Annotated in this window: 53 protein-coding genes, 1 tRNA gene and 1 pseudogene; 8 read left to right on the forward strand and 47 right to left on the reverse strand. The window is 59.2% G+C overall.

The genetic code is table 11. The features are described 5' to 3' along the window. On the reverse strand, positions 1-283 hold a 283-nt coding region (locus QF629_10185; protein MDP6013899.1), incomplete at its 3' end, for a hypothetical protein. A 159-nt stretch (positions 284-442) separates the two neighbouring features. Here QF629_10185 and QF629_10190 point away from each other — a divergent pair. The 8 genes from QF629_10190 (at position 443) to gltA (ending at position 9,069) form a co-directional block, all read left to right on the forward strand. Continuing rightward, positions 443-1,027 (forward strand): aminodeoxychorismate/anthranilate synthase component II, encoded by a 585-nt coding sequence (locus QF629_10190; protein MDP6013900.1) that lies wholly within the window; start codon positions 443-445, stop codon positions 1,025-1,027. Positions 1,028-1,031: 4 nt separating this feature from the next. Continuing rightward, positions 1,032-2,051: an anthranilate phosphoribosyltransferase gene (gene trpD, locus QF629_10195; protein ID MDP6013901.1), complete on the forward strand. Its 1,020-nt coding sequence runs from the start codon at positions 1,032-1,034 to the stop codon at positions 2,049-2,051. Beyond that, positions 2,051-2,854 carry an indole-3-glycerol phosphate synthase TrpC gene (trpC, locus tag QF629_10200; protein ID MDP6013902.1) on the forward strand — a complete coding sequence of 268 codons (804 nt, stop codon included), beginning with the start codon at positions 2,051-2,053 and terminating at the stop codon, positions 2,852-2,854. Before trpD ends, trpC begins: the two co-directional genes overlap by 1 nt. 1 nt (position 2,855) lies before the next feature. Next, positions 2,856-3,332, forward strand: a complete 477-nt coding sequence (gene moaC / locus QF629_10205; protein ID MDP6013903.1) for a cyclic pyranopterin monophosphate synthase MoaC — start codon at positions 2,856-2,858, stop codon at positions 3,330-3,332. Then, complete coding sequence (locus QF629_10210) at positions 3,322-4,545, forward strand: molybdopterin molybdotransferase MoeA (GenBank protein ID MDP6013904.1); 1,224 nt, start codon at positions 3,322-3,324, stop codon at positions 4,543-4,545. The genes moaC and QF629_10210 overlap by 11 nt, the downstream gene beginning before the upstream one ends. An 81-nt stretch (positions 4,546-4,626) precedes the next feature. Further along, on the forward strand, positions 4,627-5,313 hold the full coding sequence (gene lexA / locus QF629_10215) for a transcriptional repressor LexA (GenBank protein MDP6013905.1): 687 nt from the start codon (positions 4,627-4,629) through the stop codon (positions 5,311-5,313). 436 nt (positions 5,314-5,749) lie between these two features. Continuing rightward, positions 5,750-7,138 (forward strand): glutamate--tRNA ligase, encoded by a 1,389-nt coding sequence (gltX, locus tag QF629_10220; GenBank protein ID MDP6013906.1) that lies wholly within the window; start codon positions 5,750-5,752, stop codon positions 7,136-7,138. 611 nt (positions 7,139-7,749) lie between these two features. Further along, positions 7,750-9,069 carry a citrate synthase gene (gene gltA, locus QF629_10225; protein ID MDP6013907.1) on the forward strand — a complete coding sequence of 440 codons (1,320 nt, stop codon included), beginning with the start codon at positions 7,750-7,752 and terminating at the stop codon, positions 9,067-9,069. Positions 9,070-9,071: 2 nt separating this feature from the next. Here the strand turns inward: gltA and gloA are convergent, their stop codons facing one another. The 46 genes and pseudogenes from gloA to QF629_10455 form a co-directional block, all read right to left on the reverse strand. Then, entirely contained in the window at positions 9,072-9,473 is a 402-nt protein-coding gene (gene gloA / locus QF629_10230) for a lactoylglutathione lyase (GenBank protein MDP6013908.1), read from the reverse strand. Positions 9,474-9,483: 10 nt separating this feature from the next. Further along, positions 9,484-10,647, reverse strand: a complete 1,164-nt coding sequence (gene lpxB, locus QF629_10235; protein ID MDP6013909.1) for a lipid-A-disaccharide synthase — start codon at positions 10,645-10,647, stop codon at positions 9,484-9,486. Continuing rightward, the gene (gene lpxI, locus QF629_10240) at positions 10,644-11,456 is read right to left on the reverse strand and encodes a UDP-2,3-diacylglucosamine diphosphatase LpxI (GenBank protein ID MDP6013910.1); all 813 of its coding nucleotides are present in this window, start codon (positions 11,454-11,456) and stop codon (positions 10,644-10,646) included. Before lpxI ends, lpxB begins: the two co-directional genes overlap by 4 nt. A 4-nt stretch (positions 11,457-11,460) precedes the next feature. Further along, on the reverse strand, positions 11,461-12,264 hold the full coding sequence (lpxA, locus tag QF629_10245; protein ID MDP6013911.1) for an acyl-ACP--UDP-N-acetylglucosamine O-acyltransferase: 804 nt from the start codon (positions 12,262-12,264) through the stop codon (positions 11,461-11,463). A 22-nt stretch (positions 12,265-12,286) separates the two neighbouring features. Then, positions 12,287-12,745 (reverse strand): 3-hydroxyacyl-ACP dehydratase FabZ, encoded by a 459-nt coding sequence (fabZ, locus tag QF629_10250; protein ID MDP6013912.1) that lies wholly within the window; start codon positions 12,743-12,745, stop codon positions 12,287-12,289. A gap of 12 nt (positions 12,746-12,757) precedes the next feature. Beyond that, positions 12,758-13,792, reverse strand: coding sequence for a UDP-3-O-(3-hydroxymyristoyl)glucosamine N-acyltransferase (gene lpxD, locus QF629_10255; GenBank protein MDP6013913.1), 1,035 nt, complete (start codon positions 13,790-13,792; stop codon positions 12,758-12,760). Between the two features lie 24 nt (positions 13,793-13,816). Further along, positions 13,817-14,386 carry an OmpH family outer membrane protein gene (locus tag QF629_10260; protein MDP6013914.1) on the reverse strand — a complete coding sequence of 190 codons (570 nt, stop codon included), beginning with the start codon at positions 14,384-14,386 and terminating at the stop codon, positions 13,817-13,819. Positions 14,387-14,436: 50 nt separating this feature from the next. Continuing rightward, positions 14,437-16,737, reverse strand: coding sequence for an outer membrane protein assembly factor BamA (gene bamA / locus QF629_10265; protein ID MDP6013915.1), 2,301 nt, complete (start codon positions 16,735-16,737; stop codon positions 14,437-14,439). A 5-nt stretch (positions 16,738-16,742) separates the two neighbouring features. Continuing rightward, entirely contained in the window at positions 16,743-17,876 is a 1,134-nt protein-coding gene (gene rseP / locus QF629_10270) for an RIP metalloprotease RseP (GenBank protein ID MDP6013916.1), read from the reverse strand. A gap of 44 nt (positions 17,877-17,920) precedes the next feature. Continuing rightward, positions 17,921-19,105 (reverse strand): 1-deoxy-D-xylulose-5-phosphate reductoisomerase, encoded by a 1,185-nt coding sequence (gene dxr, locus QF629_10275; GenBank protein ID MDP6013917.1) that lies wholly within the window; start codon positions 19,103-19,105, stop codon positions 17,921-17,923. Then, on the reverse strand, positions 19,099-19,875 hold the full coding sequence (locus tag QF629_10280; protein MDP6013918.1) for a phosphatidate cytidylyltransferase: 777 nt from the start codon (positions 19,873-19,875) through the stop codon (positions 19,099-19,101). Before QF629_10280 ends, dxr begins: the two co-directional genes overlap by 7 nt. Position 19,876: 1 nt before the next feature. Beyond that, on the reverse strand, positions 19,877-20,611 hold the full coding sequence (locus QF629_10285) for an isoprenyl transferase (GenBank protein ID MDP6013919.1): 735 nt from the start codon (positions 20,609-20,611) through the stop codon (positions 19,877-19,879). A 50-nt stretch (positions 20,612-20,661) separates the two neighbouring features. Then, positions 20,662-21,219 (reverse strand): ribosome recycling factor, encoded by a 558-nt coding sequence (gene frr / locus QF629_10290; protein ID MDP6013920.1) that lies wholly within the window; start codon positions 21,217-21,219, stop codon positions 20,662-20,664. A 4-nt stretch (positions 21,220-21,223) separates the two neighbouring features. After that, positions 21,224-21,991, reverse strand: a complete 768-nt coding sequence (gene pyrH, locus QF629_10295; protein MDP6013921.1) for a UMP kinase — start codon at positions 21,989-21,991, stop codon at positions 21,224-21,226. A 93-nt stretch (positions 21,992-22,084) separates the two neighbouring features. Continuing rightward, positions 22,085-22,993, reverse strand: a complete 909-nt coding sequence (gene tsf / locus QF629_10300) for a translation elongation factor Ts (protein ID MDP6013922.1) — start codon at positions 22,991-22,993, stop codon at positions 22,085-22,087. Positions 22,994-23,283: 290 nt separating this feature from the next. After that, positions 23,284-24,063: pseudogene (gene rpsB / locus QF629_10305) on the reverse strand (30S ribosomal protein S2). Positions 24,064-24,230: 167 nt separating this feature from the next. Beyond that, entirely contained in the window at positions 24,231-26,021 is a 1,791-nt protein-coding gene (gene recQ, locus QF629_10310; GenBank protein MDP6013923.1) for a DNA helicase RecQ, read from the reverse strand. After that, the gene (dnaE, locus tag QF629_10315) at positions 26,021-29,398 is read right to left on the reverse strand and encodes a DNA polymerase III subunit alpha (protein MDP6013924.1); all 3,378 of its coding nucleotides are present in this window, start codon (positions 29,396-29,398) and stop codon (positions 26,021-26,023) included. The genes recQ and dnaE overlap by 1 nt, the downstream gene beginning before the upstream one ends. A 434-nt stretch (positions 29,399-29,832) precedes the next feature. After that, positions 29,833-30,525, reverse strand: coding sequence for an ABC transporter ATP-binding protein (locus QF629_10320; protein ID MDP6013925.1), 693 nt, complete (start codon positions 30,523-30,525; stop codon positions 29,833-29,835). Then, positions 30,518-31,765, reverse strand: coding sequence for a lipoprotein-releasing ABC transporter permease subunit (locus QF629_10325; GenBank protein ID MDP6013926.1), 1,248 nt, complete (start codon positions 31,763-31,765; stop codon positions 30,518-30,520). Before QF629_10325 ends, QF629_10320 begins: the two co-directional genes overlap by 8 nt. Next, positions 31,766-33,085: a proline--tRNA ligase gene (locus QF629_10330; protein ID MDP6013927.1), complete on the reverse strand. Its 1,320-nt coding sequence runs from the start codon at positions 33,083-33,085 to the stop codon at positions 31,766-31,768. 140 nt (positions 33,086-33,225) lie between these two features. Further along, complete coding sequence (locus QF629_10335; GenBank protein ID MDP6013928.1) at positions 33,226-33,429, reverse strand: hypothetical protein; 204 nt, start codon at positions 33,427-33,429, stop codon at positions 33,226-33,228. A 197-nt stretch (positions 33,430-33,626) separates the two neighbouring features. Then, a complete protein-coding gene (locus QF629_10340) occupies positions 33,627-33,890 on the reverse strand; it encodes a DUF1467 family protein (GenBank protein ID MDP6013929.1) in 264 nt (87 codons plus the stop codon). Between the two features lie 6 nt (positions 33,891-33,896). Beyond that, positions 33,897-34,301, reverse strand: coding sequence for a methylmalonyl-CoA epimerase (mce, locus tag QF629_10345; GenBank protein MDP6013930.1), 405 nt, complete (start codon positions 34,299-34,301; stop codon positions 33,897-33,899). A gap of 26 nt (positions 34,302-34,327) precedes the next feature. Continuing rightward, a complete protein-coding gene (locus tag QF629_10350; GenBank protein ID MDP6013931.1) occupies positions 34,328-34,666 on the reverse strand; it encodes a hypothetical protein in 339 nt (112 codons plus the stop codon). Positions 34,667-34,704: 38 nt separating this feature from the next. Further along, complete coding sequence (locus tag QF629_10355) at positions 34,705-36,354, reverse strand: ribonuclease J (GenBank protein ID MDP6013932.1); 1,650 nt, start codon at positions 36,352-36,354, stop codon at positions 34,705-34,707. After that, the gene (locus tag QF629_10360; GenBank protein ID MDP6013933.1) at positions 36,351-37,130 is read right to left on the reverse strand and encodes a type III pantothenate kinase; all 780 of its coding nucleotides are present in this window, start codon (positions 37,128-37,130) and stop codon (positions 36,351-36,353) included. The genes QF629_10355 and QF629_10360 overlap by 4 nt, the downstream gene beginning before the upstream one ends. Further along, positions 37,127-37,888, reverse strand: coding sequence for a biotin--[acetyl-CoA-carboxylase] ligase (locus tag QF629_10365; protein ID MDP6013934.1), 762 nt, complete (start codon positions 37,886-37,888; stop codon positions 37,127-37,129). The genes QF629_10360 and QF629_10365 overlap by 4 nt, the downstream gene beginning before the upstream one ends. Further along, positions 37,885-39,330 (reverse strand): NADH-quinone oxidoreductase subunit NuoN, encoded by a 1,446-nt coding sequence (nuoN, locus tag QF629_10370; GenBank protein MDP6013935.1) that lies wholly within the window; start codon positions 39,328-39,330, stop codon positions 37,885-37,887. The genes QF629_10365 and nuoN overlap by 4 nt, the downstream gene beginning before the upstream one ends. After that, positions 39,327-40,826, reverse strand: a complete 1,500-nt coding sequence (locus QF629_10375) for an NADH-quinone oxidoreductase subunit M (GenBank protein ID MDP6013936.1) — start codon at positions 40,824-40,826, stop codon at positions 39,327-39,329. Before QF629_10375 ends, nuoN begins: the two co-directional genes overlap by 4 nt. A 4-nt stretch (positions 40,827-40,830) precedes the next feature. Beyond that, positions 40,831-42,756, reverse strand: a complete 1,926-nt coding sequence (gene nuoL / locus QF629_10380) for an NADH-quinone oxidoreductase subunit L (protein MDP6013937.1) — start codon at positions 42,754-42,756, stop codon at positions 40,831-40,833. Positions 42,757-42,762: 6 nt separating this feature from the next. Next, positions 42,763-43,071 (reverse strand): NADH-quinone oxidoreductase subunit NuoK, encoded by a 309-nt coding sequence (nuoK, locus tag QF629_10385; protein ID MDP6013938.1) that lies wholly within the window; start codon positions 43,069-43,071, stop codon positions 42,763-42,765. Beyond that, a complete protein-coding gene (locus QF629_10390; protein ID MDP6013939.1) occupies positions 43,071-43,676 on the reverse strand; it encodes an NADH-quinone oxidoreductase subunit J in 606 nt (201 codons plus the stop codon). The genes nuoK and QF629_10390 overlap by 1 nt, the downstream gene beginning before the upstream one ends. Positions 43,677-43,686: 10 nt before the next feature. Then, a complete protein-coding gene (gene nuoI, locus QF629_10395; protein MDP6013940.1) occupies positions 43,687-44,175 on the reverse strand; it encodes an NADH-quinone oxidoreductase subunit NuoI in 489 nt (162 codons plus the stop codon). Positions 44,176-44,184: 9 nt separating this feature from the next. Further along, on the reverse strand, positions 44,185-45,195 hold the full coding sequence (nuoH, locus tag QF629_10400) for an NADH-quinone oxidoreductase subunit NuoH (protein MDP6013941.1): 1,011 nt from the start codon (positions 45,193-45,195) through the stop codon (positions 44,185-44,187). Next, a complete protein-coding gene (gene nuoG, locus QF629_10405; protein ID MDP6013942.1) occupies positions 45,192-47,264 on the reverse strand; it encodes an NADH-quinone oxidoreductase subunit NuoG in 2,073 nt (690 codons plus the stop codon). The genes nuoH and nuoG overlap by 4 nt, the downstream gene beginning before the upstream one ends. A gap of 13 nt (positions 47,265-47,277) precedes the next feature. Beyond that, positions 47,278-48,555, reverse strand: coding sequence for an NADH-quinone oxidoreductase subunit NuoF (gene nuoF / locus QF629_10410; protein ID MDP6013943.1), 1,278 nt, complete (start codon positions 48,553-48,555; stop codon positions 47,278-47,280). After that, a complete protein-coding gene (nuoE, locus tag QF629_10415; protein ID MDP6013944.1) occupies positions 48,555-49,172 on the reverse strand; it encodes an NADH-quinone oxidoreductase subunit NuoE in 618 nt (205 codons plus the stop codon). The genes nuoF and nuoE overlap by 1 nt, the downstream gene beginning before the upstream one ends. Then, positions 49,169-50,347 carry an NADH-quinone oxidoreductase subunit D gene (locus QF629_10420; protein ID MDP6013945.1) on the reverse strand — a complete coding sequence of 393 codons (1,179 nt, stop codon included), beginning with the start codon at positions 50,345-50,347 and terminating at the stop codon, positions 49,169-49,171. The genes nuoE and QF629_10420 overlap by 4 nt, the downstream gene beginning before the upstream one ends. Continuing rightward, entirely contained in the window at positions 50,347-50,958 is a 612-nt protein-coding gene (locus QF629_10425) for an NADH-quinone oxidoreductase subunit C (GenBank protein ID MDP6013946.1), read from the reverse strand. The genes QF629_10420 and QF629_10425 overlap by 1 nt, the downstream gene beginning before the upstream one ends. Positions 50,959-50,980: 22 nt before the next feature. Then, the gene (locus tag QF629_10430) at positions 50,981-51,520 is read right to left on the reverse strand and encodes an NADH-quinone oxidoreductase subunit B family protein (GenBank protein ID MDP6013947.1); all 540 of its coding nucleotides are present in this window, start codon (positions 51,518-51,520) and stop codon (positions 50,981-50,983) included. Beyond that, a complete protein-coding gene (locus tag QF629_10435; GenBank protein MDP6013948.1) occupies positions 51,511-51,867 on the reverse strand; it encodes an NADH-quinone oxidoreductase subunit A in 357 nt (118 codons plus the stop codon). Before QF629_10435 ends, QF629_10430 begins: the two co-directional genes overlap by 10 nt. Before the next feature lie 391 nt (positions 51,868-52,258). After that, positions 52,259-52,337 (reverse strand) — tRNA-Asp (locus QF629_10440). 669 nt (positions 52,338-53,006) lie between these two features. After that, entirely contained in the window at positions 53,007-54,212 is a 1,206-nt protein-coding gene (locus QF629_10445; protein MDP6013949.1) for an acyl-CoA dehydrogenase family protein, read from the reverse strand. 97 nt (positions 54,213-54,309) lie between these two features. Then, the gene (locus QF629_10450) at positions 54,310-54,588 is read right to left on the reverse strand and encodes a hypothetical protein (protein MDP6013950.1); all 279 of its coding nucleotides are present in this window, start codon (positions 54,586-54,588) and stop codon (positions 54,310-54,312) included. Positions 54,589-54,816: 228 nt separating this feature from the next. After that, positions 54,817-55,530: a Crp/Fnr family transcriptional regulator gene (locus QF629_10455; protein MDP6013951.1), complete on the reverse strand. Its 714-nt coding sequence runs from the start codon at positions 55,528-55,530 to the stop codon at positions 54,817-54,819. Positions 55,531-55,700: the final 170 nt, after the last annotated feature.

Below are 55,700 nucleotides of genomic sequence, written 5' to 3' on the forward strand. Positions count from 1 at the left end.
CCTCAGTCGGGCGATCGCGATAGGCCGGCGCACCTGGGAGCCGCGCCAGGAAGGGGACAGTCGGCTCCGGCGTCACCGGTACATAAAGTGTCGCCATGGCCTGGCCAACCGTCGGCTCTGAAGGCCCGTGCACAAGCAAGGCGGCAGGAGCATTGTCGCCACTACCGATGCCAACTAGCCAGCCGCCGGCAAAGCCAGCCGCGACCAATATTGCGCCCGACAGTAGCGGGCGTAACTTCGCCCGGGCAGCGGCGATCGCTGCCGTCACGTCTTTTTTATTCACGCGCACAGCATAATCCCAAGTCGCAACGGTTAAGAACCTATTTGATTGCTGGCCCGTCGCCTCTTGACGCCGGCCCGGCAGGCTGTTTTGTTGGCTTCTCCTGAGGGCCCGCGGAAACGGGTTCCACGTGCTCTGAGAAATTGCCTATAACCACATAGAATGCTTGTCTTAATCGATAATTACGACAGCTTCACCTACAACCTTGTCCACTTCCTTGGCGAGTTGGGGGCGGAAACGCGCGTGTACCGCAATGATGCGATCACGCCGGCCGGGGTGCTCGACCTCGCCCCCGACGCTATCGTTCTCTCGCCGGGTCCCTGCTACCCCGACAAGGCCGGCATATGCCTCAGCCTGGTCGACGCCGCGGCAGGCAAAGTGCCCATGTTAGGCGTTTGCCTCGGTCACCAAAGCATCGGCCAAGCCTTCGGCAGCAGAATCGTACGCGCACCTGTGCTGATGCACGGCAAGCTGAGCGCGGTCAAGCATACAGGATCGCCTCTATTTGCCGGTATCCCCTCACCTTTCCGGGCAACTCGCTATCATTCTTTAGTCGTCGAGCGGGATAACCTACCCGAGGCCTTGGAAATTACCGCGGAGACAGAGGACGGCATCATCATGGGCCTCAGTCATCGCCAGCTTCCCATCCACGGGGTGCAGTTCCATCCCGAGAGCATCGCTTCGGAGCATGGCCACGCCCTGCTTGCCAATTTTCTCGAGATGGCGGGCTCCAAGGTGACTGCCTGATCCCATGGCCGATATCAAACCTCTGATCGCCAAGCTTGCCACCGGCTCGACGCTCACCGAAGATGAGGCTCACGAGGCCTTCGACATCATGATGTCTGGCGACGCGACGCCGTCCCAGACCGGCGCCTTCCTGATGGGCCTACGCGTGCGCGGCGAGACGGTCGACGAGATCACCGGTGCCGCCAAGGCCATGCGGTTGAGGGCACTGGTGGTCAATGCCCCTCCCGACACGGTCGATACCTGTGGCACGGGCGGTGACGCCTCCGGCAGCTACAATGTTTCGACGGGCGCTGCGCTGGTGGTGGCGGCCTGCGGTGTACCCGTCGCAAAGCACGGCAACCGAGCCTTGTCGTCGAAGTCGGGTTCGGCCGACATCCTCACCGCACTCGGCGTCAATATCGAAGCAGATATACCGCTCGTCGAGCGCGCCATCACCGAAGTCGGCATCGGCTTCCTGATGGCCCCGCGTCACCATGGTGCCATGCGCCATGTCGCCGGCACTAGGGTCGAACTCGGCACGCGCACCATCTTCAACATCCTCGGCCCCCTCTCCAATCCGGCCGGCACCGAGCGCCAGGTGATCGGTGTCTTCGACGCCAAATGGCTGCGCCCCGTGGCCGAGGTCCTTGGCAAGCTCGGCTCGAGCCGGGTCTGGGTGGTGCATGGTGATGACGGCATGGACGAGCTGACTACGACTGCCTCGTCCCAGGTCGCGGAACTGAGGGACGGCAACGTCTCCACCTTTTCCGTCACGCCCGAGGATGCCGGACTCACCCGTGCCGCCGCGGCAGCGCTCAAAGGCGGTGATCCAAAGGAGAACGCGGCGGCCTTGCGCGCGGTCCTTGACGGCGAGGTCAGCGCCTATCGCGACATCGTGCTGCTCAACGCGGCCGCGGCACTGGTGGTCGCGGAGCGGGCGGCGAATCTTGCTGAAGGCGTCGCCCAGGCTACGGCGGCCGTGGATGGCGGCAAGGCACGCGAGGTGTTGGCCAAGCTTGTCGACATCACCAACGGCAGCGCCTGATGAGTGACGTGCTAGCCCGCATCTGTGAGAATAAGCGGGCACATATCCGCGCTCGCAAGGCGGAACAGCCGTTGCCGAAACTGCTTGCCAAACTGCCGTCCGCAGCGCCGCCACGCAATTTCGTCGGCGCGCTCGATGCCGCCGCTACAGAAGGCATCGGCCTGATCGCGGAGATCAAGAGGAGTTCACCAAGCAAAGGTCTGATCCGGACCGATTTTGATCCCCCCGCCCTTGCCCGCGCCTACGCCGACGGTGGCGCAAGCTGCCTTTCAGTACTCACCGATACGCCCTATTTCCAGGGTGAGGACGCCCATCTCAGCACGGCGCGTGATGCCGTCTCACTGCCTGCCCTACGCAAAGATTTCATGCTCGATCCCTACCAGGTGATCGAGGCTCGACTTCTCGGTGCTGACTGCATACTGCTGATTATGGCGGCGCTCGGCGATGGTCAAGCGAAGGAGTTGGAAGCCGCAGCGATCGAGGCCGGCATGGCGGTCCTTATCGAGATCCATGATGCCGCCGAGTTGGAGCGGGCGCTGGCCCATCTCGACAGTCCCTTGATCGGGATCAATAACCGTAATCTCAAAACCCTTAGTGTGGATATCGCGACGACCGAGCAATTGGCGCCACTTGTCCCCCAAGGGCGCCAGGTAGTCTGCGAGAGCGGCATCGCCAGCCCGGCCGACATCGCGCGCATGCGACGCGCCGGGGTATATCGTTTTTTGATCGGGGAATTTTTGATGCGCCAAGACGAGGTGACGACCGCGGTACGCGCGCTACTAACGCCAGAAAAGGTAACCTAAGATGGCCGACTTCACCCATTTTGACGCCGACGGCAAGGCTATGATGGTCAATGTCGGCGCCAAGGACGTGACTGAGCGGATCGCAGTCGCGGGTGCCCGCGTGTTGATGGCGCCCGAGACGCTGCGCATGATCATGGCCGGCGATCACAAGAAGGGCGATGTGCTTGGCGTAGCGCGCCTCGCCGGCATCATGGCGGCCAAGCGCACGCCCGACCTGATTCCGCTCTGCCACCCGTTGACCCTAACCCTGGTGGCGGTCGATTTGGAATGCGTCGAAGCGGACAACGCAGTCGATATCACCGCGACCTGCAAGCTCAAGGGCCGGACCGGCGTGGAGATGGAAGCGCTGACCGCGGCGTCCGTCGCCGCGCTCACCATCTATGACATGTGCAAAGCCGTCGACAGGGGCATGCGTATCAGCGAAATACGATTGCGCCACAAGTCCGGCGGCAAATCAGGAACTTACAATGCCGACTAACTTGATACCCGTCGCCGACGCCCTTGCCAGGGTGATCGGTGCCATACCCCTATTGCCTGCTGAACAGGTGCCCGTCGCCGAAGCGTTGGGGCGCGTCGTCGCCGAGACGGTGGTCTCACGACGCACCCAGCCGCCGGCCAATGTCTCGGCCATGGACGGTTATGCAGTGCGCGTCGCTGATGTGAAAGAGGTTCCAACCACGCTCACCCGCATCGGCGAATCCGCGGCGGGTAGCGCCTATGGTGGCAGCGTCGGGGCTGGTGGAGCGGTACGCATCTTCACAGGTGCGCCGGTACCGGCAGGCGCCGACTGCATCATCATCCAGGAGGATACCGAGGCCGATGGTGACCGGGTCATAGTCAAGGAAGCTGGGCGTCCGGGACGTCACATCCGCCTCGCCGGGCTCGATTTTCGCGACGGTGACGTGGGTATTGAGGCCGGCACGCTGCTGACAGCGCGGCACCTGGCGCTTGCAGCCGCCATGAACCGGCCCTGGCTCGCAGTGCGCCAGCGCCCACGCGTCGCCATTCTGGCCACCGGTGACGAGATCGTCATGCCGGGAGATCCCATTGGCGAGAGCCAAATCGTGAGCTCTAATTCGCTCGCCTTGGCAGCCGTAGTCTCCGCCTGCGGTGCCGAGCCCATAGTGTTGGGTATCGCGCCCGACGATGCCGACACGCTCGGCGCCATGGCTGAGGGCGCGACCGGCAACGACATGCTAGTGACCACCGGCGGCGTCTCAGTCGGCGATCACGATCTCGTCGCCAAGGTGCTCGGCGAGCAAGGTCTCAACATTGACTTCTGGCGCATCGCCATGCGCCCCGGAAAGCCGCTGTTGTTCGGTAACCTGCTCGGCACACCATTCCTCGGCCTGCCAGGCAATCCTGTCTCGGCGCTGGTCTGTGCCCTAGTCTTCCTGCGCCCATCTCTGATTGCAATGCAAGGCATGACCGCCACCGACGATTTTCGCCAGGCACGCCTCACCGCACCGTTGCGCGCCAACGACCAACGCCAGGACTATCTGCGCGCCAAGCTGCGCCACGGCAAAGACGGCGCACTCAAAGTCGAGGCGTTCACGGTTCAGGACAGCTCCATGCTGTCCGCCCTGGCAGACGCCGACGCCCTGATCCTGCGCCCGCCCCATGCGCCCGCAGCCGAAGCCGGCGACATGGTTGACGTCTTGATGTTCCCAGGCGGTATGGTGACCTTCTGAGTTACTTGACAGGCAAGCGGAACCAAACTAGAACATGTGCCAACGTTTCGGTTTTGTTCTAGATATTGTGGCGGTGATGTCATGTTGACCCGCAAGCAGTACGATCTGTTGCTCTTCATCAATCGGCGGCTTGAGGAGAACGGCATCTCGCCCTCCTTCGAGGAGATGAAGGAGGCGCTTGGACTGCGCTCCAAATCCGGTGTACATCGGCTGATCACCGGGCTGGAAGAGCGCGGCTTCATTCGTCGCCTACCGCATCGGGCTCGTGCACTGGAAGTGCTAAAGGCGCCAGAGGAGTCGGGCGCTGCAGCCAAAGCGACGCAGGAGGCGTCCGCTAACGTAGTGCGCCCCAATTTTGCCAGTAAACCTGTCGCCGCTGAGGCTTCGGCCGTGGCCCTACCCCTGTTCGGCCGCATCGCCGCGGGCACGCCGATTGAGGCCCTGAGCGAGCCCGAGCGCACCGTTGATATCCCACCCTCCATGCTTGGCCGAGGCGAGCACTATGCCTTGGAGATCGCCGGCGATTCGATGATCGATGCGGGCATCCGAGACGGCGATGTAGCGGTCATCCGGCGCAGCGACACCGCCGACAACGGCGATATAGTCGTAGCCTTGCTCGACGATCACGAGGCCACCCTCAAACGCCTACGCCGCAAGGGAAAGTCGGTGGCACTCGAGCCGGCCAATGCAGTCTACGAGACGCGTATCTTCGGGCCTGACAGGGTCAAAGTCCAAGGTCGTCTCGTCGGCCTTATTCGCCACTACTGAGATCGCGCGCTCCTTGGGCAGCGACCGTGCTTCTCGGCTGCCCGGCAAACGAGGCACTTCAGCCCCGCCGCACAGCCGTAGCGCGTGGGCGCCGGGGCACCGAATATCGAAACGGTCTATGAACGGCCCGCCGCTGCAGGCGCAACGTACCAAAACCAAGCTCACCGGCAGATCGGCACTCGCGCAAACCTCGGCGATCGCGCGTGGACCTTTGATAGGCGCGACGGTTGGCCCGCCACAGGCAGGTCTCGCCGACAAACTGGGAGACCCGAGTGCTCGACAGCACCATAAGCCCGTCATCGCTGAGCAGGAAAATTCTAAGATCCGATAACTTGACGCAGTCCAACTTCCTCGTTCGCAATTAGGCGTTCGCCCCCGCAACGCGAGTATGCTAGGTAGCGCGCGCCTTTGCCATCGCCTCTCGGGGGCCATGACCATGACCGTCGTCACCCGTTTCGCTCCCTCACCCACCGGCTTTCTGCATATAGGCGGGGCGCGGACAGCCTTGTTCAACTGGCTCTTTGCGCGCCATCATGGCGGCCGCTTCCTGCTGCGCATCGAGGATACTGACAGCGCGCGCTCGACCAAAGCGGCGGTGGAAGCCATTTTTAACGGTTTGCGCTGGCTTGAACTCGATTGGGATGGCGAGCCTGTGCACCAAGCTACCCGTGCCGAGCGCCACGCCAAGGTCGCGGCCGGTCTGCTTGACACGGGCCTTGCCTATAGCTGCTACTGCACACTGGAGGAGTTGGCTAAGATGCGCGAGGAAGCGCGCGCCGAGGGTCGTGCACGCCTCTATGACGGGCGCTGGCGCGACCGCGATCCGAGCGCAGCCCCGCCCGATATTCGACCAGTGATCCGCTTCAAGGCGCCGCTCGAGGGCGAGACGGTGATCGAGGACAGCGTGCAGGGCCGCGTCAGCCAAAGCAACGCCCAGCTTGACGACATGATATTGATACGCGCCGACGGCACACCTACTTACATGCTATCGGTGGTAGTCGACGACCACGACATGGGCATCACGCATGTCATTCGCGGTGACGATCACCTGAACAACGCTTTTCGCCAGACGGGACTCTACTGCGCACTTGGCTGGGAGCCCCCGATATTCGCACATATGCCGCTAACCCACGGCGCCGATGGGGCCAAATTATCGAAACGCCACGGCGCGCTCGGCGTCGATGCGTACCACGACATGGGCATACTACCCGAGGCCATGCGCAACTATCTGCTCAGGCTTGGCTGGTCGCATGGTGACGACGAGATCATCTCGACCGAGCAGGCCATCCAATGGTTCGACCTCGACGGCATCGGCCGCGCTGCCGCCCGCTTCGACATGACCAAGCTCGAAAGCCTCAACGGTCACTACATCCGTGAGGCCGAAGACGACCGCCTGCTGGCGCTGGTGCTGCCACTCATTGTGGGCAATATCAACGACGCAGGCCGGGCCAGGCTGCTGGCCGGCATGGCAGGTCTCAAGCCCCGCGCCATCACGCTGTTAGCGCTGGCAGAGGCGGGGCGCTTTTACGCGATCGGAGAAACGCCCGCGATGTCGGACAAGGCAGCAAAGTTGCTCGACGCAGAAGCCCGTGGCAGACTCGGTGCTCTGGCAAAGGAGCTTGCAGCACTTCCCAACTGGGACGAGGAGTCGCTGGAGATTGCGGTGCGCGGGTTTGCCGAGGCGCAGAAGCTCAAGCTCGGCAGGATTGCCCAGCCCCTGCGCGCGGCGCTTACAGGTAGCACTACTTCGCCCGGCATGTTCGAAGTTCTTGCCGTTCTGGGTCGCGAACAGACCTTGGCGCGACTCTCCGAGATAGCAGACTAACGACCGTATAGAAAAGTGTCAGCAAGACCGCCTAGGCCATGCGTATCCAGCTCCGCATAGCCGTAACGCGAGCACACCACAAGCTTATCGATCGCCACAAGTAACGCCAGATCGCAAGACGTGCCAGGGACCACTATATCAAGAACCGAGTTATCAATGATCGCGGCAAGCAGCGTTACCGGTGGAGCGTCGCCTTGTATGCCTCAACTACGTGAAAGTCGGGGGTGCCTATTTAGGTGTTGCCGCGAATTCTCATACCACATAAGGACCCGCTCCGCTTCATGATTTGCGTTTTCGAAGAGGCCCGTATCGCCGTCACCGCGGAGGGGCTCCCTTCGAGCCACGATTTGAAGGCCACCTGCGCACGCTTTATAGCGTCGACGAGGATACCATTGAGCGCGCCTTTTATCGTATTGAATCCGAATTTTTTTAGTGATGTATTATATTAATAAAAAATGATAATTAATTATAACTAATAATAATTATTTCATTCTTATATTTCATAATCTCTGTTGAAATTTGCCAATTCTTGGGCGAGTTAGTATGTTCCAGACCCCGCGCGCGGGCCTTTCCTGGCCGGCCGTCCCAGCCAACAGAAAAAGGATTCTTTAATGGCAGAGCAGGCCGCCATATCGCGAGTCGCGGGAAGCGTCACATTGACCGACACCGAAACCGGCAAACTCGTTGAATTACCCGTGATCAAGGGGACAATTGGGCCGGATGTCATTGATGTGCGCCGGCTCTACGCCGAGACCGGCCGCTTTACCTACGATCCGGGCTTCACTTCGACCGGCAGCGCTGAATCCGCCATCACCTATATCGACGGTGAGGCGGGCATCCTGTTACACCGCGGCTATGCGATCGAGGAGCTAGCTGAGAAATCCGACTTTATGGAGGTTGCATACCTGCTGCTAGACGGCGAGCTCCCCTCCACCAAGGAAAAGGAGACGTTCGTGCACAACGTCTCTTACCACACCATGATCCACGAGCAGCTGACCCACCTCTATCGGGGCTTTCGGCGCGACGCACACCCGATGGCGGTGCTGATTGGCGTGGTCGGCGCCATGTCGGCCTTCTACCACGACGCCATGGACATCAATGATCCGCGCCAACGCACGATCATCTCACACCGCCTAATCGCCAAAATGCCGACGATCGCAGCCATGGCCTACAAATTCTCGATCGGTCAACCCTTCATTTATCCGCGCAACGACCTAAGCTATGCAGAGAACTTTCTGCACATGCTATTCGCAGTACCAGCCGAGGAATACGAGGTCAATCCGGTGCTGTCGCGCGCCGTCGACCGCATTCTCATCCTGCATGCGGATCACGAGCAAAACGCCTCGACCTCAACAGTGCGCCTCGCCGGCTCGTCTGGTGCCAACCCCTTTGCCTGCATTGCTGCCGGCATTGCCTCGCTGTGGGGGCCGGCCCACGGAGGCGCCAACGAGGCAGTGCTGCGCATGCTCGAGGAGATCGGCGATGTCAGCCGTATCTCCGAGTTCATCGCCCGCGCCAAGGACAAGAATGATCCCTTCCGCCTGATGGGCTTCGGCCATCGAGTCTACAAGAATTACGATCCGCGTGCGTCGGTAATGCGGGAATCGGCCCACGCGGTGCTAGCCGAGCTCGGCGTGCAAGACGAGCCGTTGCTCAAGCTTGCCATGGCGCTGGAGAAGCTAGCGCTCGAGGACAAGTACTTCGTCGATCGCAAGCTGTTTCCCAACGTCGATTTCTATTCCGGCATCATCTTGCGTGCCATGGGCATCCCGGTGGACCTGTTCACGGTGATATTCGCCGTGGCGCGGACTGTCGGTTGGGTCGCCCAGTGGAACGAGATGATCGAAGACCCGAGCCAAAAGATAGGTCGCCCGCGCCAGCTTTATGTCGGCGCAGCGCAGCGCGCCTGGGTGCCGATAGAGCAGCGCTGAAATCAGCGCTCGATAAGCTCTATCTTGTAGCCGTCTGGATCTTCAACAAAGGCGATTACGGTCGAGCCATGCTTCATTGGCCCCGGCTCGCGCACTACCTTGGCGCCCGCTTCCGACAGCGCCTGACAGGTTCCATAAATATCGGGCACACCAAGCGCTACGTGCCCGTAGCCACTGCCAAGATCGTAAGGCCCGTCCTGATCCCAGTTCTGGGTCAACTCAATCGCGCTATGGCTTTCCTCAGACCCATAGCTGACAAATGCCAGAGTAAAACGCCCGCCCGGGAAGTCAGTCTTCCGCAGCAAGTCCATACCCAGTAAACGGGTGTAGAAATCGAGCGACGCATCTAGGTCCTTAACTCGGATCATCGTATGCAGCATCCGCGGTTGGACTGCCTCAGCCATTCTCCGTCTCCTATCGGGTAGTTCGCGCGGCAATAACGTCGAGCACGGCATGCGCGGCGCGTTCGCTAGGGTTGGCGCTGCCCCCAAGCAAGTTTAGCGCCTTATCGAAGGCCGCAATTTGCGTCTCTCGCGCCTCCGCATCAACCAGTAATTTCTCGGCCTCGGTGACAAGAGCCATCGCCGTGCAATCTTCCTGAATAAGTTCCGGAATGATCCCCTCATCAAGTGCCAAATTGACCAGACTAATGTGAGGGATACGCACCAAACACCTAGCGATCCAGATGGTCAACGGTGCCATGCGATAGCCTACCACCATGGGCGTGCGCGTCGCAGCCAACTCCACCGACACCGTGCCAGAAGCGGCGATGGCGGCATGCGAGGCAGCGAAGGCATCGGCACGCTCGCTGGAATCGGTAACCGTAGTAGGCACCTCCCAGTTTGCGGTGGTGGCGGTCACAACTGCGCTAGTGGCAGGCACCGTCACCACGACGCCTTGCAAGTCTTCGATGCGCCCAGCAAGCTGGTGCAGCGCGGCACCGAAGATCGGCAGTAGGCGGCGGACCTCACCCATGCGGCTACCCGGCAAGACGGCTAGAAGCGGAACATCTGGCGAAATATTGTGTCTTTGGCGAAAAGTGACGCCATCGCTTGGTGGCGCCTCAGCGACGGCCGGATGACCGACGAATGTGCAGGCAAGACCGTAGCGCGTAAAATAGGCTGGCTCCCACGGCAACAGTGTCAACAAATGATCGTACAAGGCCGCCACGCGCAGCGCACGGCCCCGCCTCCAAGCCCAGACGCTCGGTGCCACATAATGGATCAGCGGGATGCCGCTACCCTTGAGCCGCTTGGCAAGACGAAAGCAGAACCCCGGCGCATCAATGGTGACAACAACAGCGGGCCTCATCTCGCGGACGGCGCGCTCCGTCTCTGCTATTCGGCGCAGCAATTGCGGCGCCCGCGGCAACACCTCAACCAACCCCATGACGGACAGTTCCTGCATGGGGAAAAGGCTCTCGAGCCCTGCCGCGGCCATTGCCTCGCCGCCGATGCCGGCAAAGCGCACATTACTGTCCGTCATCTTCTTTAGCGCCGTCAACAAGCGCCCACCGAGAAGATCGCCGGACGGCTCACCAGCAACCAGAAAGACAAGCGGACCCTCTTCGATGCTCACACCGATGCGTCGATACCGACCACGAATAGGCCGGCGTCGTTAGCGAATTGTACCACCCTCATCTGTTCCAAAACCAAGGTCGCACCGGCCTCAACCGCGATACCGGCGAGCCGGGCAGTGACCGCACCCTCTACCGTGTGTGGGCCAATCGTCGGCATATCGATGCGCTTGTCCTGGCCGCGCTTGCAGCATTTGACGAGCACACCACCGCCGCCGTCACGCTTCAGTCCCTTGCAGCGAGCGAGCATAGCATCGGTGCCTTCGATAGCCTCGACCGCCAGCACGATGCCCTGCTGCACAACGGCTGCCTGCCCCACATCGATCTCGCTGAGGGCACGTACCACGGCTATGCCACGGGCGATATCGGCCTCGTCGGACTTGCCGGGTCGCGACCCGGCGATCATACCGGGCATCGCCAGCAAGTCCGGTAGGACATCATGTGCACCGAGAATACGAAAACCCTCGCCTTCCAGCTCGGCCAGCACGGTGGTCAAAATGGCATCGTCACCTTGGCCAGCTGCCATAAGCTTTGGCAGCAGTGTCATACCACGCCAATCCGGGCGCAGCGAGGACAGGGATGGGCGTGCAATGTGCCCTGCTAAAACTAGCTCTTCCGCACCTACCTTCTTGAGCGTATTGATAGTACCACCAACGGCGGCAAGTCGCTGCCAAGTGTGACCTACGCCTTCCACCGTCGTTGCGTCAGTGATGCCGTCAAAAGCGATGACATAAACCGGCCGCTCAGCGCTCAGGCAGGCCTCAACGATCTGCCTCGGCAAGGGTCCGCCCCCCGCCAGCACGCCCAGCATTATATTAGGCCGCGCGGTCTAGATTGGGCTGGCAGATGGCGCGCGTGCTGTCAGAGCGAATGAATTCGACTATATCCATGACCGGATCAACACCGCTGAATTCCTCAGCCACATCGTCCAGGCGCTCAGCCATCGTACCTTCCTCCGCAAACAGCAGACGATACGCTTTGCGCAGATCGTGGATCACGTCACGGGAGAAATTGCGGCGCTTGAGCCCGACGATATTAAGGCCCGAGAGATAGGCCCGGTTGCCCATGACCGAGCCATAGGGAATGACGTCATTCTCCACGCCGCTCATGCCGCCAATCATAGCATGACGGCCAATACGCACAAATTGATGCACAGCGCTCATGCCGCCAAGGACGGCAAAGTCATCGATCGAGACGTGTCCGCCGAGGGTCGCGTTGTTGGCCATGATCACACCGTCGCCAATGAGACAGTCATGGGCCACGTGCACGCCCACCATAAGCAGACAGCGATCGCCGATACGGGTCAGCATGCCTCCACCCTCGGTGCCTGGATTGACGGTAACATGCTCGCGTATCACAGTGTCCGCACCGATTTCGAGGCGCGAGGGCTCACCGCGATATTTTAGATCCTGCGGCCGGTGGCCAATCGAAGCAAAAGGAAAGGCACGCGAACGCGCGCCGATTTTCGTGCGCCCAGTGATAACGGTATGGGAGACGAGTTCAACCCCCTCTCCCAAGCGTACGTCTGCGCCGACAATACAATAAGGACCAATAATGGCACCATCGTCAATATTCGCACCAGGCTCCACGATGGCAGTCGGATGAATATTTACGGGCACGGCGTCACTTCCTCATTGGTACTCAAGATTTATCCATAATCATAGCGGCAATCGTTGCCTCCGCAACCAAATTGTCCTCCACCTTTGCGCAACAACTAAACTTCCAAACGTTACGGCGATTCTGCAAGCGTTTGACCGTAACCAGCATGCTGTCTCCCGGCACCACAGGCTTACGGAAGCGCGCACCGTCTATACTCATAAAATAAACAAGCTTACCCTCGGCATCGGGCCCCAACGTCGCCACCACGAGTAGCGCCGAAGTTTGCGCCATGGATTCAATGATCAACACGCCCGGCATAACCGGTACACCCGGAAAATGGCCCGCAAAATAGGGTTCATTGAAGGTCACATTCTTAAGTCCGGTTGCGGTCGCGCCCGGCACCAGATTCACGATCCTGTCGACGAGCAAGAACGGATAGCGGTGAGGAATCATCTCCATGATCCGCGCCACTTCAATCACAGTGTCCGGAACGGTCTCCATATCGTCCACGGTCTACCCTCCTTTTCGCCCAGAGGTTTTTCCAAGCCGTGCCACAGCCGCCATAGAACGCCGCCATTGGCGAACCGGTTGGGCCGGAATGCCTCCCACCGTCTCGCCGGCCGGGACATCACGCGCGACACCCGATTTCGCGGCGATCGTTGCGCCGGCACCGATCTTAAGATGTCCAGCGATTCCAACCTGTCCTGCTATCACGGTAAAGCTACCGACTTCCGTACTGCCAGATATCCCGACCTGAGCGACCACCACACAGCCGGAACCGAGACGCACGTTGTGGCCGATCTGGACTAGATTATCGATTTTGCAGCCCGCGCCGATCAGTGTATCAGGGCCAGCCCCACGATCAATCGAGCTGTTGGCTCCGATCTCGACATCATCCTCTATGATGACGCGCCCTAGTTGGGGAACCTTCTCGTGGCCTTGCGCAGACATGGCAAAACCGTATCCGTCCTGACCGATGCGCGCGCCAGGATAAAGAATCACACGGTTGCCGACTAGGCAATGACTCAGCGATGCGCAGGCGCCGATATCACAATCATCGCCGACCTCTACGTTACGGCCGATCACGGCATTAGCGCGCACGCGGCAGCCTGAGCCTAGGCAGGCGCCTGGACCGATCACGGCCCCCACATCGACCTGGCATCCTGTTCCAAGTACTGCATCACCGGCAACGTAACTGCCAGCAGCCACACCTGGCGCCTCGATACGAGTCACCGGATAGAAGGCGCTCGCTATGCGAGCGTAGGCGCGATAGGGGTCGTCGCTGATGAGCAAGATCGCGCTATTTGGTGCCCGCTCCCGCACCCTCTCGGCAAGGATGATCGCCCCGGCAGAGGTCCCTGCAAGCGCGCCAAGATATTTCTGATTCTCGAAGAAACTTACATGTTTGGGACCGGCGCTATCGAGCGGCGCCACGTCGCTAAAACTTCGATCCGGATCTGCGTCAGCGGGTAAGGTCGCGTTAGCAATTTTAGCCAACTCGGAAAGTCGTATTGGGGATGGTGCCGGAAAGAAACGAGGATCGGCCATCAGGGGCGGGCTCCCGCCGGGCCTCTACTCGACCGGCGGTGTGGTAGGGACCGAGGTCACCTCGGCATTGAGCTGTTCCAGTGCCTGCTCGGAAAATTCCAGGTCCGTGGCCATCAGCAACAACTGCGACTTATCAAGAACGAGGCCGAGAGCTAATTCGTCAGCAATACGGGCTATGATCTTGAGCGTTTCGACTTGAACCCTTTGCATGCCATAGGCAAGGCTCTCCTCTAGCTGGCGATTGCGCACGCCCACCTCGCGCTGGAGGGCTTCGACGGCCTTGGTGAACTCGAGCTCACGTTCAGTAAACGCTTCTGGGGACAGTATCGTTCGTTGGCGTTCCAACTCCTGCTGTTGTTCGCGTAAGGCATTTTCCCGAGCGCCTATATCTTGGCGATATTGCGTTTGGCGACTCTCGATTTCGACTCTAACCTTCTCCGCCGCGACAGATTTCTGCAGGATACGCTGCAAGTCGACAACGCCGATTCTGGGTGTGCGGTCATCATCCTGTGCCACGACCGAGTGCACGCCAAGCAGAATGATCGTAACCGCAACAAGGGATGCGCTCAGTCGCGCACCAAGTATCCGTATCATGACGAGGTTTCCAAATGAATACGTTGCATTAGCAAGATTTAACATGGATTTCAGAAAACAGAGCCGAATCCAAAGCTGAGAATCTCAGTATCGTCGAAAGATTCCTTGACCACAGCTTTAGTAATATCGATCCGAACAGGTCCAAAGGGCGAGGCCCAGGATAGCCCAGCACCCATACTCACGCGCAACGACCCCGTGTCGCTGACAGTAGATGCTGCGTTATCCACTTCTGTCAAGCTGCCCGCAATGGAAAAGACCCTGCCTTTGATACCGAGCTCGTTCGGCAGGCCGATCGGGAATCCAAGCTCCAAGGTGCCTTTGTACATCAAGTTGCCGCCAACTGCGCTGTCAACCGAAAGGTCCCGTGGACCGACGCCCGATGGGGCAAATCCGCGGAAGCTATTGCCGCCGAGGAAGAAGCGCTCGCCGACCTCTATGTTGTCGCCGGTGGTGGGAAAAATGTAAGCAAACTCGGCCAAGCTAGAGGCGGTCAGGTCGTCCCAAGGCGTGTAGTAGTAGCCAACACCCGCCGACTGCGAGAAGTAGTTCTTATCGCCGCCTATCCCAGCCAAAGAGGTGGACATGCGAGCGAAATACCCTTCTGTCGGATCGACGTTTCTGTTACGGCGGTCGTACATCAAGGTCTGGTTAAGGCGAGATATTAGGCTCTCTCCCGCCTGTTCCTTGACCGTCGCCGAAGCATCACTGTCAGCAATGATCTCTTCGTTTGCCAGGGTATAGCGAAGAGTCTGCAACAGATATTCGGCCAACGGATAGCCAGACCGCAAGGCGAAGCCGACGTCACGTTTGTTAAATGCGCTATTCTGATACTCGCGTTCCCGCCGAAAGATATCGAACCCAGCCGCGAATTCCCGATTCAGAAAATACGGCTCGGTGAAGCTGAAGTCCAGGTCCTGCGTGACAGCTGAAATCACGAACTGCAGCGAAATATCTTGCCCTCGGCCGAGCAGATTACGCTCGCGAACACCGATCGAGCCGGTCGGCCCTTCGGTCGAGGAGAAGCCCCCGCCAAAGGTCACCTCGCCTGTCGATTGTTCCTCAACATCCACATTGATCACAGCCTGGTCAGGCGCGTCTCCCGGTTGGTCGTTGATGTCGACACGCGAGAAGAAGCCGAGATTCTGAATCAGCGTCCGTGAGCGGCGGATGCGCGCAGTATTGAACGCATCGCCTTCGGCAAGGCGGACATTGCGCCGGATTATGCGATCGAGCGTGCGCACATTACCAGTAATATCGATGCGCTGGACATAGACCCTATCGCCCTCGCGGATGCGGTAGTCAACATCAATGGTAAGATCGTCGTGCCGTCGCACCACATCAGGTTGGATATCGACGAAGGCAAAACCTTGGCTACCGATTTCTTCGGTGAGGTCCTCGATAGTCTCCTCGACGGCCTCGGCATTATACCAGTCGCCGGTTTCCGTGCCGACATCGTTTTCGATAGTGGCCACATCGAATTCCAACAGCTCGTTGACTAGGTTCACATTGCCGAAGCGGTAGCGCTCACCCTCGCCGATCGTGAAAGTCACGAAGAAGTTGCTACGATCGGGCGCAAGCTCGGCTACAGCGCCGGTAACGTGGAAATCGGCGAACCCCTCTTTCAGATAGAAGCGCCGCAACAGCTCGCGGTCGAAGCTGAGGCGGTCTGGGTCATAGGAATCACTGCTGCTGAAGAAACGCCACCAGCGCGTCTGCTTGCTCTCAATCACTTCGCGCAGGGTCGAATCGCTGAAATTCTTGTTGCCGATAAACACGATGCGTTGCACACCGCTTAGTGCCCCTTCGTTGATTTCAAAGATCAAGTCGACGCGGTTCTGGGCCTGCTGAACTACTTTTGGCTCGATGGTGGCGGCGAAACGACCGCTGCGGCGGTAGACGTCGCGCAGGCGCGCCACGTCACTCTGCACCCGAGTGCGCGTGTAGACCGTACGCGGGCGCAATTGAACTTCGCCCGATAGTACGTCGTCCTTGATGCGGCGATTACCCTCGAAAGCCAGCCGGTTGACAATCGGATTCTCGATCACGTGCACAATCAGGGTGCTGCCTTCGCGCACCAACTTAACGTCGGCAAACAGCCCGGTGCCAAAAAGCGACTTCAGTGATTCGTTTGTCCGGATATTGTCGAAGCGGTCGCCGGTGACCAGCTTCATGTATGAGATGACCGTGGCACTCTCGATGCGCTGGTTACCTTCGACACGTATAGCTCGGATCAAATCGGCCGGATCCGAGGTCTGGGCCAGTGCCAAACCAGAGATTTCCAACGATACTGCGATAGCAGACCCCAAGATACAGGCTTGCCAGCGAGCCAGCACGCTCCCCCACCTCGGCATGTTTTCTAGCCCACCAACCTACTGAAGAACTCAAGCACCGACGGCCGACTGAGATCGTTGACCGTAACCACTAACATGAGTGTTACCACAACCGCCAAGCCCACCATATACCCATATTCCTGAGCCCGAATGCTCAACGGTCTACCGCGCACCGCCTCGACCGAATAGAAGACCAAATGACCGCCATCCAGAAGCGGTATTGGAAACAGGTTGATCAACCCCAGCGACGCTGACAGTAGAACAATGAAATGCACGACGGCGAGGAATCCGGCTTCCGCGCTCTTACCCGACATCTGGGCGATCATAATAGGTCCACCGAGTTCGCTAGAATCGCGCTTGCCGATGACCACCTCGACCAAGCCTTGCAACGAACGGCTGACCAAGCCGTAAGTATCAACCACTGCCGCCGGCACTGCCGGAAAAGGCGACATCTTGATATATTCGCGCGCCGCAACGCTGATCCCCAACCGGCCGACATTGTGCATATTGCCGAGCGAATCCTCATACTCGAAAACACGTGGCGTGACATTCAGCCGTATCCGCTCCCCATCTCGCTCGATGGTCATGACCATAGCCACGCCCGGCGAGAACATGACGATATCGCGCAGCACCTCGAAGCGCTCGATGATCCGGTCGTCTATGCCGACGACGCGGTCACCAGGTTGGAAGCCTGCTTCGGCTGCGGCGGAGTCGGGTAATACCGTATCGACTACGGCCGGCGTATAACCGCGTCCGACGAAGACGAACATGACGCTAAGCAGTACGATCGAGAGCACGAAGTTGGCCATCGGCCCAGCTGCGACGATCGCCGCACGCTGACGCAGCGGTTTGTGGTGAAAACACAACGCCTTATCCTCAAGACTCATTCCCTTGGTTTCGGCGCCCGGATTGCTGATCACGGAATCATCGCCGAAAAATCGCACATAGCCGCCAAGCGGGAAAAGGCCGACCTTCCAGCGGGTACCGTGCTTATCGGTGCGGCCGAACAGCTCCCGACCAAAACCCACCGAGAAGACCTCCACGCGCACGCCACAGAGCCTAGCCGCCCAGTAATGCCCGAACTCGTGGATGAACACCACGACAGTCAGAACGATCAAGAATGCTAGGGTGGAGTGACCAAAATCGACTGCTATTTCCATGGTCTACCGTTGTAATATCGATATCCGGCCAAGCGCAAACACCCTCAGGCTCTGTTGATAAATCCTGCGGCCACGCGCCGGGCCGCGCTGTCTATCGCATCGACGTCCTCGAGCGAGGACACGGCACCCGGATCGAGAGCCTGCAAAGTGCGTTCGACCGTAGCAATAATATCTAGGAAGCCGAGGCGCTCATTCAAGAATCCCTGTACGGCAACCTCGTTGGCGGCATTCATCGCGGTGGCGAAGCCGCTGGGACTGCGCAGGGCAGCCGCCGCAAGTCTCAGTGCCGGAAAGCGCGTCTCGTCCGGAGCTTCGAAGGTAAGGCTGGCAATATCAACCAAGTTAAGCCGTGGCACCGGTACTTCCATGCGCTGCGGCCAGGCCAGGCTGTAGGCGATGGGCGTGCGCATATCGGGCGAACCCAATTGTGCCAGTACGGAGCCGTCACAATAGCCTACCATGCTGTGCACTACCGATTGCGGGTGGATCAGCACCTCGATCTGCCCAGCCGATATGGGGAATAGATGCAGGGCCTCGATCATCTCCAGGCCTTTGTTCATCATGGTGGCGGAGTCAACCGAAACCTTAGCGCCCATATCCCAATTCGGATGAGCGACCGCCTGCTTTGGGGTCGCCATCGCCATCGCTGCTGTATCGGCCTTGCGGAACGGCCCGCCCGATGCCGTAAGGACGATCTTCTCGACGCGCTCCGGCTGATCAAAATCGAACACCTGAAAAATTGCGTTGTGCTCGGAATCGACCGGCAGCAAGGTCGCGCCATGGTGTGCCACCTCGCCCAGCATAAGCTCGCCGGCACAGACCAAGCACTCTTTGTTGGCGAGCGCCACCGTGGCCCCGCGCCGCACGCTGGTGAGGATCGGCGCTAGACCAGCAGCCCCGACAATCGCCGCCATGACGCGCTCAGCAGGCATGTCGGCGGCTTCCAGCAGGCCACTCGCTCCTGCAGCACTTTCAACACCGGTGCCAGCCAAAGCCACCTTCAGCTCAGAATAAAGGCCCTCGTCGGCGATCACAGCCAGTCTCGGCCGCAGACGCCGCGCCTGCTCCGCCAATCTGTCCACATTGCGATTGGCGGTAATAGCCTCAACCACGTAACGCTCGCGCTCAGCCTCGATCAGGCCCACGGTGCTACAGCCCACCGAGCCCGTTGAGCCCAGTATCGTAATGCTGCGCACCTCATGGGCGCTGTCGACGCCCACCATTACCATGAGCGGGCCTCGCCATTTGCGACTAGTAACAGAAAGGCCAGTGCAGGCGTCGCTATCATCATGCCGTCGACCCGGTCGAGCAGACCACCGTGGCCGGGAATCAGACTGCCGGAATCCTTCACGCCGCGGCGGCGCTTGAGCCAAGATTCGAACAAATCACCGACCTGGGCCAATACGGCTAAGCCAGCCGCGGTAAGTACCGGTCGAACAGCTGGGCTAAGGCCAAGAACCGCTGCGACGGCAACACCGGCCACCGCCGCCAAAACCATACCGCCGAGTAGGCCGGCCCATGTCTTCGCGGAGCTAAGCCGCGGCGCCAGGCGTGGCCCGCCGAGCGCACGCCCGAATGCATAGGCGCCGACATCCGTTGCCCACACCACCGCCAACAGCCAAACCACCGACGCCAGGCCGGTTTCCGGCTGCTGCCGCAACCAAATCAAAGCCAGGCACGGCAGCCCAACATAGACGGAGCCCAGTGCCGAAAGCCTAGCTCCAGAACGCGTTACCAGGATTGCTGCGATTAGCAACGGCAGCAACGCAAACAGCGGCTCCGCGAAGGTCATCAGCCCGATCGCGCCCACGACCGCGGCCGAGACCGTTACGGCTGACGAATCCGCCATCAAAGCCTGCCACTCATAGGCCATCACGATAGCCGCCAGCATGACGAGCGCAGAAAATGCCAGGCCGCCCAGCCAAACCAATCCCAAAACCAGCGGCGCAAGCACACCCGCCGCCACGATGCGGGTTCGCAACTCGCTGCCAACCGTCACGTCAGCAGCCCGCCCCACCATAGCGGCGTTCGCGACTGCGATATTCGCGTATCGCGGCGATCAGTTCTTCAATGCCGAAATCGGGCCACAAAACGGGTGTAAAAACGAGCTCAGCATAGGCACACTGCCAGAGTAAAAAATTGCTCAACCGATGCTCACCGGAGGTACGGATGATCAGGTCCGGGTCGGGCAGCCCACGAGTATGAAGGTGCGCTTCGAACACGTCGGCTGTCACGTCATCGGGGCGTAACGCGCCGGAGCCGACGGCCTCCCCGATCGCTCGCGCAGCGCCAATAATCTCGTTGCGACCACCGTAGTTGAGCGCGACCGTCACCGTTAGCGCTTCGTTGTCCTTGGTCTGGCGTTCCGCATCCCCGATGAGCGTCTGGATATCATCGTCCAAAGCGGCGCGATCGCCGATCACTTTCAATTTGACACCGTTCTTACAAAGATCCTCTAATTCGCGCCTCAGATAGAGCCTGAGAAGCTCCATCAGGTCGCTCACCTCGTCGGCGGGGCGCTTCCAGTTCTCCGATGAAAACGCATAGAGGGTCAGATAAGCTATACCAAGGTCGATGCAATTTCGGACTGCACTGCGCACGGCATCGGCCCCGCGATTGTGCCCAGCGACCCGCGGTAGCCCGCGGCTCGCCGCCCAGCGCCCGTTGCCGTCCATTATGATTGCCACGTGGCGTGGCGGCGGCGATGATGCCAGATGCGTAACAGCGCGTGCCATATCCTCAAGGATTCCCGATTCTTATTCCGGCGGCGTCGCAGCCAAGATCATCATACGCGCAGGACGTCCTGCTCCTTGCTCTCCATGGTCTCGCCGATCCGCGCTATAACCCCATCAGTCAGTTTCTGTACCACGTCCGCCTGCTCGTGATGCTCGTCCTGCGAGATATCGCCCTCGCGTTCCATGCGCTTGAGGGTATCCATGCCATCCCTGCGGACATTGCGCACCGCGACCCGCGCCTCCTCAGCATACTTGTGGGCGACTTTGACCAGCTCGTGACGGCGCTCTTCGGTGAGTTCAGGGATTGGCACCCGTACCAATTGCCCGTCGCTCATGGGATTGAGGCCAAGATCGGCATCGCGAATCGCTGTCTCTACCGCCTTGACCAGTGACTTGTCCCAAACCTGCGCTGTAAGCAAGCGCGGCTCCGGTGCCGAGACCGTGGCCAATTGATCGAGCGGCATTTCCGATCCGTACGCCTCCGCCGTCACATGCTCCAGCAGGCTCGGCGATGCGCGGCCGGTCCGCAATCCCCCATATTCGCGCTTGAGTACCTCCAGGGCACCTTCCATTCGGCGCTCCAAACCCTTGAGATCGAAGCCAGCCATACGCCTATCCTTCTTCGTTGATTACAGTGAACGTCCCGCGGCCGCAGACAACTTCGGGGAACGCCCCAGGAATGTGTATCGAGAATACAAGAATCGGAATGCTGTTTTCACGTGCCAGGGCTATAGCCGCCGCATCCATCACCTTCAGCCCCTCACTCAAGACTCTATCATAGCTTAGTCTGGCAAATCGTTCGGCTAAAGGGTTTTTCTTGGGGTCATCAGAATACACACCATCGACTTGCGTGCCCTTCAAAAGTGCATCACAGCCAAGCTCAGCAGCACGCAATGCCGCGGCCGTGTCGGTGGTGAAGTAGGGATTGCCGGAGCCGGCAGCACAAATAACCACACGCCCCTTCTCCATGTGCCGCGTGGCGCGGCGGCGGATATAGGGCTCGCAGATAGTCTGCATCGGGATAGCGGAAAGCACCCGCGTGGTAACGCCAAGCTCCTCGAGGCAACTCTGCAGGCCAAGTGCGTTTATCACTGTCGCCAGCATGCCCATGCCGTCCGCCGTCACTCGGTCTATCCCCGCCGCCACACCGGCCATGCCCCGGAAAATATTGCCAGCGCCCACCACCACGCAGATTTGTACGCCGGTCCGGTGGACCGCAAAAATATCTTCTGCAATCTGTTGGACGGTTACCGAATCTAGGCCGTAAGGCTGGGCACCCATCAGCGCTTCACCAGACAGCTTAAGGAGTACCCGTTCATACCGCTCGCCGCCCGCAACCGGGGTTGGTTGGGCTTTCTCCGCTTGCTCAGATGCCACCATTTACCCCCATTATCCCGATCGCCACTGGCGCGAAACGGAATCCGCACCTTGGGCCCACAGTATACGCGATGGGGGGGGCGATGGGAGGCCCGATTAGACTCCAGCCTGAGCGGCGACCTCGGCGGCAAAGTCGTCTTCGCCCTTCTCGACACCCTCGCCGAGTTCAAATCGCAGGAACCCTGCGATGGCGATAGGCGCGCCCGCTTCATTGGCGGCAGCGGCAACGGCATCGGCGACCTTTGTCTTGCCGTCTATAACGAAGATTTGCTCTTCGAGCACTACCTCGCCGTAGTAGTTCTTGCGCAGACGGCCTTCAACCATCTTTTCCACCACATTGTCGGGCTGACCCGATTCTTTAGCCTGCTCAGTGAGCAGCGCACGCTCGCGCCCCACCTTTACCGGATCAAGATCGTCACGAGTCAGCGCCTCTGGCCGCGCCGCGGCCACATGCATCGCGAGTTGCTTGCCAAAAGCTACCAGCGCGGCCTGATCGGCTATCGAACTCAGCGCCACGAGAACACCGATCTTGCCGAGATTGGGCATGACACTGTTGTGCATGTAGCTGACGACGGCGCCCTCATCCACCGACAGGCCATTACTGCGGCGCAGCACTAAATTCTCGCCGATGCTGCCAATCAGGTCGGTTAAGCTCTTGGCAACTTCACTCTCGCCAAGCTTTCTCATATCACCGCCGACCTCAAGCGCCGCTCGAGTTGTGGCGCTCACGAAGCCCTGAAAGTCTTCGTTGCGGGCTACGAAATCAGTCTCGGAATTAACCTCCACAACCACACCCTTCGTGCCGCTGACCGCAACGCCGATAAGGCCCTCCGCAGCAACGCGTCCAGCCTTCTTGGCAGCAGCTGCTAGGCCCTTCGTGCGCAACCAATCTACGGCCGCCTCGAAATCGGCCTCCGTTTCGTTGAGCGCCTTCTTGCAGTCCATCATGCCCGCGCCAGTCTTGTCGCGGAGTTCCTTAACCATGGACGCCGTTATTTGCGCCATCTTGCTTACGCTCCCTTTTCCGTGACAGTTTCGCCGACGACTTCTTCAGCCGGCACCACCGCTTCGGAGGATCGTTCTGTCTCGGTCTTGGTCTCTGACTCAGCTTCCGAGGTGGATGCCTTGGCATCACCAACAGCTTCCGCGGTCGACACCTCCTCTTCGGAGGATCGTTCTGTCTCGGTATTGGTCTTGGTCTCTGACTCGGCATCACCAACAGCTTCCGCGGCCGGCGCCTCCGCTTCGGCGGGTTGTTCTATCTTGATCTTGGTCTTGGTCTTGGTCTCTGACTCTGCTTCCGAGGTGGATGCCTCGATCTCCACCGGCAACTCCTCAACCATGCCTTTCTCGCTGGCGCCAACATCGCTGTCTCGGGCCACCAATTCGGCCTGGAGGCCGCCGAGCACCGCCTTTGCGACGAGATCGCAATAGAGGTTAATGGCACGGGTCGCATCATCATTGCCCGGGATCGGGTAGTTGATGCCCTCGGGATCACTGTTGCTATCAACCACGGCAATCACAGGAATGCCAAGTTTCGCAGCCTCGTGCTTGGCAATCTCTTCTTTGTTGGTGTCGATGATGAACAGGGCATCCGGAAGCCCGCCCATCTCGCGGATACCGCCGAGCGTGCGTTCCAGACGATCGCGTTCGCGATTAAGTCTAAGCAACTCTTTCTTGGTCAGGCCACTTCCCTGCTCGTCGAGCTGTTGGTCAAGGGTGCGCAGCCGACTAATCGAGTTCGAGACCGTACGCCAATTGGTCAGCATGCCGCCGAGCCAACGGTGATTGACGAAATACTGCCCGCAGCGTTTGGCCGCGGAGGCGACCGGCTCCTGCGCCTGGCGTTTGGTACCCACGAAAAGCACGCGCCCGCCCTGCGAAACCACACCCTGAACGAACTCCAGCGCACGGTAGATCATGGGCACGGATTGCTGTAGGTCGATGATATGAACGCCACTGCGCACCCCAAACAGATAGGGATCCATCTTCGGGTTCCAGCGATGGGTCTGATGGCCAAAATGCACGCCGGCTTCCAAGAGCTGGCGCATGGTGAAGGTGGGGACTTCTGCCATGGATCTGTTTCCTTAATCCGGTTGTACCACCGCGAGCCGCAAGCCAGACCGTTAGGCCCGGCACCGGATCAGTGATGCGCTGCGGCGCACCCCCGTTCGCTCGCGTGAGTAATAACGTGCCGCGCGACATACCCCCAACCCGTCGCAATGGCAAGCCCAGAGTGCTACTACCGGCCGATCTCCACCAGGAAGGGCTCCGCGAAGTCGCGCAGCTTAGCCTCGCCAACGCCGTGAACGGTGGCTAACTCGTCATGGGTCTGTGGCTTGCGTGCAGCCATATCGACAAGGGTACGGTCGCTGAAAATAATATAAGCAGGCACACCACGCGCCTTGGCCAGATTGAGGCGCAGAGTCTTGAGCCGAATTAGCAAATCTGCGTCGATATTGGCGAGGGTATCCGGCACCACTTTGCGGGACTTGTGGCCGGCGGCGCGGCGTATTGCGTCCTGACGATACCCGAAGGTCTCGTCGCCACTGAGCAGCGCCCTGCCTTTGGCCGTAATGGTCAGTGCGCCGTGGCCTTGGATATCGATGCGCAAAAAACCGGCCGCGACCAGCTGGCGCATAAATGAGCGCCATTCGGTCTTCTTGCGCGCCGCACCGACGCCGAAAGTGGACAGATCTTGATGGCCGAAGCGTTCGACCTTTTTCGTATACGTGCCGCAGAGAATATCGATGACATGGGCCACTCCGAAGCGCTGACCCATGCGGCGGATGACAGATAGCACCTTGCGGCCGTCCTCACTGCCATCGCTGATGGGCACCGGATCTAGGCAAACATCGCAATTGCCACACGGCGCCGCCGTTTCGCCAAAGTATTCGAGCAGGCTGCGGCGGCGGCATTCCGGTGCCTCGCAATAGGAGATCAGCGCGTCGAGTCGGCGGTGCTCACGGCGCTGACGGCTGTCATCGCTGTTCTCCTGCTCGATGAACATGCGCCGCATGCGGATGTCGTCGAGCCCATATAGCATTTGCGCTTCGGCCGGGTCGCCATCTCGCCCAGCGCGACCGATCTCCTGGTAATAGGCCTCGATGCTGCCAGGCAAATCACAATGAAAGACGAAGCGGACATCGGGCTTGTCTATACCCATGCCGAAAGCGATGGTGGCAACAATGACCACGCCGGGCTCGGTCATAAAGATATTCTGGGACTCATCGCGCGCGCGCTTGTCCATACCCGCGTGATAAGGCAGCGCCAAATAACCTTTGTCAGCCAGATATGCCGCCATCTCTTCCGTCTTACGCCGCGACAAACAATAGACGACGCCGCTCTCGCCGCGATGCTCGGCCATGAAACTGGCGAGCTGGCCCTTCGCGTCACGCCGAGCCGACACCGCAAGGCGGATATTGGGCCGGTCAAAGCCCGAGACAAAGACTCTGCCACCACCGGCGAGAAGTCGTGCTCGAATATCGCCCCGAGTGATCTCGTCCGCCGTGGCCGTGAACGCGGCAATAGGCACGCCAGAAAAACGTGCACGCAGTTCGCCAAGCAGCGCATATTCTGGTCGAAAAGCTGGGCCCCATTGGGAGATGCAATGCGCTTCGTCGACGACGATCAGACACACAGGTAATTTTTCTAGCGCGGCCATCATGCGCTCAGCCATCAGGCGTTCGGGCGCGAGATAGAGAAGCGCTGTCTTGCCCGCCTGAACGCGGCGCCATGCCTCCACGTTATCCTCGCGCAGCCGGGACGAATTGATGGTATCGGCCGCCACCCCGGCAAAGCGCAGGCCTTCGACCTGATCCTGCATCAGCGCGACCAATGGCGAGACCACCACGGTTAGCCCGCCGAGCACCAGGGCCGGCACCTGGAAACAGAGCGATTTGCCGGCACCAGTCGGCATGACGGCTAGCACGTCCTCACCGGCCAGTAGAGTATCGACGACGTCCTCCTGGCCCAGGCGAAAATCCTCAAAGCCGAATATCTCGCTTAGGACATGTCGCTTGTCCGTAGTCATCAAAGGTCGTGCACGTCCACCACACCAGGAACCGCTTTTAGCGCCGCACGCGCAGCTGGACTAACGGCATAGCGGCCCTCGAGATCGATCTTGATCTCGTCGCCGTCATCCACTGGCACCATTAGGCTGAGCTTTCCGGTGCCGTCGCGCTCCCGCTCGACCACGCCCTTGAGCGCCGTCAAGGTAACATCCGAGGCAAGGAATACCTTGTAACCGGCGCAGGCGAGTGCAGCACGATCATCGAGCGCCTCAACCTTTCGCGCGGTCAGACGCGTCTGCTCATCTTCGCGCCGCAGGCCCACCTCAATGCGCAGCATCTGACCCGGCTCGATCAATTCTCGCGCCTCCGCGTAACGGTCAGAGAAAATGGCAACCTCAAACAAGCCGCTCTGATCCGACATCTGCACGAAGGCAAACCGGCCACGCCGAGAATTGCGCTCCTGCTTGCCCAAGACAACTCCAGCCACGGCAACATTGCCGCTCGTTGCCTCGGCAAGACTAGCGAAGGAACTGATGCCAAGCCTTTCCAGATTCCCTGCGTAGGCGTCGAGCGGATGCGCCGATAGATAGAAGCCAAGAGCCTCAAACTCGTTTTGCAGGCGCTCTACCATGGGCCATTCGGCAACCACAGGCAGCGGCGGGTTAGATACGACCGGCCCATCCCCAAACAGGCTTTCTTGGTTACTCGCCTGCTCCTCTCTCATTAAATTTGAGTAGCGCAGCAACAGGTCGGCAGCAGTCACCACTTGCGCCCGGTTGGGATCGAGACTATCAAAGGCGCCAGCCTTGGCTAGGTTTTCCAGCTGCCGCTTATTCAGCGAACGCGAATCGATGCGGTCAGCAAAATCAAACAAGTCCTGGAACGGCCCGTTCGCCTGCCGCTCCTCCACGATCTCCGCCATCGCTGCCGCGCCAACGTTCTTGATCGCCGCCAAGGCATAGCGGATCGCCTCGCCTTCGACGACAAAATCCACGTCAGAGCGGTTTATGTCCGGCCGGTGCAAAGGAATTTTCAGCCGCACCAACTCCTGGCGAAAAATATTGAGCTTATCCGTGTTTCCCCGATCGAGACTCATGGAGGCGGCCATGAACGCAATTGGGTGATTGGCCTTAAGCCAGGCAGTCTGATAGGCTACGATCGCATAGCCGGCCGAATGTGCCTTATTGAACCCATAGCCCGCGAATTTATCAACAAGGCTGAAGACGTAATCGGCCCGCGCTTTGTCGACCCCGCGCATCATAGCACCTGCGGTGAAGGTCTGGCGATGGGCCGCCATCTCGGCCTTTATCTTTTTGCCCATGGCGCGGCGTAGCAGGTCGGCCTGGCCGAGGCTATAACCAGCAAAAACCTGGGCGATCTGCATCACTTGTTCCTGATAAATGATCACGCCGTAAGTGTCCTTGGTGATAGGCGTGATGGTCTCGTGCAGAAATTCGGGTTCCTCGTTGCCGTGCTTGCAACCGATATATTTGGGGATGTTCTCCATTGGCCCGGGGCGAAACAGTGCCACCAGCGCGATGATATCCTCGATATTGTCCGCCCCCGCCTCTCGCAAGAGGTTGCGCATACCTGAGCTTTCAAACTGGAATATGCCCACGGTCTCTCCGCGGCTCATTAAGCCAAAAGTCTTGGCGTCATCGAGCGGCAGATCGTCGATATCCACGGCTATGCCGCCAAGCTCGAGCAGCTGTCGCGCCCGCTCAATCACCGTCAGCGTCTTGAGCCCAAGGAAGTCGAACTTCACTAGGCCCGCCTGCTCGACATACTTCATGTTGAACTGGGTAACCGGCATGTCGGAGCGCGGATCGCGATAGAGCGGTACCAGCTCGTCGAGCGGGCGATCGCCGATCACCAGACCCGCCGCATGGGTTGAGGCATGGCGATAGAGCCCTTCGAGCTGCAGAGAGGTGCGCAGCAACCGCGTGACCTGCGGATCCTCGTCCCTGGCCTCCTGTAGCCGTGGCTCGTCGTCGATGGCTTCCTGCAGCGTAACCGGATTGGCCGGGTTGTTCGGCACCAGCTTACAGAGCCTATCGACCTGGCCATAAGGCATTTGCAGCACGCGGCCAACATCGCGCAGCACCGCCCTCGCTTGCAGTTTCCCGAAAGTGATGATCTGGGCCACGCGGTCGCGACCATACTCCTCCTGCACGTGGCGGATCACTTCGTCGCGGCGATCTTGGCAGAAGTCAATGTCAAAATCCGGCATCGACACGCGCTCTGGATTTAGAAAGCGCTCGAAGAGCAGGCCGAAGCGCAAAGGGTCAAGATCGGTAATTTTGAGCGCCCAGGCGACCGCGGAGCCGGCTCCTGAGCCGCGACCTGGCCCTACTGGAATGCCATGCTCCTTGGCCCAATGGATGAACTCGGCGACGATAAGGAAGTAGCCCGCAAAGCCCATATCGACGATCACGTCAAGCTCGAAAGCCAAGCGCTCACGATAAGCATCCGCATCATCGCGGCCCTTCAGTCGCTCTGCCAAGCCTACCCTCGCATCCGCACGTAACTTCTCTTCCTCACTGGTACCTTCGGCCAGCTCGGGGAGGCTGGGCAACATGGGATCGTGGCGCCCCACCATGAAGGCACAGCGCTGAGCAATCACCAGCGTATTATCGATGGCTTCCGGCAGGTCAGCGAAGAGCGTGCGCATCTCCTCTGCCGTCGCCAGATGGTGGCTGGGAGTCACCCGCGCGCGGTCGTCCTGGGAGACATAGGTGCCGTTCGCGATACACAGCAGAGCGTCGTGAGCTTCGTGCATCGTGGCGTCGACAAAAAAGGCCTCGTTGGTGGCCACCAACGGCAAGTCGTGGACGTAGGCGAGGTCGATCAGCGGTCCCTCGACGCGATCCTCGACCGACAAACCATGGCGTTGCACCTCGATATAGAGCCGCTCCGGAAACAGCAATTTCAGCTGCTCCAACACGGCCTCGGCATCCGCCTTGCGGTCTTCTGCAAGCTTACGCCCGATGGGGCCGCGCACGCCGCCACCAAGCGCAATTAGGCCGTCGCTGTGGCCTTCAAGATCAGTCAGCGCGACCTGTGCTGGTTCTCCCTCCGGCCCTTCGAGAAAGGCCTTGCTGACGAGCTTTATAAGGTTGTGCCAGCCCGCATCCGACTGCACAAGCAGAACCAATTGGTCCGGCTCGGTACCATCGGTCGAGATTGCGAGCTGACAGCCGACGATCGGTTGCACGCCTTCCGCGGCGCAGGCGAGCGAGAATTCGAGCGCACCGAACAGATTGCCAGTATCGGTTATGGCCACTGCCGGCATGCTCTGCTCCGCGCAACGCTTAGCAAGCGCATCGATACGGACAGCGCCTTCGGACAGAGAATAGGCAGTATGAACCCTGAGATGAACGAATTCCGCGTGCAGCATGGCTCACACCCCAAACCGTGAGGGTGGCATGCGAGCCGAAACGAGTCACCCCGGCCCCAAGAGCCGCGGCGTGCCTTCGTTTCAGGTGTGGCAGGCGCGCCATGGTACGGCGAAAATAGCGAATCGTAGGTGGGCCGCATGGCCGCGTGGATTAGTTCACTGATTTGCTACGCAAATCTCGCCGGTGTCGCAGGGTTAAATGCGAGTTAGCCGCTCGCTGGACCGGATGGAAACTGAATGAAGCTCTTCGACATGGATATCGGCGCCAATGCATCGATACTCGTCGTCACACATGGCGAGGACGTGGATCTTGTGGCCCGGCAATGGGCAACTCTGCACCAAGAACACCGGAGGCCCGAACTATCATAAAGTCTAGCTTTAGATTTAAGTGACTGTCAATAATTTTTTAATTAACAAACTCTTAGCAAGATAATTTAAGACAAATTCTCCACTTTTCCCAATGTACCAGCCGTCAAAGCAACCGAGCGGTCCATACGCGCCGCCACGCTGGAATCGTGTGTCGCAATCAGCGCGCTCAAACCGTCTTCACGCACTAGGCGCAACAACTCCTCGAAAACTAGGCCGGCCGTCTCGGGATCCAAATTTCCCGTCGGCTCGTCCGCTAGCAGCAGGGCCGGGCGGTTGGCCAGAGCACGTACCATGGCCACCCGTTGCTGCTCGCCGCCGGAAAGCTGGGCCGGGCGGTGGTCGGTTCGGTCCGAGAGGCCGACTCGTTCCAGCATCTCGCCTGCACGGACCTTGGCATTGGCTCGATTGGCGCCGGCAATCATCTGCGGCAGCATGACGTTCTCGAGCGCCGAGAACTCCGGCAGCAGATGGTGAAACTGGTAAACAAAGCCGAGCAACCTGCGCCGTAGCGCCGTGCGCTCGCGATCACCAAGCCCACCGCACGCGTGGCCAGCGATGCTCATTTTGCCTTGGTCCGGACGTTCCAAAAGTCCTGTGATATGCAGCAAAGTCGACTTGCCAGACCCCGACGGCCCAAGCAGCCCAACCATCTCTCCTTCGCCTATGCTGAGCGACGCCCCACGCAATACTTCGAGGGTGCGCCCACCTTGCTCAAAGTGCCGAACGATGCCGTCCAGAGTGAGCACCGGCTCACTCATAGCGCAACGCCTCCACAGGGTCGAGCCGCGCCGCCCGCCAAGCAGGATAAACCGTCGCCAGGAAGGACAACCCGAGACTGATCAGCGCGATAGTCACGACCTCGCCAGAATCGATCTTCGCCGGCAAGCGGGTTAGGTAATAGATTTCTGGTGGGAAGACTTGGCCGAATAAGGATTCTACCCAACCCTGAATAGTTTGGATATTCAACGTAAGGGCTACGCCTACCATCACGCCCGACAGCGTGCCGACGGCACCAATAGATGCGCCCGTCAGAAAAAAGATGCGCAGAATGGTTGACTGCGTCGACCCCATGGTGCGGAGGATGGCGATACCCCTGCCCTTGTCGTGCACCAGCATCACCAGGCTGGAGATGATGTTGAAGGCCGCAATAAGAATGATCAGCGTCAGGATCAGAAACATCACGTTGCGCTCCACCTTGAGCGCATTGGCGAGATACTGATAATTCGACTGCCATGGCGTGGCATAGGCTGCGTCAAGCACATCAGCATTGATCTCTTGTGACACCAGCCACGCCAAGTCCGGGTTGTCCACGAACACTTCGATCTGATTAACCATTTCCGGCAGTTGGAAATGCAGTTGCGCCTGGGGCAATGGCATAAACACGAGCAAATTATCGTACTCCGACATGCCCAGCTTGAAAGTTCCAAGGACCGGATAGGCCCTGGCACGCGGAACCGTGCCAAAAACGGTCGCCTTTCCTTCCGGCGCAACAATTGTCACACTGTCGCCCCGTTGGACGCCCAAGGTGCGAGCCAGTCGATCGCCAACCAATACCCCATCTTCAGTTCCGAAACGCGCCAAGGCCCCGTCGGTCATCTGCTCAGCGTTTAGGGATCGTTTCCGCAATTCTGCCGGAGCCACGCCCCGGACCAAAGCGCCACGCGCACGGCCGGCATTAGTGATCATGACCTGTTGCTGAATTTGCGGCGTTGCCCGCCGCACATCCGCCCGAGTGTTCAACGTCGTGGCTAAGGCATCAAAACCCTCTATGCCTTGCGCGGAGGCCGCGGGATGAACGGTGACATGCCCGTTTATCCCCAGCAGACGCTCCAATAGCTCTTCGCGGAAACCGCTCATCACTGAAAGCACTACGATCAGCGTAGCGACGCCGAGCGCTATGCCGACCAACGAGAAGCCGGCTACGACGGAGATAAAACCTTCGCGCCGACGCGCGCGCAGATAGCGCCATGCCACCCAACGCTCGACGCGGGAGAACACTTAACCCACGAGCCTCGCCAATGCCACATCCAGCGACAGCGTCTCTGCCTCACCGCCAACGCGGGCCTTGAGCTCTGCCGTACCGTTCTTGACGCCGCGCGGGCCGACGACAAGCTGCCAAGGTAGACCGATCAGTTCCATGGTGGCGAATTTGACACCGGCGCGCTCGTCGCGGTCGTCATAGAGCACATCCACCCCAGCCCCGCTGAGCTGGCAATAGAGGCTTTCGCAAGCAGCATTGCAGCTCTCGTCGCCAACCTTGAGGTTGACGATGCCAACCTGGAACGGCGCCACCGCCTTGGGCCAGATAATGCCCGCATCGTCGTGACTTGCCTCGATGACGGTGCCGACGAGCCGCGAGACACCAATGCCGTAGGACCCCATCTCGACAGTGATCGCCTCGCCGTTGGCGTTTGTTACGACGGCGCCCATGGCCTTAGAGTACTTGGTGCCGAAATAGAAGATATGCCCGACCTCGATGCCGCGAGCGATGCGCTGTCGCGAGGCCTCCACCTCGGCATCAAAAGCCGCAGCATCATGCTCCTCGTCCGTCGCGGCATAGTAGCCCGTCCAGGCCTCGACCAGCGGTGCCAGATTGGCTCGATAGTCGATATCCTCGGCCAGAATATCGCGCTCAAGCAGCGCAGCGTCGCAGAACACCTGACTCTCGCCAGTATGGGCGAGCACGATGAACTCGTGGCTCAAGTTGCCGCCGATCGGCCCGGCCGCGGCGCGCATGGGGATCGCCTTCAGACCCATGCGCGCGAATGTGCGCAAATAGGCGATGAACATGCGGTTATAGGAGCGCCGTGCGCCGTCCATGTCGAGATCGAAGGAATAGTTGTCCTTCATCAGGAACTCGCGCCCGCGCATCACGCCGAAGCGTGGCCGCATCTCATCGCGAAACTTCCACTGAATTTGATATAAATTCTTAGGAAGATCGCGGTAACTTTTAATATTATTGCGAAATATATCCGTTATAACCTCCTCATGTGTTGGCCCAAACAACATCTCACGTTCGTGCCGGTCGGTGATGCGCAGCATCTCCCGTCCATAATCGTCATAACGACCGCTCTCGCGCCACAGGTCCGCCGGCTGTATTACCGGCATGAGTAGCTCCTGGCAGCCCGCTGCGTCCATCTCCTCGCGCACGATCTGCTCGATCCGACGCAACACGCGGTGGCCAAACGGCAGCCAGCTGTAAATACCAGCGCTCGACTGCCGGATCATGCCCGCACGTAGCATCAGCCGATGCGAGAGTATCTGCGCCTCGCTCGGATTTTCCTTGAGCGTGGGAAGAAAATATTCGGAAAGTCGCAAGGCTAACCTAAGGAAAGAGTGGGGAAACAGGAAAATCCAATGTAGGGGCGCTTGCCCCTCATGGCAATGACTGCTGCAACTTGGCTCAAGCACCGACAAGGACGTGCTGGACCTTGCCAGACAGCCGTTTCTCACCGAATTTAGGAAACGGTGTTGCGCAGCGTCACCAGGCCGGCGGCGCTCTCGACATTGGGTGACAGCGCCAACAGCTTTGGTGGTAAATTCACGTAGTGAGACAAGGGAGTGGACTTGACCATCACCGCCTTCTGGGCAGCTATCGCATTCGAGCCAAGAAACAAGGCTGCAACTGCACGTATGGAAAATCTTTGAAAGACTTTATTCATGACGGGTCGGCGCCTTCGTATTATTATCGTGCCAACTGGGCGAGAGGGCGTACTCTGGGATGGAGAAATCTAAGTTCAGAAAGGACAACAAAAGCAAACGATCGCGACCCATTCAAAAAAATAATGTGTGACGCGACTTCATCATGAAGTAGATGACTAAATATTTTGCAGAGTCACGTACCTTGCTTTTTTTGCGCTTAGCGTGACGTCTTTGGGTCGGGTGCCAGCCACTCGCGCAAGGACAGCCAGCCAGCTTCGGCTGCCAGATATACCGCGGCCACAATCACCGCCGTGATGCCGGTGGTGACCAGCACCTTTGTGAGCATACGGGCCTGCATCGGCGCCCCGGCGTCATTGCCCGGCTCCGGGCTCTTGTCGCGATGCACGCCGAACGGCAAGGTGGTGAACAGCACCAGCCACCAGGTAATCACAAAAAAGACGATGAGCCCTGAGATGCTCATAGTATCTCAGACCTGCTCGATCTCGACCAAAGTGCCGCAGAAGTCCTTCGGATGCAGGAAAAGCACCGGCTTGCCATGGGCGCCGATGCGCGGCTTGCCATCGCCCAGAACGCGCAGGCCCTGCGCCTGCAATTGCGCGCTCGCAGCTTTGATATCCTCCACTTCGTAACAGATGTGATGCACGCCACCGGCGGCATTGCGCTGAAGGAAGGCCGCGGCAGGCGAGCGTCCGTCGAGCGGGTGTAGCAGTTCGATTTTGGTGTTCGGCAAGGTGACAAAAACCGTGGACACGCCATGCTCCGGTAGGTCGACTGGGGCGGAAACCTCGGCGCCGAGCGTATCGGCATAAATCGCCGCTGCCGCCGCCAAATCCGGCACGGCAATCGCCACATGGTTCAAGCGTCCGATCATCGCGTCGCCTCCGTTGTTTGCTGACGCTATACCGCCACCAGGGCATAGTCCTCAAGCTGAATCACCACGCGCTCGGCAAGCTTCACTGCCGTGGTTAGCCCCTCCAGCACCACTGCCCGCGCACCAGTCTCGCGGAAGGGGTCGCCGTTGCGCTGTTCTGGCGCCCACGCAACCAGGTAGGCGCCGGGCGCCAATCTCTGTGTAATCATAGCGATACGCGAGGTGACACCCGGCTCAAGAACGGTAATCATGGCCACGGCCGCCTGCATCATAAATGGCCCGCCCTCTTGCGGCAGCGCTTCACCCACCATGGCGTTCGTGACCGACATGCCGAGTCTGATCACCAGGCCAAAATGCAGTATCAAGAGCGTTTCGTATATGCCGATTCGGCCGATTCACCCTCTCACACCCGGACCAACTCCACTATGACCGTCGGACGTTTTCCGTATATGTGGCGCAACAGCCTACGCACGGCGAGACGCCCGCTTTCGCAAACCGTCTCGTCATCGAGACGCTTTGGCTTGGAAAGACCTTCGACAGCCCGCGCTACGGCATCTTCAAGTGCCCCGTCGGAGGCCGCGCCGTCGATATGCACACCTTCGGCGTGCCAGCGCGGCTCGACCAGAAGATTGCCCACACTATCCATGACCAAGATGACAAACACGATACCATCGCGCATCAACCGGCGGCGGGCGCGCAGGATCTCACTGTCAATAGCGACCAAAACATTCCCGTCGAGCACTAGGCGGCCCGACCGGACGCGATCAACAACCTCTGCCGGACCTGGCGCAAGCTTCAGCACACAGCCATTCTCGACCAAACCGACCTGCGGTACGTGCAGAGACTTCGCCAGCGCCTCATGCTCAATGAGGTGGCGGCGCTCGCCGTGTACCGGTATCGCGATAACGGGGCGCGTCCAGCCATACATCTGTATCAACTCGTCGCGTGCCGGATGGCCCGAGACATGCACGAAGTGATCGGCCTCTGTGATCACCTCGATACCGCGCGCCTGCAAATTGTCATATATATGATAGATTGCCTTGTCATTGCCCGGAATAACCTTGGACGAGAAAACCACGAGATCACCAGACTCCAACGAGATACGTGGGTGGGAATCGACGGCGATCTTGGCCAGGGCAGCGCGCGGCTCTCCCTGACTTCCGGTGGCCAGAATCAATAGTTTCTCCGGCGGCAGGTTGCCCACCTCGTCATCCGAAAGCAATGGTGGCAGGTCCCTTAGGTAACCAGCCTCACGCGCCGCCTCGACTGTGCGCCAGAGACTGCGCCCAGCCAATACGACCTGACGGCCTTGCTGTTGCCCCAGCTTCACGACGGTCTCTATGCGAGCAACATTCGAGGCGAAAGTGGTGACAAGAATTCGCCCCAACCGGTCGGCCAAAAGAGAGTTGAGGCTGCGCCGTAGCTCGCCTTCGGATCCGGATTTGCCCGGCACGAAAACGTTGGTTGAATCGCAAACCAGGGCAAGCACGCCCTCGTCGCCAAGAGATCGCAACGCATCGTCGTCGACGCTATCACCAATCAGCGGTTCGGGGTCAATCTTGAAGTCGCCCGTATGCACCACCGTGCCAAGTCGTGTTCGGATGGCGATGGCGTTGGGCTCCAGCGTGGAATGGGTGACAGTGATCAACTCCATGTCGAACGGGCCGACCTCGAAGCGCGCGCCGAGAGGAATGATGTGGACCGTCATCTCCTCTTCCAGTCCCACCTCGGCGAGCTTGCGGCGTAACAGCGCAGCGGTAAATGGTGTTGCGTAGACGGGACAGCGCAGCTGCGGCCAGAGATAGGCTACGGCACCAAGGTGATCTTCATGTCCGTGAGTCAATACGATAGCTAATAAATCATTATGTCGCTCTGCGATAAAAGTAGGATCAGACATGACCAGCTCGACACCCGGTAGATTTGGCCCACCGAAAGTGATTCCAAGATCGAGCATCACCCATTTGCCGTCTAGCCCGTAGAGATTGAGGTTCATGCCGATCTCGCCGCAACCACCAAGGGGCAGAAAGATCAGGGCTTCGTCGAATTCGCTCACGCGCTTCTCATTCGATGCAGGCGGCAAAGCCCGAATAGCGTGAGATCAGATTCAACTACGTCGATGGCATCAGTGGCATCGCTGAATAGCGGCGCCAGACCGCCCGTAGCGACCACGCACATAGGCTCGCCCACCTCATCCTGAATACGCTGGATCATGCCTTCCAGCATATCGACATAGCCCCAATAGACGCCCGATTGCATGGCCTCGAGCGTACTACGCCCGACCACGTGTTCCGGTTTCTCGACTGCGATACGCGGCAGCTTGGCGGCAGCACGGTCAAGCGCTTCCAACGACAGGTTGACGCCGGGGGCAATGACGCCACCTTCGTAGTCGCCAGCGGCGCTAACCACGTCGAGGGTGGTGGCGGTGCCAAAATCGATAACGATCAGCCAGCCCTCGTGACGCGCATGAGCAGCAACGGCGTTGACCAAGCGGTCTGCGCCGACCTCGTTTGGTCGGTCTATATGGATATTGAGACCGAGGTTCATCCCAGCATCAACCACGCACGCTTCGCAACTGAAATAACGCTCGCACAGCCTGACCAATTGATAGAGTGTCTGCGGCACTACCGTCGCGATAATCGCGCTACCGACATCGCCCGGCACAATACCTCGCAGACTCATCAATTGCGTCAGCCAAACGGCATATTCGTCGGCCGTTCGGTTGCCGACCGTCGCCGTGCGCCAGGTGTCTAGCAGCATCTCGCCATCGTAGATCGCAAACACCACATTGGTGTTACCGGCATCAACAGCAAGGAGATATTTCTTGCTCATGCGACAGCCGGGAAGACTTCGCCCGCCTCAACACGCCGCACACGCCCGTCGGCGAGCTGCGCCAGCAAGGCTCCGTCCTTTGCCAGGTCGAGGAAGGTGGCAGCAAAGCTCTCCTCGCCGATGCGAACCAGTAAGAGTTTACCAAGACCAAGTGCGCGGGCCAGCCAGGCGTCACGCACCGGCGCGAATCCTGCGTCAAGCCAGACCTTCTGCCAGCGCAAGAAATGACTCGCGAAAGCTTCCAGCATAACTTCCACCGCTACGGTGTCGCCGCCCTCAGCAACCAGATCGGTGGCCGGAAACTCCGTTCTCTCCGGATGCTTGGCGAGATTGACACCGACACCCATAACGAGCCAGTCGAGCCTATGGTCGTCGCACAGGGACGATTCGAGCAGGATGCCGGCGCACTTTCGACCGCGCAGAAGCACGTCGTTAGGCCACTTATGAGCAATCTCCGCGGAAAGCCCACTGGTCCCGGCGATAGCATCGGCCAGCGCCACGGTAGCGACGAACGACAGTTGCGCCGCCTCGCCGACCGAGCGATCCGGCCGCAAGATGAGCGAGAGATAGAGATTACCCGGTGGTGATTTCCAGTCCCGGCCGCGGCGGCCCCTGCCCTTGGTCTGCTCGCGGGACCAGATCAGCGTACCAGCCGGCGCGCCCTCTTCCGCACGGCGCTTCGCTTCATCGTTGGTGCTGTCGATGCTGTTGAAGGCGACGACATCGTATGCCGGTGGTAGCGATAGCGGCACAATCATGGAAATAACGCTGCCGCAGCCACACCGGCGCCAGCCACCAGCGGGCTCGGATTGACGAAGAAGAACAGCATGATGACGCTGGTGCCACCTATAACCAAAGCCAACTCGCGCTCCAGAGGCATATCAAAGCCTTCGCCCGGCTCGTCGAAATACATAATCCTGATGATGCGCAAATAATAGAAGGCACTAATAACACTTGCCAAGAGCCCTATAATAGCCAGTTCGAAGAGCCCCGCCTCGACCGCCGCCAGAAAGACATAAAGCTTACCAAAAAAACCTGCAAGCGGCGGGATACCGGCCATCGAGAACATTAGGATGCCGAGCGCCAAAGCGAGCAGCGGTTGGCTGCGCGCCAGACCCGCCAAATCGCTGACGTTCTCCAGCATCTGTCCGCGCGCGCGCATGGCCAGGATGCAGGCGAAAATACCGATGACCATGATTAGATAAATCGCCATGTAGACGATGACGGCGCGTACGCCTACCTCGTTGCCAGCCGCCAAGCCGACCAAGGCATAGCCAACATGACCGATCGAACTGTACGCCATTAGCCGCTTAATATTGGTCTGGTAGATAGCTGCGAAGGCGCCAAGCGCCATCGAGGCGATAGCGATAAATACCACTATTTGACGCCATTCGCCGACAAGCCCGCCGAAGGGATCGATGAGGACGCGCACGAACAATGCCATGGCCGCGACCTTCGGCACTGTGGCGAAGAAAGCAGTGATGGCGGTGGGCGCACCCTCGTAGACATCGGGCGTCCACATATGGAAAGGCACAGCCGAGATCTTGAAGGCCAGGCCCGATGCCACGAAGACTAGCCCGACGATCAGCCCGACCGCTGGCGTGTCGTCACTAAGCTCGGCCACAAGCTCATCAAAACCTGTACTGCCAGCGAAGCCGTAGACCAGAGAACAGCCATAGAGAAGCATGCCCGAGGACAGCGCGCCGAGGATGAAATATTTTAGGCCGGCCTCGGTCGAGCGACGATTGTCGCGCTTGATCGTAGCAATGACGTAAAGTGGCAGGCTATGCAGCTCAATACCAACATAGAGCGCCATGAGATCGTTAGCCGAGATCATCATCAGCATGCCGAGTGTGGCGAAGACCATGAGCCCGGCATACTCGAACTGTTCGAGCCGCTCCCGTTTTCGATAACCGTTGGCGATGATAAGAGTCAACGCAGCGCCGATAAGCACGAGGCCCTTCATAAAGTGCGCAAAGGCGTCCGCTACGAAGAGCCCGCCGAAGGCAAGACGCGACTCACCCGGCGCCATGAGCAACAACAGGAAAGCGCCGAACATCCCGAGCAGCGCAATGACCGTCGCGGATTTATCACTCTGATCCTCGCCGCGCCGAAGGACGCCAACCATCAGGATGACCACCGCAGCAACGAGGAGGACCACCTCGGGCAGGACCGGAGCGAGATCGGGAAAGCCGTTCATTGACCCACCATCTCAATTGGCGGCGGGGCTGTCGCGGGTTGCGCCTGTACCATCAGGTTCTCTACTGAGACGTGCATCACGTCGAGGAAGCTGTTGGGGTAAATGCCCATCCACAACACCGCCAGGATCAACGGCGCGAAGATGACAATCTCGCGGCGGTCGAGGTCCAGGATGGCCTTAAGGTTTTCCTTTGTCAGATCGCCAAAGATGACCCGGCGATAGAGCCAAAGCATGTAGGCAGCACCGAGAATAACACCGAGGGCAGCAAGCGCCGCGGTCCAGGTGCTCACTTGGAAGATGCCGAGCAGCACCAGGAACTCGCCGACGAATCCGCCGGTGCCAGGCAGGCCAATCGAGACCATAGTAAAGACCAAAAACACAGCCGCATAAACAGGCATGCGATGCACCAGACCGCCATAGGTCTCGATGAGACGAGAATGCATGCGATCGTAAACCACGCCGACGCATAGAAACAAGGCAGAGGAGACAATGCCGTGGCTGAGCATCACCATGATACCGCCTTCGAGACCCTGCTGCGTCAACGTGAAGATGCCGATTGTGACGAAGCCCATATGCGCCACCGATGAGTAGGCGATGAGCTTCTTCATGTCCTCCTGCACCAGGGCGACCAACGAGGTGTAGATCACCGCGACGACGCTGAGGCCGTAGATTAAGGGTGCGAAGAACTCGGACGCCTCCGGCAGCATTGGCAGCGAGAAGCGCAGGAAGCCGTAGCCGCCGAGCTTTAACAGGACACCGGCCAGAACCACCGAGCCCGCTGTCGGCGCCTCGACATGGGCGTCGGGTAGCCAAGTGTGGAAGGGCCACATAGGCACCTTGACGGCGAACGAAGCGAAGAGTGCCAGCCACAGCCAGTATTGCAGAGAAGGCTCGAACTCAGCATCCATAAGCAGCGGGATATCGGCCGTGCCGGCGCTGATCACCATGGTCAGAAAAGCGACCAGCAACAGCACTGAGCCCGCCAGCGTGTAAAGAAAGAACTTGAAGGCGGCATAGACCCGCCGCGACCCGCCCCAGACCCCGATGATTAGGAACATCGGAATCAGGATGCCTTCGAAGAAGACATAAAACAGCACGATGTCCAAAGCCATGAAGACGCCGTTCATCATCGCGCCCATGACCAGGAAGGCGATCATGTACTCCTTCACGCGCTCCTTGATGGCAATCCAGCTTGCCAGCACACAGACCGGGATCAGAAATGACGACAGCACCACGAACAGGATCGAAATGCCGTCAACGCCAAGATAGTAGGAAAGACCCAGGCTCGGCATCCAGTCGACGCGCTCGACGAATTGGAAATCGGCGCTGCCGCCGTCGAAACTCGACCACAGCAAGAGCGATAGCGCGAAGGTGATGAGCGAGGTCCACAGTGCCACGGCGCGCGCGTTGCGCTCCTCCGAGCCGATGAGAAATATCAGGAAGGCACCGAACAGCGGCACCACGATGAGAAGGCTGAGCAGCGGCCAGCTATGCATCGTCCTAGCCCCCCAGCCCAACCATGTACCAGGTGACCAGTGCGGCAACGCCGATCAGCATGGCAAAGGCATAATGGTATACGAAGCCGGTCTGCAAACGGCTGGCACGGCGTGCCAAGTCTATCACCGCGGCAGCAACGCCATCCGGACCAATACCGTCGATCAGATCGCTATCGCCAGACTTCCATAAGCCGACCCCAAGCCGTTTCGCTGGATTGACGAAGATCCGGTCGTAGAGTTCGTCGAAATACCATTTGTTGAGCAGAAACAGGTAGAGGACCCTCGCCTTCGCTGCCAACTGCCCGGGCAGGCCCGGGTTGGCAACATAGAACAGATAGGCAATGCCGATGCCGACGACCGCCAAAAACAGCGGTAAGTACTTGGCCCAAAATGGGATATGATGGGCATCGGCAAGCGCCGTGTGGCCCTCCGTCATGACGATAGCATCGCCCCAGTAATGGGCATCCACAGCGATCAAGCCGACCCCGAAATAGCCGGCGGAAATGGCACCGGCGGCCAGCACCGTCATGGGCAGCAGCATCACCATGGGCGACTCATGAACGTGCGCCATGACCTTCTCGTCCGCCCGCGGCGCGCCATGGAAGGTCATAAACAGCAACCGCCAAGAATAGAACGCAGTCATCATCGCGGCCGCTGCACCGAGCCAATAGGCGTAAACTCCTACGCCGCCGCCGACTGCAAAGGCAGATTCGAGAATGCCGTCTTTGGAGAAAAATCCGGCGAAGGGTGGTATCCCCGCCAGCGCCAGGGAGCCAATCCACATCAGGGCATAGGTAAAGGGGATCATGCGCCAGGTGCCGCCCATCTTGCGCATGTCCTGCTCGTCGGACATGGCATGGATCACCGAGCCCGCGCCAAGGAAGAGGAGCGCCTTGAAAAAGGCATGGGTCAGGAGATGGAAGATGCCGGCGGAATAGGCCGAGACACCGCAGGCGAAGAACATATAACCGAGCTGGCTGCACGTGGAATAGGCGATCACCCGCTTGATGTCGTTCTGCACGAGACCGACCGTAGCGGCGAAGAAGGCGGTTGAGGCGCCGACAATGGTTACCACGGTGAGCGCCGTATCGGAGAGCTCAAACAACGGAGAGCAGCGCGCCACCATGAACACGCCGGCCGTGACCATGGTCGCGGCGTGGATGAGGGCGGAAACTGGGGTAGGACCCTCCATAGCGTCAGGCAGCCAAGTGTGCAGACCCAGCTGCGCCGACTTTCCCATGGCGCCGATGAACAGCAACAAGCAGACCGTACTCAGCGTATCGACCTCCATACCGAGGAAGTCTAACTTTGTACCGTCCATGGCAGGCGCAGCAGCGAAGACGGTGGCGTAGTCCACCGAATCGAATACCAGATAGATCGCTAAGATTCCGAGCGCAAAGCCGAAGTCGCCAACACGGTTGACCACAAAGGCCTTGATAGCCGCAGCATTGGCGGCGGGCCGCGTGTACCAGAAGCCAATCAGCAGATAGCTGCAAAGACCAACGCCTTCCCAGCCAAAATAGAGCTGCACGAAATTATCTGCCGTCACTAGCATCAGCATTGAGAAGGTGAACAGCGAGAGATAGGCCATGAAGCGCGGAATATGCGAATCGTGCGCCATGTAACCAACGGAATAGACATGCACGACGGCCGAGACCACGGTTACCATGAAAAGCATGATCGCGGTCAGCGAATCCACACGCAGCGACCACGAGAAGTCGAGAGAGCCCGAGGTCATCCAAGTGAACAGTTCAACCGTATAGGGCTCTTGGCCACCAACGGCCTGTGCGAATATAACGGTGCCGAACACGGCCGAGACAATCAGCGCACCGCAGGTCACGACTTGCGCCCCGCGGGCGCCGATGACGCGGCCGAACAGGCCGGCAATAATTGCCCCTATCAGAGGTAGGAACACGCTGAGCGTGATCATTCCAGATCAGCCCTTCATAAGATTTATGTCCTCGACATCGATGGTGTCGTGGACACGGTTGTAGACAACGAGGATCGCCAGACCGATCGAGATTTCGGCGGCAGCAACGGTGAGCACGAACATGGCAAAGACCTGCCCCACCAGGTCCTGTAAGTAGACAGAGAAAGCTACCAGATTGATGTTGACGGCGAGCAGCATCAGCTCGATAGACATCAGGATGATGATGACGTTCTTTCGATTGAGAAAGATGCCGAAAATGCCGATCGTGAAGAGGATCGCGGCGAGCACCAGATAATGCGAGATCGTGATGGTCATCAGATGCCGCTTCCCGGCGTCACTCTGCGGATTTCTATTGAATCCTCGCGCCGGCGCGCCACTTGATCAACTATCGTCTGTCGACGCACACCTTCGCGCCGGCGCAAAGTGAGCACGATGGCGCCCACCATAGCGATGAGCAGGATCACCCCAGCGGCCTGAAAAAGATAAAAATAATTGGTGTAGAGCAACCGGCCCAACGCCTCAGTATTACTGACTCCGCCATCGTTCGGCATAGGCATCGCCATCGTTCCCTCGCCGGCGCGAATGGCAGCGACAGCAAAGCCGAGTTCGATCATCAGCACCAGCCCGATAGCACCGCCGATGGGCAAATATTGCAAAAAGCCTCCGCGGATCGCGCTGAAGTCGGTGTCGAGCATCATGACGACGAACATGAACAGTACGGCCACAGCACCCACATAAACGATGGCCAATATCAGGCCCAAGAACTCGGCCCCCATGAGCACGAACAGGCCCGCCCCGTTGAGGAAAGCAAGGATCAGAAACAAGACGCAATGCACCGGATTGCGCGCAGTTATGACCATAACCGCGGAGGCGATCATGACCGCAGCGAAGAGATAAAAGCAAAGCGAAGCAATGATCATCCACGATTCCTTAGCGATACGGCGCGTCGGCTTTAAGGTTCGCGGCGATATATGTCTCCCAACGATCGCCGTTGGCAAGCAAGCGCTCCTTATTGTAGAGCAATTCCTCGTGGGTCTCGGTAGCGAACTCATAATTCGGACCCTCGACGATAGCATCCACCGGACAGGCATCCTGACAAAAACCACAATAGATGCACTTGGTCATGTCAATGTCATAGCGCACCGTGCGCCGGCTACCGTCCCCGCGCGGCGCGCCCTCGATAGTGATCGCCTGGGCTGGACATATGGCCTCACAGAGCTTGCAGGCGATACAGCGCTCCTCGCCGTTTGGGTAGCGACGCAGCGCGTGTTCACCGCGGAAACGAGGGCTCAATGGTCCCTTTTCGTGGGGATAGTTAATTGTCACCTTAGGCTTGAATAGATAAGTCAAAGTCAGCCACAGACCAGAAACAAGCTCGCTCAACAGAAGGCCGCGGCGCCCGCGGTCAACGAGTGACATTGCCAAACCTCACTTCGGAAACCAGTCGAACGCGACCACCGCACCGGCGGTGAGCGCCACCCAAAGCAACGAAAACGGTAAGAATACCTTCCAGCCAAGGCGCATCAGCTGGTCGTAACGGTAACGCGGGAACGTCGCCCGCACCCAGAGAAAGCCGAACAACACCAGTGCCACCTTGCCCCCGAACCAGATGATGCCTGGAATCCAAGTAAAGGGAACTATATCGAACGGCGGCAACCAACCGCCAAGGAAGAGAATCACCGTCATGCCGCTCATCAGAATCATCGCAGCGTATTCGCCGAGATAGAACAAGGCGAACAGCATCGACGAATATTCGACGAAATAGCCCGCTACCAGCGTCGCCTCGTCTTCCGGCAGATCAAACGGCGAGCGATTGGTCTCCGCCAGGGCAGAGATGAAGAAGATGACGAACATAGGAAACAGCGGAACAACGAACCAGAGGTCCTTCTGCGCCATGACGATCTCGCTCAGGTTCAGCGTGCCGGCACAAATCAGCACCGTGACGATGACAAACCCCATCGAGACTTCGTAGGATACCATTTGCGCCGCTGAGCGTAGGGCACCGAGAAAAGCGTAGCGCGAGTTGCTCGCCCAACCCGCCATCAACACGCCGTAGACGCTAAGGGACGAAACTGCGAAGAGGTAGAGAATACCAACATTGATATCGGCGATCACCCAGCCCTCATCAAACGGGATGACGGCCCAGGCGACAAAGCTGAGGGTGAAGGTGATCATAGGTGCTAGGATGAAGACGTAGGTATCCGCGCGAACAGGAAACACGGTCTCCTTCAGAAATAACTTCAAGCCGTCCGCCAGAGGCTGGAATAGACCCAAGGGACCGACCACGTTCGGTCCCTTGCGCAATTGTATGGCGCCGATCACCTTACGCTCAACATAGGTGAGATAGGCAACTGCCAGCAAGAGCGGCACCACGACCACCAGAATTTGTGCGACGATAATGATTCCTGGCCAGAAATAGCCGCCCCACAAGGCGCTCATGCCGGCTTCTTCTCTTTCGGCGCCACGGCTGGCGGCGGCGCGCCGAACGAGGCCGTGCACCTAGCCATAGTCTCGGAAGCACGGCTGATCGGATCGGTCATGTAATAGTTCGCAACAGGCGAGACGAAGGCATCATCAGCCATCGGGCCATCCTCGCCAAACGCACGCCAGGTTGCGGTTGCCACCTTGCCTATGTTCTTCATATGCGGTGAGGTGTCCCACATGCGCTCGCGTAATTCGGCGAGCGTGTCGTAGGGAAGCTTCAGCCCGAGGGTTTCGGATAAGGCACGCAGCACAGACCAATCGGCCCGCGCCTCGCCCGGCGGAAAGACTGCCATGCGGGTACGCTGCACGCGCCCTTCCATGTTGACGTAGGTCGCGTCTTTTTCGGTATAGGCCGCGCCGGGCAGAATAACGTCGGCGCGCTGGGCGCCAGCATCACCATGATGGCCCTGGTAGATCACAAAGGCGTCGCCGAGTGCCGCCATATCAATCTCATCCGCGCCGAGCAGATATAGCGCTTCAAGCTTACCCTCACCCGCCGCCTGCACCATGCCGGCAACGTCGAGCCCGAACTCGTTCGGCAGCAGGCCCAGATCAAGACCACCAACACGCGCAGCCGCCGTATGCAGCACGTTGAAGCCGTTCCAGTCCTTACTCACCATGCCGAAGCGCTCGGCGATAGCGCGTGCATGACTGAGAATTTGCCCTCCGTCCTCTCGCGCCAAAGCGCCTATGCCGAGAATGAGCATGGGCCGTTTTGTGGCACTCAGAACAGACGCAAAATTGCCCTCACCCTTAGTCAGTCTGACCAGGGCGGACGGTTCATCGCCAAGGTGCTCGTAACGATAGGTCAAATCGCTTTCCGGCCCGACGACGCCAATCGTGAAGCCGCCAGCACGCCAGCGCTTGCGAATGCGTTGATTGACAACTGGCGCCTCACGCCGTGGATCTGTGCCTATCAGTAGTAGGGCATCTGCCTCTTCGATCCCGGCCAGTGTGCTGTTAAAGAGATAACTTGCGCGCAACCGATCGAGCTTGGCCCCGTCCTGGCGACAATCGATATTGGGTGAGCCAATATCGTCGGTCAGATCCTTGAGCGCGTACATAGCCTCGCAATCAGCCAGATCGCCAGCGATGGCACCGAAGCTGCCTGAGTCCACGCGCTCCATCTGTCTGGCGATGGTCGCAAAGGCCTGCTCCCAGCTGGCCGCGCATAGCTTGCCGTCCTGGTCCCGCACATAGGGCCTGTCGAGGCGCTGGCGCGTGAGACCATCATAGGCAAAGCGCGATTTATCGCCAAGCCACGTCTCGTTTACCGCCTCGTTGAGGTGCGGCAGGATACGCATCACCCGGCGTTCACGAGCATCGATCCGGATGCTGCTACCGACGGCATCGAGCGCATCAATTGATTTGATCTCCCGCAGCTCCCACGAGCGTGCGCTGAAGGCATAGGGCTTGGAGGTCAAGGCACCAACTGGGCAGAGATCGATGATGTTTCCCGAGAGCTCCGAGTGCAGCCCGCTCTCGATGACAAAGCTGATCTCAATCTCCTCACCACGGAACAGCCCTCCCAGCGCCGGCACGCCGGCGACTTCCTCCATGAAGCGAACGCACCGCGTGCAGTGGATACAGCGGGTCATAACAGTCTCGACCAGGGGCCCGAAGTTCTTATCGGGCACCACGCGCTTGTCCTCGTCGTAGCGGCCGACATCACGCCCAAAGGCCATCGCCTGGTCCTGCAGGTCACACTCACCGCCCTGGTCGCAAATCGGGCAATCGAGGGGATGATTGATGAGCAATAGCTCCATCACGCCTTCGCGGGCCTTGCGCACCACCTCGCTGTCGGTGTGGACAACCATACCGTCGCCCGCCGGCATGGCACAGGAGGCGATCGGTTTTGGCGACTTTTCCACCTCGACCAGACACATGCGGCAATTGCCGGCGATCGACAGCCGGTCGTGGTAACAGAAGCGCGGCACCTCGGCGCTGGCTTGCTCGCAAGCCTGGAGCACCGTGGTCCCCGGCTTAACCGTGATTTCCTGACCGTCGACAGTCAGTGTTGGCATGCGCTTCCCTCCGTTACGCAGCGCGCTTCTTGCGCTCAAGGATGCGGTGCTCGATCTCTGCGCGAAAATGCCGGATCAGGCCTTGGACTGGCCAGGCCGCAGCATCGCCAAGCGCGCAGATGGTATGACCTTCAATTTGCTTGGTCACGGTCTCCAGCATGTCGATTTCCTCGATCTCCGCATTGCCGGTGACCATGCGCTCGAGCACGCGCCACACCCAGCCCGTACCTTCACGGCAGGGGGTGCATTGGCCGCAACTCTCATGTTTGTAGAAATGCGCCAGGCGCGCAATGGCAGCGATAATATCGGTAGACTGGTCCATAACGATGACAGCTGCCGTGCCGAGTCCGGATTTGGCATCACGCAGCGCGTCGAAATCCATGATCTGGTCTTCGCAAGCAGTCTTAGGCAGACAGGGAACCGAGGAGCCGCCGGGGATCACGGCCAGCAAGTTGTCCCAGCCGCCACGCACACCACCGGCATGGCGCTCGATGAGTTCGCGCAAGGGGATGCTCATCGCCTCCTCAACATTGCAGGGTCGCTCAACATGGCCAGACAGGCAGAACAGCTTGGTGCCGGTATTATTCTTACGGCCGATGCCCGAGAACCAACTCGCCCCACGTCGCAAAATGGTTGGAGAAACGGCCACTGTCTCAACATTAGTTACCGTAGTTGGACAGCCATACAGTCCGGCATTAGCAGGAAATGGCGGCTTCAACCGCGGTTTCCCCTTCTTGCCCTCTAGGCTTTCGAGTAGTGCCGTCTCCTCTCCACAGACATAGGCACCGGCACCTCGATGGAGATAAACATCAAACACTTCCCCCGTGCCGCAGGCACCCTTGCCGATCAGCTTGGCCTCATAGGCTTCGTCGATAGCGCGCTGCAATGCCTGAGCTTCGTTGTAAAACTCGCCGCGGATGTAGATGTAGGCCGCCTTTGCCCCCACCCCGAAGCCGGCAATGACGCAACCCTCGATGAGCTTGTGCGGCTCGTGGCGCAGGATATCGCGGTCCTTGCAGGTACCGGGCTCGCTCTCATCCGCATTGACGACAAGAAAGGACGGACGACCGTCCAGCTCCTTTGGCATGAACGACCACTTGAGACCGGTGGGAAAGCCCGCGCCGCCGCGCCCGCGCAAACCAGAGGCCTTGATATCCTCGACAATCTTGTCGCGACCGCGCTCCAGCAAAGCCTTAGTGTCATCCCAATCACCACGTGCCTGTGCCGCCTTTAAATCGACGCCGAGATTGCCGTAGAGATTGGTAAAAATACGATCCTTGTCGGCCAGCATCAGGTTCCATCCTCCGCTAGCAAGGTGGTGCGCCCACCGATCGGCGCCGAGGTGTCGCGATTGTGCTCTTGCGAGCCTATGATCACTGGCTTTCCGACCTTCAGATCATCGAGCAGACTCACCATGCGCTCAGCATCCAGATCTTCGTAATAGTTATCGTTGATCTGCACCACCGGCGCATTGACGCAGGCACCGAGACACTCGACCTCGACCAAGGTGAATTCACCGTCATCGCTGCTCCCGCCAAGTTCGACGTCGAGATGCTCGCGGCAAGCATTGATAAGGTCGTCACTACCCCGCAGCCAGCAAGGCGTGGTGCGGCAGACTTGTACTAAGTGCTTACCAACCGGCGCTAAATTGAACATGGTGTAGAAGGTCGCCACTTCGAAGGCGCGAATCTCGGGCATCTTAAGCAGTTCTGCGACCGCGCGAATTGCTGCCTTGGGCAACCAACCCCCATGCTGACGCTGGGCCAAGTCCAGCAACGGGATACAGGCGCTCTGCTGATGACCCGGGGGGTACTTGGCGATTACCGCCTCTGCCGCCAACATGGTCTCCTTACTGAAGACGAACGAATTTGGCTGCTCCGACGCCGGCGCAAAGTGACGCCCGCTCATCGGTCAATCTCCCCAAACACCACGTCCATGCTTGCAATACAGGCCACCATGTCGGCGAGTTGATGACCCTTCGACATAAAATCAATAGCCTGCAAATGGGCAAAGCCCGGTGCACGAATCTTACAGCGATAGGGCTTGTTGGTACCGTCCGCGACGAGATAGACACCGAACTCACCTTTGGGCGCTTCGACCACGGCATACGTCTCGCCCGCGGGCACGCGATAGCCTTCCGTATAGAGCTTGAAGTGATGGATCAATGCTTCCATCGACTGCTTCATTTTGCCGCGGCGGGGTGGCGCTATCTTGTTGTCCTCCACCATCACCGGACCTTCTGGCATTTGCTCAACGCATTGGCGAATGAGGCGCAGGCTTTGGCGCATCTCCTCCATACGCACCAGATAGCGATCATAACAATCGCCGTTACGCCCAACGGGAATATCGAAATCGAGTCGTTCGTAGACGGCATAGGGCTGCGCCTTGCGCAGGTCCCAGGCGGCACCGGTAGAGCGCAGCATCGGCCCGGAAAAGCCCCAATCCAACGCCTCGGCTGTAGACACATTACCGATATCAACGTTGCGCTGCTTCCAGATCCGGTTCTCGGTCAAGAGCCCCTCGACATCGTCGAGCACCCGGGGAAAGCCTTCCGACCACCGCATGATGTCCTCGTCCATGCCAGCCGGAATGTCCTGATGCACGCCGCCGGGCCGCACATAGGCGGCGTGCAGGCGCGCGCCCGAGGCACGCTCATAGAACTCCATCAACAGCTCGCGCTGCTCGAAAAGCCACAACAGCGGCGTCATCGCGCCGATGTCGAAGGCGTTCGCCGATATCTGCAGACAGTGATTGAGAATGCGCGTGATCTCATCGAACAGTACCCGGAGGTACAGCGCCCTCTCGGGCACCTCGATACCGAGCAGGTTCTCGACCGCCAGGCTATAGCAATGCTCCTGAGCCATCGTCGAGACGTAGTCGAGACGATCGAAATAGGGCAGCGCCTGGAGATAGGTCTTATGCTCGATCAGCTTCTCAGTGCCGCGGTGCAGCAGGCCGATATGCGGATCCGCGCGCTCGACGATCTCCCCGTCCATCTCCACCACCAAGCGCAGCACGCCATGCGCGGCCGGATGCTGAGGGCCAAAATTGAAGGTGAAGTTGCGGATCTCGGTCTCGGCCATCACGCGCTCTCACCGTCGGCTTTCTCATTACCGGATGGCGCCTGGTGGGTGCCATCCCACGGACTCACAAAATCGAAGTTGCGAAATTCCTGGGTCAGCGTCACGGGTTCATAAACGACGCGCTTTTGCGCCTCGTCATAGCGCACCTGAACATGGCCGGTAACGGGAAAATCCTTGCGTAGCGGATGCCCCTCAAAGCCGTAGTCACTCAGCATACGTCTGAGGTCGGGATGCTCGGAGAAGAACACCCCGTACATATCCCAAACTTCGCGCTCGTACCACGTCGCAGCGCTAAAGATAGCGCTTGCCGACGACACGGGCGTGTCCTCGTCGGTCCCGAGCGTCACTCGGATGCGGTGGTTTTGGCGATGGCTGAGCAGGTGATAGACCACGTCGAAGCGCGGCTCGCGCGCCGGCCAATCGACGCCCGAGATATCAACAAGTTGGCGGAAATCGCACTCGGTATCATCGCGCAGAAAGGTCAACAGCCTGATCACGACATCGGTATCGCAATGGATCGTCAGTTCGCCATTTGCCACCACGGGCCGCGAGGCTAGGCCCGGCGCGACCGTCATGATGTAGTCTGCGAGATCGTGAAGTGCCTGAGTCATGCTGTCGTTCGGCCGGCCGGCCTCAACGCACGATCGTGCCGGTGCGGCGAATCTTCTTTTTGAGCTGAAGGATGCCATACAGCAGCGCTTCCGCCGTCGGTGGACATCCCGGCACATAGATGTCTACCGGAACAACGCGATCGCAGCCGCGCACCACGGCATAAGAGTAGTGATAGTAGCCACCGCCATTGGCGCAGCTGCCCATGGAAATGACATAGCGCGGCTCGGCCATCTGGTCGTACACCTTGCGCATGGCTGGCGCCATCTTGTTGGTCAGGGTGCCCGCGACGATCATAACGTCCGACTGGCGTGGACTGGGCCGAAAGACGACGCCGAAGCGGTCGAGGTCATAGCGGCTGGCGCCGGTGTGCATCATTTCCACCGCGCAGCAAGCCAGACCGAAGCTCATCGGCCACATCGAGCCGGTACGCGCCCAATTGATTAGTTTGTCCAACTGGGCGACGACAAAGCCTTTGTCCGTGATCTCCTGGCCCACGCGATGCAGCAGCGCGTCCTGCCCCGCCGGGCCCGAAGCCAGGACGTCGGACGTCCCTACTCCCATTCAAGCGCTCCTTTGCGCCACTCGTAAACGAAGCCAATGGTGAGAACCCCCAGGAAGATCATCATCGACCAGAAGCCAAAGGTGCCAATGTCCTGCAACGCCACCGCCCAGGGAAAGAGAAAAGCCATCTCAAGATCAAAGATGATGAATAGGATAGCGACCAGATAGAATCGGACATCGAAACGGCCACGCGTATCGTCAAACGGCTCAAACCCGCATTCGTAGGCGGAAAGCTTTTCGCTATCCGGATTCTGCTGCGCTGCCACGTATGACGCCAGCACGACCGCCATGGCCAGACCGGCAGCGATGCCGAGAAAGATGAGAATCGGCAAATATTCAGCGAGCATCGCCTGTGCCTTATAGGCCGTCCCAAACAGCCTGACGCAAGGCGCCCTGACCCGGGGCCTCAGGGGGGGGTGAATTGGCGCTCGAACTATAGAACTCCCAAAGCTGGAAAGCAAAGAAATCCAGGCGTTTTTTTGCTCTTTTTGACTATCGATCAGGATGCGACGAAGTTGTTCTTCCTGCCGCTCCAATTGCGCTTACAATCGGGGGATAGCATTGCGAAATAGCTCGATGCTGACAGCCATCGTGGAGTTCCAACTTTGGATGCGGTTCAGAGGAGCATCGCCTCCGGCATGCCCTTAAACAACGCTTGCCACCCTGATCTGTATGGTCTGTCATGAACAGACAATATGGCCCGGTCGCAAGGCAAAGCCACTGATATAATAGGGATAATGGCGGGAGTGACGGGACTCGAACCCGCGGCCTCTGGCGTGACAGGCCAGCGCTCTAAAACCAACTGAGCTACACCCCCAAGCCAGTGACCGGTCTGTACGCGAGCCTCCGCGACCTGTCAAGGAAAGCAGATTAGTCCTCGCGTCTTTGCTCGCAACCTTGTCGTTATCCAACAGAATCCGATGCGCAGCGCTCAAAGAAAAGCGATCAAGTCAAGCAAGCTAGAGAAGCAGCGTCGCCGAAATTAAATACGCGTGGCTGGTCATACCCAGTGTCCCACGTGCAGCCACAAGGCATCGACCGCGATCACCAGAGAGGAGCTAGACATCGCCGCAGTGGCGACCAACAGCGTGACGAAGCTGGCGATGCCCTGTAACATATGATCACGCGAGCGCTCACCACGCCGTCATTTTAGGCTCACCTTCGAGCGTACTGGCCACCGGATATACGGCGTTAATACTTACGCCACGCTGGATCAAGAGATGGCACCGATAACTGTTAGTACGGAAACCACACCGCCATAAAAGCGAACATCATCATCGATGCTACGGCCAATTGTAACACGGCTAATCGCGACATCTAGGAACAGCAATGAGTTGCTTGTCGAAAATACTTCAGATCCGATAAGAGACTTTTCACTTCGGACGAGTCAATTCCAAAACTGCGGAGCAAACCACGTATGCTACGAAAATGCCGCCTTAACGTAGGTTGCAATTAAACCGCGATTTCGAAACACCGCCCATCGTGCCTAATTATATCGTCTCAGCTCCAGCTTAGCTATCTGGTTGCGGTGCACTTCGTCGGGACCATCGGCAAGGCGCAGAGTACGCGAATGCGCGTAAGCCAGAGCCAGCCCAAAGTCCTCTGTTACGCCGGCGCCGCCGTGCGCTTGGATGGCCCAATCGACCACCTTGCAAGTCATGTTGGGGGCCGCGACCTTAATCATTGCGATTTCCTGGCGCGCCTCCTTGTTGCCAACCGTGTCCATCTTGTAAGCGGCGTTGAGCACCAGCAGGCGAACCTGGTCGATCATGATTCGTGCCTCGGCAACGCGCTCCTGGGTGACGGTCTGCTCGGAGACCGGCTTGCCGAACGCGATACGCGATTTGGCACGCTTGCACATTCGCTCCAAGGCGCGCTCGGCAACGCCTATCTGGCGCATGCAATGATGAATGCGGCCCGGGCCAAGGCGACCCTGCGCAATTTCAAAGCCACGGCCTTCGCCAAGCAGGATATTCGATGCCGGCACACACACATCTTTGAAGTCCACCTCGGCATGGCCGTGGGGCGCATCGTCATAGCCGAAAACCGGCAACGCACGAACCACCTCGATACCGGGCGTATCCATCGGTACCACGATCATCGACTGCTGCTTGTGCCGGTTGGAATTGGTCGGATCGGTCTTACCCATGAAGATGAGCACCTTGCAGCGCGGATCTGGCGCACCAGACGTCCACCATTTGCGGCCGTTGATGACATATTTGTCGCCGTCACGCTCGATGCGCGCCTCAATGTTGGTGGCGTCGGACGAAGCCACGGCCGGCTCGGTCATGGCAAAGGCCGAGCGGATCTCGCCGGCGAGAAGCGGCTCTAGCCATTTCTTCTTGAGGGCTGCGTTGCCGTAGCGCTCAAGCACCTCCATGTTGCCCGTATCGGGCGCCGAGCAATTGAATACTTCGGGCGCGTATGGGGAGCGGCCCATGATCTCGCATAAGGGCGCATATTCGAGGTTTGTCAGCCCTGCCCCGCGATCCGATTCCGGCAGGAACAGATTCCACAGATCAGCCGCACGCGCCTTGGCCTTAAGCTCGTCGATCAGGGGCGCATGCTGCCAGCGATCACCCTCGTTGTTTTGGCGCATGATCTCATCCTCGTTTGGATAGATATGCTGGTCCATGAACGCGGAGATGCGTTCCTGTAGCGCTTTAACCTTGTCCGAATACTCGAAGTCCATGTGATACCCTCGTTCGATAAGCATGCTGCATCCGCAGCTTTTTCCTGCCTTACATTCAGCGACCCAACCGACAGGACCGAACCCAGCTTGAGTGAGCCTAGGACTCGATTTCCGACTCGTCCGCCTCTTCCGCGGGCGGGACATCGCCCTGCCCCTCGACCTTCTTTTGTTCGGCGCGCTCTGCTTTTAGCGCTGCCCGCGCGGCCTTCTTTGCCGCCTTGGACCGCTCACGTTCCATGCGTTCGAATCTGTAATTTGGCTTGCGAGCCATCGAAATCCTTTCCTTGCTGCCGTATTGCGCCATGTGGGCCGTTTCCCGGAAGGTCGTCGCGCTACCGGGCGCCCCGATACTGGCAAACCAGCGCAGCAAAGTCACGGGGGGCGGCATAGGACCAAGCAGAAATTTTCTGCAACCCTTTGTCGTTTATGACAACAGCTTGGTGCAATATAGTGCACCCTTACCATCTCGCAGTATGGACCAGTCGATGGGGGCTAATCACAGCCGTCTGGCATACGAATCGACAACGGTTACATCACCTCTAGTCACTGTCCTGCTTTGCACCACTCCGCTCGGACGCCTACCCTAACGGCAAGCAGCCTTTAATCAGCGTGCCACGGAGGCGTTCCCTTCCAGCGAAACCGCGATCATCTGCAAACGCTCACGGTCGTTTATATAGAGCGTGCGTCCCTTGCGCTGGATGATCTCGTCCTGGGTGAGTTGACTGATCACACGCGCCACCGTCTCGCGTGTCGTGCCGGCGCGGGCGGCGATTTCGGACTGGGTCGGCATCGGGTAGACCGACCAGAGATCCGGCACCGCAGGATCGGGGCCGCAGATGCGCAGTAGCTCGATATAAACGCGTTGCACCGCACCAAGCGTGCTCAAATCCATAATCCGATCGTCGCAGATACGAATGATGTGCGCCAAGCGCATCATCACCTTGAGGGCAGCCTTGGGCTCGTCGCTCATCACATCAATGAACAGAGTGCGGGGCATGACCGCGACAAGGGTGTCCTCTGCCGCGGAGACCGTGGCCGAGCGCGGCAGATTGTCGAGCGCGGACAGCTCGCCGAAATACTCGCCCGCCGGAATGGTCGCATAGGCAATCTCCCGGCCCGTGGTCGAGAAATTCGCCACTTCCACAGAGCCGGTGATAACCATAAAGAGATCCCGGCTGTCGCTATCGCGGGCGACGATTTCCTCTCCCCGCTTGTAACGGCGCCACATGCAACCCTGCTCCAGCCGTTGCAACGCATCAGGCGCAAGGCCGGACAACAACTCCACGCTGGCCAGTTGATCGGGCGACTGTTTTTCCATGCTCTGTTCTCGCTTCAGCGATAACGCGCCACTGCGATTCTAGAGACCTTTTCAGCCAGAAGAAACCAGTTTGACCAGCTTACGCGGCGGCAGCAGCGATGACATGCTGCCCGGCGACCGCAATTTTAACTTGGGTGATAGAGGCTGCGGCGCCGGTTTCTAGCTTTTCG

Source organism: Alphaproteobacteria bacterium (assembly GCA_030739735.1).
In the GTDB taxonomy this organism is placed as follows: domain Bacteria; phylum Pseudomonadota; class Alphaproteobacteria; order UBA7887; family UBA7887; genus UBA7887.

Bases quoted from the DNA above. Each gene is read 5' to 3' on its own strand.
- recQ (MDP6013923.1), bottom strand. From the start codon at position 26,021: ATGACTACGGACAAGCGACATGTCCTAAGCGAGATATTCGGCTTTGAG.
- QF629_10320 (MDP6013925.1), bottom strand. From the start codon at position 30,525: ATGAGTGAGCCGGTGCTCACTCTGGACGGCATCGTTCGGCACTTTGAG.
- nuoI (MDP6013940.1), bottom strand. From the start codon at position 44,175: ATGTCACTCGTTGACCGCGGGCGCCGCGGCCTTCTGTTGAGCGAGCTT.
- fabZ (MDP6013912.1), bottom strand. From the start codon at position 12,745: ATGGAGACCGTTCCGGACACTGTGATTGAAGTGGCGCGGATCATGGAG.
- QF629_10335 (MDP6013928.1), bottom strand. From the start codon at position 33,429: ATGAATAAAGTCTTTCAAAGATTTTCCATACGTGCAGTTGCAGCCTTG.
- nuoH (MDP6013941.1), bottom strand. From the start codon at position 45,195: ATGAGCGCCTTGTGGGGCGGCTATTTCTGGCCAGGAATCATTATCGTC.
- nuoG (MDP6013942.1), bottom strand. From the start codon at position 47,264: ATGCCAACACTGACTGTCGACGGTCAGGAAATCACGGTTAAGCCGGGG.
- pyrH (MDP6013921.1), bottom strand. From the start codon at position 21,991: ATGGTGGCATCTGAGCAAGCGGAGAAAGCCCAACCAACCCCGGTTGCG.
- QF629_10285 (MDP6013919.1), bottom strand. From the start codon at position 20,611: ATGGCACGCGCTGTTACGCATCTGGCATCATCGCCGCCGCCACGCCAC.
- QF629_10420 (MDP6013945.1), bottom strand. From the start codon at position 50,347: ATGGCCGAGACCGAGATCCGCAACTTCACCTTCAATTTTGGCCCTCAG.
- nuoF (MDP6013943.1), bottom strand. From the start codon at position 48,555: ATGCTGGCCGACAAGGATCGTATTTTTACCAATCTCTACGGCAATCTC.
- QF629_10430 (MDP6013947.1), bottom strand. From the start codon at position 51,520: ATGGGAGTAGGGACGTCCGACGTCCTGGCTTCGGGCCCGGCGGGGCAG.
- lpxI (MDP6013910.1), bottom strand. From the start codon at position 11,456: ATGCTGGGCGTGCTGGCGGGGGGCGGACCCTTGCCGAGGCAGATCGTT.
- bamA (MDP6013915.1), bottom strand. From the start codon at position 16,737: ATGCCGAGGTGGGGGAGCGTGCTGGCTCGCTGGCAAGCCTGTATCTTG.
- QF629_10455 (MDP6013951.1), bottom strand. From the start codon at position 55,530: ATGGAAAAACAGTCGCCCGATCAACTGGCCAGCGTGGAGTTGTTGTCC.
- lpxD (MDP6013913.1), bottom strand. From the start codon at position 13,792: ATGGCCGATCCTCGTTTCTTTCCGGCACCATCCCCAATACGACTTTCC.
- QF629_10210 (MDP6013904.1), top strand. From the start codon at position 3,322: ATGCCGACTAACTTGATACCCGTCGCCGACGCCCTTGCCAGGGTGATC.
- trpC (MDP6013902.1), top strand. From the start codon at position 2,051: ATGAGTGACGTGCTAGCCCGCATCTGTGAGAATAAGCGGGCACATATC.
- gloA (MDP6013908.1), bottom strand. From the start codon at position 9,473: ATGGCTGAGGCAGTCCAACCGCGGATGCTGCATACGATGATCCGAGTT.
- nuoE (MDP6013944.1), bottom strand. From the start codon at position 49,172: ATGAGCGGGCGTCACTTTGCGCCGGCGTCGGAGCAGCCAAATTCGTTC.
- mce (MDP6013930.1), bottom strand. From the start codon at position 34,301: ATGATCGGACGCTTGAACCATGTGGCGATTGCCGTGCCGGATTTGGCG.
- QF629_10390 (MDP6013939.1), bottom strand. From the start codon at position 43,676: ATGATCATTGCTTCGCTTTGCTTTTATCTCTTCGCTGCGGTCATGATC.
- frr (MDP6013920.1), bottom strand. From the start codon at position 21,219: ATGGCTGGCTTCGATCTCAAGGGTTTGGAGCGCCGAATGGAAGGTGCC.
- QF629_10435 (MDP6013948.1), bottom strand. From the start codon at position 51,867: ATGCTCGCTGAATATTTGCCGATTCTCATCTTTCTCGGCATCGCTGCC.
- QF629_10445 (MDP6013949.1), bottom strand. From the start codon at position 54,212: ATGGACTTCGAGTATTCGGACAAGGTTAAAGCGCTACAGGAACGCATC.
- moaC (MDP6013903.1), top strand. From the start codon at position 2,856: ATGGCCGACTTCACCCATTTTGACGCCGACGGCAAGGCTATGATGGTC.
- gltA (MDP6013907.1), top strand. From the start codon at position 7,750: ATGGCAGAGCAGGCCGCCATATCGCGAGTCGCGGGAAGCGTCACATTG.
- QF629_10190 (MDP6013900.1), top strand. From the start codon at position 443: ATGCTTGTCTTAATCGATAATTACGACAGCTTCACCTACAACCTTGTC.
- nuoL (MDP6013937.1), bottom strand. From the start codon at position 42,756: ATGATCACGCTCAGCGTGTTCCTACCTCTGATAGGGGCAATTATTGCC.
- dxr (MDP6013917.1), bottom strand. From the start codon at position 19,105: ATGGTAATGGTGGGCGTCGACAGCGCCCATGAGGTGCGCAGCATTACG.
- QF629_10340 (MDP6013929.1), bottom strand. From the start codon at position 33,890: ATGAGCATCTCAGGGCTCATCGTCTTTTTTGTGATTACCTGGTGGCTG.
- tsf (MDP6013922.1), bottom strand. From the start codon at position 22,993: ATGGCGCAAATAACGGCGTCCATGGTTAAGGAACTCCGCGACAAGACT.
- nuoN (MDP6013935.1), bottom strand. From the start codon at position 39,330: ATGAACGGCTTTCCCGATCTCGCTCCGGTCCTGCCCGAGGTGGTCCTC.
- nuoK (MDP6013938.1), bottom strand. From the start codon at position 43,071: ATGACCATCACGATCTCGCATTATCTGGTGCTCGCCGCGATCCTCTTC.
- lexA (MDP6013905.1), top strand. From the start codon at position 4,627: ATGTTGACCCGCAAGCAGTACGATCTGTTGCTCTTCATCAATCGGCGG.
- QF629_10260 (MDP6013914.1), bottom strand. From the start codon at position 14,386: ATGATACGGATACTTGGTGCGCGACTGAGCGCATCCCTTGTTGCGGTT.
- dnaE (MDP6013924.1), bottom strand. From the start codon at position 29,398: ATGCTGCACGCGGAATTCGTTCATCTCAGGGTTCATACTGCCTATTCT.
- QF629_10365 (MDP6013934.1), bottom strand. From the start codon at position 37,888: ATGATTGTGCCGCTATCGCTACCACCGGCATACGATGTCGTCGCCTTC.
- rseP (MDP6013916.1), bottom strand. From the start codon at position 17,876: ATGGAAATAGCAGTCGATTTTGGTCACTCCACCCTAGCATTCTTGATC.
- QF629_10425 (MDP6013946.1), bottom strand. From the start codon at position 50,958: ATGACTCAGGCACTTCACGATCTCGCAGACTACATCATGACGGTCGCG.
- gltX (MDP6013906.1), top strand. From the start codon at position 5,750: ATGACCGTCGTCACCCGTTTCGCTCCCTCACCCACCGGCTTTCTGCAT.
- QF629_10375 (MDP6013936.1), bottom strand. From the start codon at position 40,826: ATGCATAGCTGGCCGCTGCTCAGCCTTCTCATCGTGGTGCCGCTGTTC.
- trpD (MDP6013901.1), top strand. From the start codon at position 1,032: ATGGCCGATATCAAACCTCTGATCGCCAAGCTTGCCACCGGCTCGACG.
- QF629_10360 (MDP6013933.1), bottom strand. From the start codon at position 37,130: ATGAGCAAGAAATATCTCCTTGCTGTTGATGCCGGTAACACCAATGTG.